This window comes from Streptomyces sp. CNZ301, assembly GCF_004217425.1.
The window spans coordinates 1,032,258-1,089,928 of sequence record NZ_SHLG01000002.1; the positions used below are offsets into that span (position 1 = coordinate 1,032,258).

At 70.8% G+C, this 57,671-nt stretch carries 47 protein-coding genes (2 of these 47 cut by a window edge); 19 read left to right on the forward strand and 28 right to left on the reverse strand.

Annotated features, from left to right (window positions below; all coding sequences use genetic code 11):
- A protein-coding gene (locus EV375_RS28635; RefSeq protein ID WP_130302792.1) for a RecQ family ATP-dependent DNA helicase crosses the window boundary here: on the forward strand, positions 1-2,078 show its 3' portion. 115 nt of this gene lie to the left of the window's left edge; the window shows 2,078 of its 2,193 coding nt (coding positions 116-2,193); the start codon falls outside the window, past its left edge; it ends in the stop codon at positions 2,076-2,078.
- 69 nt (positions 2,079-2,147) lie between these two features.
- Here EV375_RS28635 and EV375_RS28640 read toward each other — a convergent pair whose 3' ends face one another.
- From EV375_RS28640 to EV375_RS28660, 5 genes are all read right to left on the reverse strand, one after another.
- The gene (locus tag EV375_RS28640) at positions 2,148-2,570 is read right to left on the reverse strand and encodes a hypothetical protein (protein ID WP_486588857.1); all 423 of its coding nucleotides are present in this window, start codon (positions 2,568-2,570) and stop codon (positions 2,148-2,150) included.
- Between the two features lie 276 nt (positions 2,571-2,846).
- Positions 2,847-3,542: a ribonuclease HII gene (locus tag EV375_RS28645; protein ID WP_130302794.1), complete on the reverse strand. Its 696-nt coding sequence runs from the start codon at positions 3,540-3,542 to the stop codon at positions 2,847-2,849.
- 279 nt (positions 3,543-3,821) lie between these two features.
- On the reverse strand, positions 3,822-4,475 hold the full coding sequence (locus EV375_RS28650) for a histidine phosphatase family protein (protein WP_130302795.1): 654 nt from the start codon (positions 4,473-4,475) through the stop codon (positions 3,822-3,824).
- A gap of 28 nt (positions 4,476-4,503) precedes the next feature.
- Positions 4,504-5,112 (reverse strand): YdbC family protein, encoded by a 609-nt coding sequence (locus EV375_RS28655; protein WP_074466933.1) that lies wholly within the window; start codon positions 5,110-5,112, stop codon positions 4,504-4,506.
- Positions 5,113-5,196: 84 nt separating this feature from the next.
- Positions 5,197-6,060, reverse strand: coding sequence for an SDR family oxidoreductase (locus EV375_RS28660; protein WP_486588858.1), 864 nt, complete (start codon positions 6,058-6,060; stop codon positions 5,197-5,199).
- A gap of 268 nt (positions 6,061-6,328) precedes the next feature.
- On the opposite strand from EV375_RS28660, the gene EV375_RS28665 reads away from it, so the two are divergent.
- Positions 6,329-6,811 (forward strand): HIT family protein, encoded by a 483-nt coding sequence (locus EV375_RS28665; RefSeq protein ID WP_130302796.1) that lies wholly within the window; start codon positions 6,329-6,331, stop codon positions 6,809-6,811.
- Positions 6,812-7,102: 291 nt separating this feature from the next.
- On the opposite strand, the gene EV375_RS28670 is transcribed toward EV375_RS28665, so the two are convergent.
- Complete coding sequence (locus EV375_RS28670; protein ID WP_130302797.1) at positions 7,103-9,991, reverse strand: vitamin B12-dependent ribonucleotide reductase; 2,889 nt, start codon at positions 9,989-9,991, stop codon at positions 7,103-7,105.
- Between the two features lie 137 nt (positions 9,992-10,128).
- A complete protein-coding gene (gene nrdR, locus EV375_RS28675) occupies positions 10,129-10,740 on the reverse strand; it encodes a transcriptional regulator NrdR (protein ID WP_130302798.1) in 612 nt (203 codons plus the stop codon).
- A 436-nt stretch (positions 10,741-11,176) separates the two neighbouring features.
- On the opposite strand from nrdR, the gene lexA reads away from it, so the two are divergent.
- Positions 11,177-11,989 (forward strand): transcriptional repressor LexA, encoded by an 813-nt coding sequence (gene lexA, locus EV375_RS28680; RefSeq protein ID WP_130302799.1) that lies wholly within the window; start codon positions 11,177-11,179, stop codon positions 11,987-11,989.
- 97 nt (positions 11,990-12,086) lie between these two features.
- Here the strand turns inward: lexA and EV375_RS28685 are convergent, their stop codons facing one another.
- The 4 genes from EV375_RS28685 to EV375_RS28700 all read right to left on the reverse strand — a co-directional run bounded on the left by EV375_RS28685 (position 12,087) and on the right by EV375_RS28700 (position 19,002).
- On the reverse strand, positions 12,087-14,144 hold the full coding sequence (locus EV375_RS28685) for an ATP-dependent DNA helicase (RefSeq protein WP_130302800.1): 2,058 nt from the start codon (positions 14,142-14,144) through the stop codon (positions 12,087-12,089).
- 52 nt (positions 14,145-14,196) lie between these two features.
- Positions 14,197-16,116 (reverse strand): IucA/IucC family protein, encoded by a 1,920-nt coding sequence (locus EV375_RS28690; protein WP_486588885.1) that lies wholly within the window; start codon positions 16,114-16,116, stop codon positions 14,197-14,199.
- A 98-nt stretch (positions 16,117-16,214) separates the two neighbouring features.
- Positions 16,215-17,039, reverse strand: coding sequence for a GNAT family N-acetyltransferase (locus EV375_RS30035; RefSeq protein ID WP_486588859.1), 825 nt, complete (start codon positions 17,037-17,039; stop codon positions 16,215-16,217).
- 34 nt (positions 17,040-17,073) lie between these two features.
- The gene (locus tag EV375_RS28700; RefSeq protein WP_486588860.1) at positions 17,074-19,002 is read right to left on the reverse strand and encodes an IucA/IucC family protein; all 1,929 of its coding nucleotides are present in this window, start codon (positions 19,000-19,002) and stop codon (positions 17,074-17,076) included.
- Positions 19,003-19,625: 623 nt separating this feature from the next.
- Between EV375_RS28700 and EV375_RS28705 the strand changes: the two genes are divergently transcribed.
- Together EV375_RS28705 and EV375_RS28710 are read left to right on the forward strand one after the other, a co-directional pair.
- Complete coding sequence (locus EV375_RS28705) at positions 19,626-20,846, forward strand: S1 family serine peptidase (RefSeq protein WP_130302802.1); 1,221 nt, start codon at positions 19,626-19,628, stop codon at positions 20,844-20,846.
- A gap of 191 nt (positions 20,847-21,037) precedes the next feature.
- Positions 21,038-22,231 (forward strand): S1 family serine peptidase, encoded by a 1,194-nt coding sequence (locus EV375_RS28710; protein ID WP_130302803.1) that lies wholly within the window; start codon positions 21,038-21,040, stop codon positions 22,229-22,231.
- A 134-nt stretch (positions 22,232-22,365) separates the two neighbouring features.
- Here the strand turns inward: EV375_RS28710 and hflX are convergent, their stop codons facing one another.
- The 5 genes from hflX to EV375_RS28735 form a co-directional block, all read right to left on the reverse strand.
- Complete coding sequence (gene hflX, locus EV375_RS28715) at positions 22,366-23,877, reverse strand: GTPase HflX (RefSeq protein ID WP_130302804.1); 1,512 nt, start codon at positions 23,875-23,877, stop codon at positions 22,366-22,368.
- Positions 23,878-24,110: 233 nt separating this feature from the next.
- Positions 24,111-25,604 (reverse strand): M1 family metallopeptidase, encoded by a 1,494-nt coding sequence (locus EV375_RS28720; RefSeq protein WP_130302805.1) that lies wholly within the window; start codon positions 25,602-25,604, stop codon positions 24,111-24,113.
- 109 nt (positions 25,605-25,713) lie between these two features.
- Entirely contained in the window at positions 25,714-27,945 is a 2,232-nt protein-coding gene (locus tag EV375_RS28725) for an HD domain-containing protein (protein WP_130302806.1), read from the reverse strand.
- A 211-nt stretch (positions 27,946-28,156) separates the two neighbouring features.
- Positions 28,157-29,026: a diaminopimelate epimerase gene (dapF, locus tag EV375_RS28730; RefSeq protein ID WP_130302807.1), complete on the reverse strand. Its 870-nt coding sequence runs from the start codon at positions 29,024-29,026 to the stop codon at positions 28,157-28,159.
- A 48-nt stretch (positions 29,027-29,074) separates the two neighbouring features.
- Positions 29,075-29,710, reverse strand: a complete 636-nt coding sequence (locus tag EV375_RS28735) for a hypothetical protein (protein WP_486588861.1) — start codon at positions 29,708-29,710, stop codon at positions 29,075-29,077.
- A gap of 343 nt (positions 29,711-30,053) precedes the next feature.
- Between EV375_RS28735 and EV375_RS28740 the strand changes: the two genes are divergently transcribed.
- Positions 30,054-30,332 carry an ANTAR domain-containing protein gene (locus EV375_RS28740; protein WP_486588862.1) on the forward strand — a complete coding sequence of 93 codons (279 nt, stop codon included), beginning with the start codon at positions 30,054-30,056 and terminating at the stop codon, positions 30,330-30,332.
- 210 nt (positions 30,333-30,542) lie between these two features.
- On the opposite strand, the gene EV375_RS30040 is transcribed toward EV375_RS28740, so the two are convergent.
- Entirely contained in the window at positions 30,543-30,671 is a 129-nt protein-coding gene (locus EV375_RS30040; protein WP_486586794.1) for an LPFR motif small protein, read from the reverse strand.
- A gap of 871 nt (positions 30,672-31,542) precedes the next feature.
- Between EV375_RS30040 and EV375_RS28745 the strand changes: the two genes are divergently transcribed.
- The gene (locus EV375_RS28745; protein ID WP_130302808.1) at positions 31,543-32,775 is read left to right on the forward strand and encodes a phospholipase D-like domain-containing protein; all 1,233 of its coding nucleotides are present in this window, start codon (positions 31,543-31,545) and stop codon (positions 32,773-32,775) included.
- Positions 32,776-32,868: 93 nt separating this feature from the next.
- On the opposite strand, the gene EV375_RS28750 is transcribed toward EV375_RS28745, so the two are convergent.
- Positions 32,869-33,189 carry an ANTAR domain-containing protein gene (locus EV375_RS28750; protein WP_486588863.1) on the reverse strand — a complete coding sequence of 107 codons (321 nt, stop codon included), beginning with the start codon at positions 33,187-33,189 and terminating at the stop codon, positions 32,869-32,871.
- A gap of 291 nt (positions 33,190-33,480) precedes the next feature.
- Positions 33,481-34,428 carry a tRNA (adenosine(37)-N6)-dimethylallyltransferase MiaA gene (gene miaA / locus EV375_RS28755; protein WP_130302958.1) on the reverse strand — a complete coding sequence of 316 codons (948 nt, stop codon included), beginning with the start codon at positions 34,426-34,428 and terminating at the stop codon, positions 33,481-33,483.
- 243 nt (positions 34,429-34,671) lie between these two features.
- Here miaA and EV375_RS28760 point away from each other — a divergent pair, with 243 nt between their 5' ends.
- Both EV375_RS28760 and EV375_RS28765 read left to right on the forward strand, forming a co-directional pair.
- A complete protein-coding gene (locus EV375_RS28760; RefSeq protein WP_130302810.1) occupies positions 34,672-34,896 on the forward strand; it encodes a hypothetical protein in 225 nt (74 codons plus the stop codon).
- Between the two features lie 41 nt (positions 34,897-34,937).
- Positions 34,938-35,177, forward strand: coding sequence for an antitoxin (locus EV375_RS28765; protein WP_130302811.1), 240 nt, complete (start codon positions 34,938-34,940; stop codon positions 35,175-35,177).
- Positions 35,178-35,306: 129 nt separating this feature from the next.
- Here the strand turns inward: EV375_RS28765 and EV375_RS28770 are convergent, their stop codons facing one another.
- From EV375_RS28770 to EV375_RS28780, 3 genes are all read right to left on the reverse strand, one after another.
- A complete protein-coding gene (locus EV375_RS28770; protein WP_130302812.1) occupies positions 35,307-36,026 on the reverse strand; it encodes a class III extradiol dioxygenase subunit B-like domain-containing protein in 720 nt (239 codons plus the stop codon).
- Positions 36,027-36,229: 203 nt separating this feature from the next.
- Positions 36,230-37,744, reverse strand: a complete 1,515-nt coding sequence (gene miaB / locus EV375_RS28775; RefSeq protein ID WP_130302813.1) for a tRNA (N6-isopentenyl adenosine(37)-C2)-methylthiotransferase MiaB — start codon at positions 37,742-37,744, stop codon at positions 36,230-36,232.
- 125 nt (positions 37,745-37,869) lie between these two features.
- Entirely contained in the window at positions 37,870-38,775 is a 906-nt protein-coding gene (locus tag EV375_RS28780) for an oxidoreductase (RefSeq protein WP_130302814.1), read from the reverse strand.
- Between the two features lie 169 nt (positions 38,776-38,944).
- Between EV375_RS28780 and EV375_RS28785 the strand changes: the two genes are divergently transcribed.
- Entirely contained in the window at positions 38,945-39,535 is a 591-nt protein-coding gene (locus tag EV375_RS28785; RefSeq protein ID WP_130302815.1) for a TetR/AcrR family transcriptional regulator, read from the forward strand.
- A gap of 76 nt (positions 39,536-39,611) precedes the next feature.
- Positions 39,612-40,634, forward strand: coding sequence for a TAXI family TRAP transporter solute-binding subunit (locus EV375_RS28790; RefSeq protein WP_130302816.1), 1,023 nt, complete (start codon positions 39,612-39,614; stop codon positions 40,632-40,634).
- 98 nt (positions 40,635-40,732) lie between these two features.
- Here EV375_RS28790 and EV375_RS28795 read toward each other — a convergent pair whose 3' ends face one another.
- Together EV375_RS28795 and EV375_RS28800 are read right to left on the reverse strand one after the other, a co-directional pair.
- Positions 40,733-41,653, reverse strand: coding sequence for an NADP-dependent oxidoreductase (locus EV375_RS28795; RefSeq protein ID WP_207228510.1), 921 nt, complete (start codon positions 41,651-41,653; stop codon positions 40,733-40,735).
- Positions 41,654-42,153: 500 nt separating this feature from the next.
- The gene (locus EV375_RS28800; protein WP_486588864.1) at positions 42,154-42,624 is read right to left on the reverse strand and encodes an ATP-binding protein; all 471 of its coding nucleotides are present in this window, start codon (positions 42,622-42,624) and stop codon (positions 42,154-42,156) included.
- Between the two features lie 155 nt (positions 42,625-42,779).
- Here EV375_RS28800 and EV375_RS28805 point away from each other — a divergent pair, with 155 nt between their 5' ends.
- The 3 genes from EV375_RS28805 (at position 42,780) to EV375_RS28820 (ending at position 47,284) form a co-directional block, all read left to right on the forward strand.
- The gene (locus EV375_RS28805) at positions 42,780-43,622 is read left to right on the forward strand and encodes a Scr1 family TA system antitoxin-like transcriptional regulator (RefSeq protein ID WP_130302818.1); all 843 of its coding nucleotides are present in this window, start codon (positions 42,780-42,782) and stop codon (positions 43,620-43,622) included.
- Positions 43,619-43,879, forward strand: coding sequence for a DUF397 domain-containing protein (locus EV375_RS28810; RefSeq protein WP_130302819.1), 261 nt, complete (start codon positions 43,619-43,621; stop codon positions 43,877-43,879). The genes EV375_RS28805 and EV375_RS28810 overlap by 4 nt, the downstream gene beginning before the upstream one ends.
- A 360-nt stretch (positions 43,880-44,239) precedes the next feature.
- Entirely contained in the window at positions 44,240-47,284 is a 3,045-nt protein-coding gene (locus EV375_RS28820; RefSeq protein WP_130302820.1) for a glycoside hydrolase family 38 N-terminal domain-containing protein, read from the forward strand.
- 232 nt (positions 47,285-47,516) lie between these two features.
- On the opposite strand, the gene EV375_RS28825 is transcribed toward EV375_RS28820, so the two are convergent.
- Together EV375_RS28825 and EV375_RS28830 are read right to left on the reverse strand one after the other, a co-directional pair.
- Positions 47,517-48,980, reverse strand: a complete 1,464-nt coding sequence (locus EV375_RS28825; RefSeq protein ID WP_130302821.1) for an ATP-binding protein — start codon at positions 48,978-48,980, stop codon at positions 47,517-47,519.
- 29 nt (positions 48,981-49,009) lie between these two features.
- On the reverse strand, positions 49,010-49,729 hold the full coding sequence (locus tag EV375_RS28830) for a response regulator transcription factor (protein WP_130302822.1): 720 nt from the start codon (positions 49,727-49,729) through the stop codon (positions 49,010-49,012).
- 275 nt (positions 49,730-50,004) lie between these two features.
- On the opposite strand from EV375_RS28830, the gene EV375_RS28835 reads away from it, so the two are divergent.
- The 5 genes from EV375_RS28835 (at position 50,005) to EV375_RS28855 (ending at position 55,647) form a co-directional block, all read left to right on the forward strand.
- Positions 50,005-50,781 (forward strand): amino acid ABC transporter ATP-binding protein, encoded by a 777-nt coding sequence (locus tag EV375_RS28835; RefSeq protein ID WP_130302823.1) that lies wholly within the window; start codon positions 50,005-50,007, stop codon positions 50,779-50,781.
- Between the two features lie 223 nt (positions 50,782-51,004).
- Positions 51,005-51,925, forward strand: a complete 921-nt coding sequence (locus EV375_RS28840; protein ID WP_130302824.1) for a glutamate ABC transporter substrate-binding protein — start codon at positions 51,005-51,007, stop codon at positions 51,923-51,925.
- Positions 51,926-52,075: 150 nt separating this feature from the next.
- Positions 52,076-52,723: an amino acid ABC transporter permease gene (locus tag EV375_RS28845; RefSeq protein ID WP_130302825.1), complete on the forward strand. Its 648-nt coding sequence runs from the start codon at positions 52,076-52,078 to the stop codon at positions 52,721-52,723.
- The gene (locus EV375_RS28850) at positions 52,720-53,589 is read left to right on the forward strand and encodes an amino acid ABC transporter permease (protein ID WP_130302826.1); all 870 of its coding nucleotides are present in this window, start codon (positions 52,720-52,722) and stop codon (positions 53,587-53,589) included. The genes EV375_RS28845 and EV375_RS28850 overlap by 4 nt, the downstream gene beginning before the upstream one ends.
- Positions 53,590-53,832: 243 nt before the next feature.
- A complete protein-coding gene (locus tag EV375_RS28855; RefSeq protein WP_130302827.1) occupies positions 53,833-55,647 on the forward strand; it encodes an FAD-dependent monooxygenase in 1,815 nt (604 codons plus the stop codon).
- 297 nt (positions 55,648-55,944) lie between these two features.
- Here EV375_RS28855 and recX read toward each other — a convergent pair whose 3' ends face one another.
- Positions 55,945-56,754 carry a recombination regulator RecX gene (recX, locus tag EV375_RS28865; protein ID WP_130302829.1) on the reverse strand — a complete coding sequence of 270 codons (810 nt, stop codon included), beginning with the start codon at positions 56,752-56,754 and terminating at the stop codon, positions 55,945-55,947.
- A gap of 3 nt (positions 56,755-56,757) precedes the next feature.
- Positions 56,758-57,671 carry the 3' portion of a recombinase RecA gene (gene recA / locus EV375_RS28870; RefSeq protein WP_130302830.1) on the reverse strand. Its footprint extends 220 nt past the window's final position, so the window shows 914 of its 1,134 coding nt (coding positions 221-1,134); its start codon lies off the right edge, out of view — the gene reads right to left on this strand; the stop codon is at positions 56,758-56,760.

Consider the following 57,671-nt stretch of genomic DNA (forward strand, 5'->3'; position numbering starts at 1 on the left):
TAGCGGAGCGGCGGCGGGCCCTCGTCGTCCAGCGCACCGGCTGGGGCAAGTCGGCGGTCTACTTCGTCGCGACGGCGCTGCTGCGGGCCGCCGGCGAGGGGCCCACTGTCATCGTCTCCCCGCTGCTGGCCCTGATGCGGAATCAGGTGGCCGCCGCCGAGCAGGCCGGCATCCGCGCAAGCACCATCAACTCCTCGAACACGCAGGAGTGGGAAGCCGTCCAGGCCGCGATCGCCGAAGGCGGCGTGGATGTACTGCTCGTCAGCCCGGAGCGGCTGAACAATCCCGACTTCCGGGACCAGGTCCTGCCCGAGCTCACCGCCGCCACGGGCCTGCTCGTGGTGGACGAGGCCCACTGCATCTCGGACTGGGGTCACGACTTCCGGCCGGACTACCGCCGCCTGCGCACCATGCTCGCCGAGCTGCCGGCCGGCGTGCCCGTGCTCGCCACAACGGCCACGGCCAACGCGAGAGTGACGGCCGACGTGGCCGAGCAGCTCGGCACACACGCACCCGCCGAAGGCTCCGGCCCGGAGGCCGCCGGTGGCGGCGCGCTGGTGCTGCGCGGGCCGCTGGAGCGGGAGAGCCTCAGCCTCGGTGTGCTCAGGCTGCCCGACGCGGCGAACCGGATGGCCTGGCTGTCGGATCACCTGAAAGAACTGCCGGGCTCCGGCATCGTGTACACCCTCACCGTCGCCGCCGCGGAGGAGGTGACGGCATTCCTGCGGAGCCAGGGACACGCCGTGGCCGCGTACACGGGCCGCTCCGAGAACGCCGAACGGGAGGCGGCTGAGGCCGACTTGCTCGGGAACCGGGTCAAAGCCCTGGTGGCCACATCAGCACTGGGCATGGGCTTCGACAAGCCGGACCTGGGCTTCGTCATCCACCTCGGCTCCCCCTCCTCCCCCATCGCCTACTACCAGCAGGTGGGCCGGGCGGGCCGAGGTGTCGCACACGCGGAGGTGCTTCTCCTGCCGGGCCGGGAGGACGAGGCGATCTGGCGCTACTTCGCGTCCCTGGCCTTCCCCGCCGAGGAGCAGGTGCGCCGAACCCTCGACGTTCTGGCCGCAGCGGACCGTCCGCTGTCGCTTCCGGCGCTGGAACCGCAGGTGGAACTTCGCCGGTCGCGGCTCGAAACCATGCTCAAGGTCCTCGACGTGGACGGAGCGGTGCGGCGGGTGCGGGGCGGCTGGACGGCCACGGGCCAGGCTTGGGAGTACGACGCGGAGCGCTACGCCTGGGTCGCGCGCCAGCGTGAGACCGAACAAGAGGCCATGCGGCAGTACGCGGCGACGGCGGAATGCCGAATGGAGTTCCTGCGGCGACAGCTCGACGACGGGGAGGCGGCCGCCTGCGGGCGCTGCGACAACTGCGCGGGCCCCCGGTTCACGCCCGAAGTATCCGCGACCACGCTGGAGGCGGCCCGCGGGGAACTCGCCCGGCCGGGTGTCGAGGTGGAACCCCGCAAGATGTGGCCGACGGGGCTGCCGACTGTCGGTGTCGACCTGAAGGGACGGATCCCGGCCGCTGAGCAGGCAGCCACCGGCCGCGCCCTGGGAAGGCTCTCGGACATCGGTTGGGGCAATCGGCTCCGTCCGCTGCTCTCACCTGGGGCGGAGGATGCCCCGGTACCCGACGACGTCGTAGCGGCGGTGGTGGATGTGCTCGCCGACTGGGCCAAAGCGCCGGGTGGTTGGAGTTCGGGCGCTCCTGACGCCCCGGCCCGTCCGGTCGGCGTGGTCACCGTGGACTCGCGCACCCGGCCGCGGCTGGTCCGGTCGCTGGGCGAGCGCATATCGGAGATCGGCCACATGCCCCTGCTCGGCACCGTCACCTACGGAGCGGGTGGCCCGCACGGCGCGCCCGCACGCAGCAACGGGGCGCAGCGCCTCCGCGCCCTGCACGGTTCGCTGACGCTGCCCGGGCCACTGTCGGCGGCGGTCGCGGACGCCGGCGGCCCGGTGCTGCTGGTGGACGACTTCGCGGACACGGGCTGGACGCTCGCGGTGGCGGCACGGCTGCTGCTGCAATCAGGGGCGAGCGCAGTCCTGCCGCTGGTCCTCGCCGTGCAGGGATGACCGCGCAGGGATGACGCGCCGAGGCGTTGCCGCCTGCGCGCGGGGCAGGTCAGCCTCGGCGCTGCCCGCTCAGAGGAGCTGACGAAGCCGCTGCGGGTCGCCGCAGACGATCAGACTGCGCCCTGCCTTCGCGAGCGCGGCCGGCAGGGCCTCGGCAGCCTGCGTGTCCGTACCTCCGTTGACGGCCAGGACGACGACGGCCCGCCGCGTGACGCGTGACGTCGCGGTGGCGTGTACACAGAAGACGTCCTCGCCGTCGGCCAGTTGACCCCAGTAGGCGTCCTCACCGAAGGAGAGTTCGTGCTGTGCCCACGGATGCTGTTCGCCGGTCGTGATGACAAGAACGTCACCCGGTGGGGTGCCCTCGTCGAGAAGCTTGTCCACGGTCTCGTCCGCCACGTCCACGGCCGTCGTGTCGGTGGCGGCGACCAGTTCGATCGCCGCGGCGGGGCGGGCGGACGCGGTGGCTGTGCGCTGCGAACCCGTGCGCACAGGGCCGGGGCGGCCCGGAGTCGGCCCCTTTCTGTCCGCGCGCGGCGGTGTGGGACGCGAGGGAGCCCGGGGGCCGGGAACGGGTGCTGCTGGGCGGGAAGCCTGCGGAGTCCGGGTCGCTGCCGCCGAGTTGCGGCTGCCCGGGGCGCTCTCCTGAATCTGTGGCTCCTCGGGAGTGAGAGGCATGAGGGATTGTCTATCAAACGCCGGAACGAGCTGCGTAAGCGGGTTCGGCCAGGGATTTCCGAGGTGGATTCCCGGTCCGCGGAGGCCGGCTCAGAAGAAGCTCATCTGCTCGGCGGGCGGGGTCTCTTCGTCCGGGACGACGCGCATCCGCTTGAGGTGCTGCCAGCGCGGCAGGGCATCCATGAACGCCCACGACATCCTGTGGTGCGGAGTCGGGCCGAACGCCTGCAGCGCCGTCTTGTGCACCGGCGAGGGGTAGCCGGCGTTGTCGGCGAACCCGAAGTCCGCGTGATCTGCTCCGACTTCGGCCATGAGGGCATCCCTGCGCACCTTGGCCAGAACGGAAGCAGCCGCCACGGAGATGCACGACTGGTCACCCTTGATCACGGTCCGCACCCGCCACGGGCCGCCCAGGTAGTCGTGCTTGCCGTCGAGGATCACCGCGTCCGGGCAAACGGGCAGGGCCTCGAGCGCGCGCGACGCGGCGAGCCGGAGCGCGGCCGTCATGCCCAGCGCGTCGATCTCCTCGGAGGAGGAGTGTCCGAGGGCATGGGCCGAGACCCATTCGTCCAGGAAGCCGGCGAGTTCCGTGCGCCGCTTCGCGGTGAGGAGCTTGGAGTCGGTGAGGCCTTCCGGCGGTCGGCGCAGCCCCGTGACGGCGGCGCACACGGTGACGGGCCCTGCCCAGGCTCCCCTGCCCACTTCGTCGATCCCGGCCACCACTTTGGCGCCCGTCTTGGCGCGGATCGACCGCTCGACGCGGTGAGTTGGAGGTGGGATCGGCATGGCCGGATCAGCGTAGCGCTGCTCCTGCGTTCCTTGGCCGACGGGCCCGGGGCAATAAGCACCGCCCTCCCGGCCATCGTGCGGCGGACCGTCCCAAGTGCCGTGCGGCGCCTGGGACTTGCCGTCCGGACGACCAGCGAGATCTCCGGATACCGCGTCTTGGGCTTCGTCCTTCATGATGATGCGTTCACGGTGCGTCGTTCGGTTCTCGTCGTTCCGCGTGGCACCCGGCCCGTCCGCCGCCTCCCGCTCGCGGTCGGCCGTCCCACGGCGTCACGTTCAGGGTCCGTACGAGCGCGGTGTGCACCATTGCTCGAAGGGCCGGTCGAGGTGGTAGCGCCCGTCACTCCCCAGTTCCAGCGTACGGGTCTCCGCGTTACCCGGGTTCGACAGCGACTCGAACTCCGCCACCGTCCAGTGCAGCCACCGCATGCAGAAGAGCCGCATGGTCAGCCCGTGCGTGACGATCAGGACGTTCGGCGGGTGGTCCGGCCGTTCGAAGCTGCGCCAGAGGCTTTCCAGGAACGCACCGGCCCTGTCGTAGACGTCCGCTCCGGACTCCCCCTGCGCGAAGCGGTAGAAGAAGTGCCCGTAGGCGTCGCGGTACTGCTTCTGCTTCCGTACGTCCTCGCGGTCCTGCCAGTTCCCCCAGTCCTGCTCCCGCAGTCGTGGCTCCTCGCGTACACGCAGCAGCGCAGGGTCGAGCGCGAACGCGGCGAGTGTCTGCAGCGTGCGCCGGTACGGGGAGACGTAGGCGGAGACACGCTCGCTGCCGAAGAGTTCGCGCAGCTGCTCACCGGTCGCCTCGGCCTGCCGCACGCCCTTCTCCGTCAGCGCAAGGGCATGGTCCGGCACACGCTCGTAAATGCTGTCGTCGCAGTTCCCCTCCGACTCTCCGTGCCGGACGAGGACGATGCGCCTCGGTCGTGCCATGCGGCCACTCTATGGCGCGGGGCAGAGGTCAGACGGTCCAGGAAGGCTCGAGGTCGATCACGTCACCGGCGATTCCGGTCACATCCGCTCCGATCTGGGCGCGGAGTGCGAGCCGTTCCACCCGCTCCGTGCGGTATTTGCCGTGCTCCGCCGCGGAGTCCCACATCGACAGCACCATGAACTCGTCCTCGGTCTGCGACTGTGTGAACACCCCGCGCAGCATCCCCGGCGACCCGGCCATCGCCGGATTCCAGACCTTCTCCTGCATCAGCGTGTAGTGCTCGATGCGGTCACCCCGCACGCGGCAGTGGGCGACGCGCAGCAGGTCGGCGTCAGCGAAGACGGGGCGGAAGCCTGTCTTCACATCGAAGCGGTACTCGAAGAGGCGCACGCGCATGTCCTTGTACGTGCCGACCTGGGCCGCGTGCAGCCGGTCGTGGGAGCGCGCCATGAACGAGTCGTAGAAGGCACGGCTCTCCCAGAAGCCGAAGAGGTGCGCCACGTTCTCCCTGGAGCGGCTCCATCCACCGCCTTGCCCCCGGAAACCCGGCTCACCGAGCAGCCCAGCCCACTTCCGCTGTCCCCGCTCGAACCCTCGACGGTCCACGACGGTGCAGCGCATCCACTTGACCAGCACCGCGCCATCGTACGGCCAACCGGGTGACAAGCCGTACGCACACTGTTCCCTGAACGCGGGCTCAAGCCCTCCGGCACCGCCACATCACTGCCTGCGACCGCTCCCTTCAGCGGCTGCGGTCGCCACCACATACTCGGTGAAGGTCCTGCGTCCCACGGCGTGCCCGGGAGTGGTGTGATGCCCGGCCCGGTAGCCGCGGACCGCCTTGCCCGCGAGAGGAACCGGCAGCAGCGGCCGCCGCCAGCGGTACGCGTGCAGGGTCAGCTGGGCCAGTTCCCGGGAGGTGCGCACCTCGGGGCCGCCCATGTCCGCAACCCGCCCGGCAGGTGCCCCCAGGGCCAGCTCCGCCAAGCGTTCCGCGACCTCCCCCACCTCGATGGGCTGGAACGACATCCCGGCCGGGTAGAGCGTGACGGGCAGCCACCGCTGAGCCGTGGTGAGCCGCGCGATCAGGTCGTGGAACTGGGTGGCGCGGAGGATCGTCCAGGGCAGCCCGCTGCCCTGGACGATCCGCTCGGCTTCCGCCTTCGCCCGGTAATAGAAGAACGGCACAAGATCGACGCCCACGATGGAGATGTAGATCAGGTGGGGTTTGGCGCCGGACCGGCTGAGCGCCTCGGTCAGCCGTTGCGTCGCCTCGACGTCCTTACCGGTCCCGGTCGTGGCGCAGTGGACGACGCTTCCCACCCCGGCCACGGCCGCGCCGAGTCCCTCGCCCGATGCGAGATCGCCCGTCGCCCACTCGGGGTCCTGCCCGCCGCCTTTGGCCCCGGCCACTGCCGGGCTGTGCGGGCGCGGACGGCGGCTGAGCACCCTGACCGCATGTCCGCGCTCCAGCAGTTTCCGTACGACCGTGCGGCCGAGCGTGCCCGTGCCGCCGGTCACCAGGACGGGGCCTCGCGGGCCTCCGCCCGCCGTGCTCATGCGGTCCGTCGTCGGTTCGTCCATGCGACCATCCTCCGCCTGCCGCACGACGTCCCGCAGCCCGCCCGCGCCGACGGTCAGGCTCCCGGTCGGCCGGGCCGGCTCGATGTCCCGGTCCGCACGAGCAGATGCGGGGCCCGGTCCGTACCGGTCCCGAATGGTCGACCCTGCCGGGCCTCGCCCGTGGGCGGGCGCTCCTGCTGGTGGAGATCGCCTTTGCGCTGAGCTGCCGTTCCGGATGGATCGCCGGCCGGCGAGGACTCAAGTGGTCCTTGCCCTATAAGTTCCCGCCATGACGGATGACTGGCGCAGCGACCGGATCGGGAGTGCCTTGAGGGGCGAGAACCCCACCGTGCTGAGACGGCTGGAGGCGGGGTTCGCGGTGATCGGGGACATCCAGTTCCTGCCCGGCTATTCGGTACTGCTGATCGACGAGCCGGATGTGCAACGCCTGTCGGATCTGCCGAAGGCGAAGCGGATGTCATTCCTCTCGGACATGGACCGCCTCGGGGAAGCGGTCGAACGCGCTTGCCGCCGCCTGGACCCCGCCTTCAGGCGCGTGAATCTGGAAATTCTCGGCAACACCGACAACTTTCTGCATGCCCACGTCTGGCCCCGGTTCGACTGGGAGCCGGGCGAGTTGGTGGGCAAGCCGGTCTGGTTGTACCCGAGTGAGCGATGGACTGATGAGCGCTTCGCTTTCGGTCCGCGGCATGACGCGCTGCGGCAGGCGATCGGCGACGAACTGGACGGGTTGTCCCTCACCGCGGAGTGAACGAGGACGGTTTGTCCCCCACCGTTGAGTGAGCGAGGCACGTTGGCCTCAAGCGCGCCACGACCGCCGGATCGTCGAGTCGGCTCCGCCGGAGCCGGCAAGGATGCGTCCCCGCTGAGGCCCTCCGAACGGGCTGTCCGAACCGGCCAGTTGACCGTTGTCCTCCGTGAACACATGGTGCTTGAACGCCGGAGAGGGTGCCGACCGACGGCCGGCACCCTCTCTCAAGCGCAGATCAGCGCCCTCAGCAACAGCTGCTCAATGTCGCATCAGACACAGTTGCGCCCGTACTCAGCTGCACCCGCTGGTCGAGCCGCAGCCCTCGCACAGGTAGCAGCTGCCCGCGCGGCGCATCTTCGTCCCGCAGGAGAAGCACAGCGGTGCGTCGGCGTTCAGGCCGAGCTGCATCTCCATCAGCTCCGTGGAGTTGTGGGCACCGCCCGGAGCGGGAGCCGGCGCCTGGGACTCGCTGACCCCTTCTGCCTTGGCCTCCTCCTTCGCCTTCTCCTTGGCCTCCCTGACCGTCTCGGCCTTCGGCGCGGACTGCGCGAGACCCTCCACGTCGAGCTCCTCCTCGGAGGGCTCGTACGAGCCCGTCTCCAGGTGGCGCTGACGCTCGCTCGCCGAGTGGATGCCCAGGGCCGAGCGCGTTTCGAAGGGCAGGAAGTCCAGGGCCAGACGCCGGAAGATGTAGTCGACGATCGACTGTGCCATCCGCACATCCGGGTCGTCGGTCATCCCCGCCGGCTCGAAGCGCATGTTCGTGAACTTCGAGACGTACGTCTCCAGCGGCACGCCGTACTGCAGTCCGACAGAGACGGCGATCGAGAAGGCGTCCATCATGCCCGCGAGGGTCGAACCCTGCTTGGACATCTTCAGGAAGACCTCGCCCAGCCCGTCGTCCGGGTAGGAGTTCGCCGTCATGTAGCCCTCGGCGCCGCCCACCGTGAAGGAGGTGGTGATGCCGGGACGGCCCTTGGGCAGGCGCTGCCGCACCGGCCGGTACTCGACGACCTTCTCCGGCTCGGCCTCGGCCTTCTCCTCCTTGCGCTTGGCGGAGAGCGGCTGGCCGACCTTGGAGTTCTCCACGTAGACGGCGAGCGCCTTCGTGCCGAGCTTCCAGCCCTGCAGGTAGATCTCCTCGACGTCCTCGACGGTGGAGGACGCGGCCATGTTCACGGTCTTGGAGATCGCGCCGGAGAGGAACGGCTGTGCAGCGGCCATCATCCGCACATGTCCCATCGGGGAGATGGAACGCTCGCCCATGGCGCAGTCGAAGACGTCGTAGTGCTCCGGGCGCAGACCCGGCGCGTCGATGACGTTGCCGTGCTCCGCGATGTGCTCGACGATCGCCTCGACCTGCTCGGCCGGGTACCCCAGCCGCTTGAGCGCCTTGGGCACCGTGTTGTTGACGATCTGCATGGAGCCGCCGCCGACGAGCTTCTTGAACTTGACCAGGGCCAGGTCGGGTTCTACGCCCGTCGTGTCGCAGTCCATCATCAGGCCGATGGTGCCCGTCGGTGCCAGCACGGAGGCCTGCGCATTGCGGAAGCCGTGCTTCTTGCCCAGCCGCAGCACGTCCTGCCACGCCTCCGTGGCCGCCGCCCACACGGGGGTGTCCAGGTCGTCGGCCCGCCGCGCCGAGTCGTTGGCGTCGGAGTGCTGCCGCATCACGCGGTTGTGCGCGTCGGAGTTGCGTGCGTAGCCCTCGTACGGACCGACCACCCCGGCCAGTTCGGCGGAGCGCCGGTAGGACGTGCCCGTCATCAGCGAGGTGATGCTCCCGGCCAGCGCACGGCCGCCGTCGGAGTCGTACGCGTGGCCCGTCGCCATGAGCAGCGCGCCCAGGTTGGCGTAGCCGATGCCCAACTGGCGGAAGTCACGGGTCGTTTCCCCGATCTTCTCGGTCGGGAAGTCGGCGAAGCAGATGGAGATGTCCATCGCGGTGATGACGAGTTCGACGACCTTCGCGAAGCGTCCGGCGTCGAAGGACTGGTGGCCCTCGTCGTCGTCGCGCAGGAACTTCATCAGGTTCAACGAGGCCAGGTTGCAGGACGAGTTGTCCAGGTGCATGTACTCGCTGCACGGGTTGGAGGCGGTGATCCTGCCCGACTCCGGCGACGTGTGCCAGTGGTTGATGGTGTCGTCGTACTGGATTCCCGGGTCGGCGCAGACGTGGGCGGCCTCGGCCATCTTCCGGAAGAGCGCCTTGGCGTCGACCTCGTCGACGACCTCGCCCGTCATGCGCCCGCGCAGGCCGAACTTCGAGCCGGACTCGACCGCCTTCATGAACGCGTCGGTCACACGCACCGAGTTGTTGGCGTTCTGGTACTGGACGGACGTGATGTCGTCGCCGCCGAGATCCATGTCGAAGCCCGCATCGCGCAGGGCGCGGATCTTCTCCTCCTCCTTGACCTTCGTCTCGATGAAGGCCTCGACGTCGGGGTGGTCGACGTCGAGCACGACCATCTTGGCCGCGCGGCGCGTGGCGCCGCCCGACTTGATCGTTCCGGCGGAGGCGTCCGCTCCGCGCATGAAGGAGACGGGACCGGAGGCGTTGCCCCCGGAGGAGAGCAGTTCCCTGGAGGAACGGATCCGGGAGAGGTTCAGGCCGGCCCCGGAACCGCCCTTGAAGATCATCCCCTCTTCCTTGTACCAGTCGAGGATCGACTCCATGGAGTCGTCCACGGAGAGGATGAAGCAGGCCGAGACCTGCTGCGGCTGGGTCGTGCCCACGTTGAACCAGACCGGGGAGTTGAAGCTGAAGATCTGGTGCAGCACCGCGTAGGCCAGCTCGTGCTCGAAGATCTCCGCGTCCGCCGGGGAGGCGAAGTAGCCGTGCTGCTCACCGGCCGCGCGGTAGGTCTTCACGACGCGGTCGATCAGCTGCTTGAGGCTGTTCTCGCGCTGAGGCGTGCCCACGGCGCCGCGGAAGTACTTGCTGGTCACGATGTTGGTCGCGTTCACCGACCAGAAGGCGGGGAATTCGACGCCACGCTGCTCGAAGTTGACCGAGCCGTCGCGCCAGTTGGTCATGACGACGTCACGGCGCTCCCACTCCACCTCGTCGTAGGGATGAATCCCGGGAGTGGTGTGGATGCGCTCGATCCGGAGCCCCTTCGCCACCTTGCCGCCCTTCGCGCGGAAGCCGCGTGCCGGGCCGCTCGTCGTCTCTGTCATTCCGCCTCCCTGTACGGGCATAACGCCCCGATGCGCCCCGAATCTTCCCGGGGCACCTTGCTTGTTCCATGGCTCTCGGCGGCATGCGCCACGATGCACTCCCGCCGGAGCCCGAGGTCTTCTCGACGCTCCGCCGCTCAGTCGGCGGCAGACGCCCTGACCGGCGCTCCCGGGGTACCGCCCGCGCCGTCGGCGCCGTTCTCCCCGTGGTCCCCGCGGGAATCCGGCACTTCCGGGTCCCCCTGGCCCCTCCGGTCCTCCTGGCCTTCGCCGCCTGCGCCGTCACCGGCGGCCGGTCCGCTCGCGCGGGCCTCCCGCAGCTCCGCCACGGCGTCCTCGAAGTCCTCGAGGGACTCGAAGGCGCGGTAGACGGAGGCGAACCGCAGGTAGGCCACGAGATCGAGGTCCTGGAGCGGGCCGAGTATCGCGAGCCCGACGTCATGCGTGGACAGCTCGGCACTGCCCGTAGCCCTGGCGGCCTCCTCGACCCGCTGGCCGAGCTGGGCCAGCGCGTCCTCGGTGACCGGGCGGCCCTGACACGCTTTGCGCACGCCCGAGATCACCTTGTCCCGGCTGAAGGGCTCCGTGACACCGCTGCGCTTGATCACCATCAAGGACGCGCTCTCCACGGTGGTGAAGCGGCGGGAGCAGTCGGGGCACTGGCGGCGCCGCCTGATGGCGGTGCCATCGTCGGTGGTCCGGCTGTCGACCACGCGACTGTCGGGGTGCCGGCAGAAGGGACAGTGCATTTCCACCCTCCTTGAGCCTGCGAAAGCCCGCCTCGTGCATGACTGTTACGCCCTCGCACGGCCCCGGCAGGAGCCCGCGAAGTTGCCACCAGCATAGTCCACAAACCCTCAACTGCGAGCAGGGGGACCACAACTTGTGGTGGCGCGCGCCAATCTAAGCACTAGATCTGGTGTCTGCACGCGAGTTGATGGAAAGCGTGTCGAGGTGCGCGACAGCAGACGAGAGTACGCGAGATCGAATGCGCCCCCCGTCGGCGGGGCACGCCTGCGAGACTCTGTGAGCCGGCAGCGGCGCTCGGTGGCTCGCGGTATCTACACCCCGGGCACGAGCCGTGCCAGTCGGTCGCGGGATTTTCACTCGAACGTGTGTTTGGCGCAACCTTTCGAAACCAACTACCGTTGTCCCACTAGGGAGAAACGCTCGAGAGGGGCCGACGTGACCACCACAGCAAACAGCGCCACCATCACGTCCCAGAACCGTTCCGCGCAGTCGCTCGACCACATTCCGCCGGTAACGCCGGTGGAGGACGCGGACGGCGCACTGGACGCCGAGGCACAGGACACGCAGCAGGCGAAGCGCTCGCTGCCGGGGCGACCTCCCGGGATCCGTGCGGACAGTTCGGGGCTCACAGACCGCCAACGTCGCGTGATCGAAGTGATCCGTGACTCGGTGCAGCGTCGTGGCTACCCACCGTCCATGAGGGAGATCGGTCAGGCCGTGGGCCTCTCCAGCACCTCCTCCGTGGCACATCAGCTCATGGCGCTGGAGCGCAAGGGCTTCCTCCGGCGCGACCCCCACCGTCCTCGCGCCTACGAGGTCCGCGGCTCGGACGCGCCGGCAGCCCAGGTCACGACTGATACCACGGGAAAGCCGTCCGCCTCCTACGTGCCGCTGGTCGGCCGGATCGCCGCCGGCGGTCCGATCCTGGCGGAGGAGTCGGTCGAGGACGTCTTCCCGCTGCCGCGTCAACTCGTCGGCGACGGCGAGCTGTTCGTACTCAAGGTGGTCGGCGACTCGATGGTCGAAGCGGCCATCTGCGACGGCGACTGGGTCACCGTGCGGCGGCAGCCGGTCGCAGAGAACGGCGACATCGTCGCGGCCATGCTCGACGGCGAGGCCACCGTCAAGCGCTTCAAGCGCGAGGACGGTCACGTGTGGCTGCTCCCGCACAACTCCGCGTATCAGCCCATCCCTGGTGACGACGCGACGATCCTCGGCAAGGTCGTCGCCGTGCTGCGCAGGGTCTGAGGCCCGCGCAAAGGCCCGGGCCCGGGCCCCTCGCGAGTGACGGGCCGCCGGTTCCACTGCGCCGGAACCGGCGGCTCCGCCGTGTCCGCGCAAGGCGCTACGCCTTCGCGGTGCTCTTCGCGGCCCCGGCCGCGGACTCCTTCGCCGCCTTGTCGATGGCGGCGAGTGAACGCCGCGCCTGGTTGCGGTCCGTCGTGTACCAGAAGTCGGGCATCGAGGCCCGGAGAAAGCCCCCGTACCGCGCCCGCTCGAGCCGCGGGTCCAGCACGGCGACCACGCCCCGGTCCCCCGACGCCCGCACGAGCCGCCCCGAGCCCTGCGCCATCAGCAGCGCCGCGTGCGTGGCCGCGACGGCCATGAACCCATTGCCGCCGTGCTCCTCGACGGCCTTCTGCCGGGCGCTCATCAGCGGATCGTCGGGGCGCGGGAAGGGGATGCGGTCCATCACCACCAACTGGCAGTTCGCACCCGGGACATCGACGCCCTGCCAGAGCGACAGCGTCCCGAACAGGCACGTCTCCGCGTCGTCTGCGAAGCGGCGGATCAGCTCGCCCAGCGTCTCCTCGCCCTGGAGCAGGATCGGCACCTCCATCCTGCCGCGCAGATCCTCGGCCGCCGTCTGAGCGGCCCGCATGGAGGAGAAGAGCCCGAGCGTGCGGCCTCCTGCCGCCCCCACCAGGTCGGCCAGCTCGTCGAGCATGTCGCGCCGCGAGGGCTCACGGCCCGGCGGTGCGAGATGCCGCGCGACATAGAGGATTCCCTGCTTGCGGTAGTCGAACGGTGACCCGGCGTCGATACCCCGCCACCGCGGGGTCTCCTTCTGCGCCGAATCACCGTCGCCGTCCGGCGCATCGTCGGCCACCACGCGCTCGGGGGCGAGGCCGAGCGAGGCGCCGACCCCGTTGAAATCGCCGCCGAGCTTGAGCGTCGCCGAGGTCAGGACGACCGAGCGGTCGGTGAACAGCTTCTCCCGCAGCAGCCCGGCGACCGACAGCGGCGCGACGCGCAGAGAGGCACCGTAGCGGTCGTGCCGCTCGTACCAGATCACGTCGAACTCCGAGGATTCCACGACGCGTTCGGCGACATCGTGCACGTTCTCCATCGACGCCAGGGCCTGTTTGCGCACCGCGTCCTCGTCCTGCACGGACTTGTCGCGGGTGTTGCCCAGCGTCGTGATGCCGGCGCGGGTGGCGTCACGGAGCGCCATGAGGACGTGCGCGAGATCGTCGGGGACGGTTTCGAGCCGCCCGGGCAGGGCCAGCTCCATGACCCGCTCGAACCCCTCGGCGGCCGTCTGGAGCCGGTCGGCGGTCTTCTCGTCGATGAGTTTCGCGGCGCGGCGGACGGCCCGGTTGACACCGCCGGGCGACAGTTCGCCGGTGGCCACTCCCGTCACGCGCGAGACGAGTTCGTGCGCCTCGTCGACGATCAGCACCTCGTGCGCCGGCAGCACGGAGGCGTCCTCGATCGCGTCGATCGCGAGCAGTGCGTGGTTGGTGACGACGACCTCGGCGAGCTTGGCCCGCTCGCGCGCGCTCTCGGCGAAGCACTCGGCTCCGTAGGCGCACTTCGTGGCGCCGAGGCACTCACGCGAGGAGACCGACACCTGGGACCAGGCGCGGTCGGAGACGCCGGGCCGCAGATCGTCCCTGTCGCCCGTGTCCGTCTCGCCGGACCAGTCGCGCAGCCGGAGCAGGTCCTTGCCGAGGGTGGAGGTGGGGGCCGCGGCCTTGGGGTCCCCCATGCCGGAGGCCAGCAGAGGGTCGAAGAGGCCGTCCTCCTCTTCCTGCGGGACGCCCTCGTGAAGCCGGTGCAGGCACAGGTAGTTGGAGCGGCCCTTGAGCATCGCGAACGGGGCGCGGCGGCGCAGCAGCGGCTGAAGCGCCTCGACCGTACGGGGAAGGTCGCGCTCCACGAGCTGACGCTGAAGTGCGAGCGTGGCCGTGGCGATCACGACGGGCTCGCCGTGCGCAAGCGCGGGAACGAGGTAGCCGAGGGACTTTCCGGTGCCGGTGCCCGCCTGGATCAGCAGATGGGTACCGTCGTCGACCGCGTCGGCGACGGCTTCGGCCATGGCCACCTGACCAGGCCGTTCCGTACCGCCGACAGCGGTGACGGCGGCGTGCAGGAGCTCGGTGAGGGCGGGCTTGCTCATAGATCCGACACCCTACGCGGCGCCTGTGACACCGCGTCCGCTCCCGGTCCTCTCACGCCGGGTGGAGCGGGTTGGCGACGGTGCCGTGGACGGCTGCGTGCGGCCGCTCGGAGCTGTCGCGGTAGCCGTCCATGTGCAGACGGTTCCGGTTGAGGCAGAGCCGTTCGATGCGCGGGACGAGCAGGTCGAACGCCGCGAAGCGGTCCTTCAGTTCGGGGAAGCGGGCCTGGTGGCGCTCGGTCTCCGCGCGCAGCAGCGACCAGAACTCCCCCTCGGGAACCCGCAGTTGCTCCTCACACAGCGGGGCGAGGTAGCGGAACACGCCCACGAAGAGACCGGAGTGGATGAACTGCGTGAGGAACCCCGGGGGCTCCGTCAGCAGCACCTCGCGCACTTCGCCGGGCATGTCGTCCAGTTCGGGGACCGGATCGGCGCTGACGTTGACGTCGTCGACGAAGTCCTTGACCGCCAGCCGTACGGGCACGTCGTCCTCGTCGAAGACGACGATCGCGTTCTCGCCGTGCGGCGAGAAGACCGTCCCGTAGCGGTAGAGGAAGTGCAGCAGCGGCGGCATGACCGCGGCGAAGAGGCGGCGCAGCCACACGCGGGGCGGCAGCCCGGAACGCTCGACGAGCTCCGCGGTGAGCGCCCTGTCTCGTGCGTCGGTGTGGATCAGGGAGGCGAGGGTCCGCCCCCGCTCACCGGATTCGAGCTGCCCGGTCAGCGGTTCGCGCCAGATGCAGCCCAGGAGTTCGCGGTACTGGTACGGCACCTGCGGCAGCCGGTCGTAGAGGGGATGCCGGACGGTGACGGAGGCGACCTCGCCGAGCAGGATCACGCGGCACTCGTCGCGCAGAAAGGCGTCACGGTCGCGCAGTCCGTGGATCCACCGCGTGACCGACGGCGCGGCAAGGGTCCGTTCCGTCGGAAGGCCGCGCCAGACAAGGGTGTTGAGCACGGACAGCGGCAGCTTGACCGTGTACCGCTCGGGACGGCTTGTGTTGAGGAAGGTGCGCACTGACTGCTGGGGCAGCCGCAGGTCGCCGTCGGTGCGCAGCGGGACGATGTCGCCCTTGGCGAGCGCGTCGGCGAACAGCGGTGCGATGGTCTCGTCCCACTGCCAGGGGTGTACGGGCAGGAACAGATAGTCCTCGGCGGGCAGTCCGCGTGAGCGCAGGGTGTGGCGGAAGTCCCGGAGGGTCTCGGGTGCGAGTTCGCGCTCGTAGAGCCGGTGAGGCTCGGCGAGCGTGGGGACGCCCCGGTAGTCGGCCAGACCGTTGCGCACGGCCAGCCAGGGCAGGCGCTGTTCGCGGCGGGCCTCGGGCGCCCAGCGGGCCGCGTCCGACGCGGAGAAGCCCAGGCGGCCCTTGTTCGCGACGAGCCAGGGATGCCCCTTCTGATGCCCTTCGAGTTCGGCATAGCCGAGGTCGGCAAGGCGGGCGGCGGGCAGTTCGCGCTCGCTGAGCCGTACGTCGGCGAGGAGTGTGGCGGACAGTTCGCGGATGAGGTGGCCCGTGGTGTCCCCGGTCAGCGCGAGGAGCGTGTCGTGGGCGCGCAGCAGGAAGGCGAACGGGTCGGTTCCGGCCGGGGTCAGCGAGGCCGGGTCGATGATCCAGTGTCCGTAGGCGCCGCGACGGGCACGGAAGCGGATCGTGAGGTCGTCGCTGACGCGCAGGCGGTACGGGCGCGTGGCGAGGTCGCCGGGGCCGGGAGCGGAAGCGGGAGCGGGAGCGGATGCGGAGGGCGGTTCCGTGCCGGGCAGGCTGTCGTCGTTCGCGCCGGTTCCGGCCGGGGTGTCCCGGTCCGTGTCGGGCTCCGGCCGGATGATCTCCTCGTACGCGAACTCGCTGATCATCTTCACCAGCAGCCGTCTGCCGGCCCTGCGCCAGCTGTCCGGGTCGATGCCCGGCGGCAGGTGCAGCTCGCCGGGGCGGCGGGCTTCGTCGTCGTGGGTGCCGTCGGAAGCCGGCAGGTGCACTGTGGGACTCCTTGTTCGGGGACAGGGACAGGAGAGCGGGGAGACAGGGAGGGAGGGCCGGCGGCAGATCCGTGGCAGGCCGGAACAGGCCCTCAGAGCACTTCGCGCAGCGCCCTGTCGCGGACCATGAGCGCGGCCCGCTTCCCCGGCAGATCGACCTCGGCCGAGAGCCGGAACCCGGCGCTCAGGAACGCCGCGACGGAGGCCACGTTGCGCACGTCCGGCTCGGCCAGCACCCGGCCGCAGCGCGGCCGTTGGTCGAGGACGAGATCGGCGACGGCGCGCAGCAGCGCGGTTCCGATGCCGCGGCCGCGGTCGGGCACGCCGCCGATCAGCAGGTGCAGCCCGGTGTCGTGAGGTCTGGCGCTGCAGTACCGGGCGATGGGGTCGAGGTCCGCGCGGTAGATCTCCCAGTAGCTCATCGGGACCCCGTCGAGAAGGCCGAGGCACGGGACGCTGCGCCCGTCGCCGTCGAGTTGGGCCCGCAGGTGCTTCGCCGTCACCTCCTGCGGGCCGGACAGCTCCCAGAAGGCCGCCACCGCAGGGTCGTTCATCCAGGCGGCGACGAGCCGCAGATCGCGGTCCAGGCGGACCGGCACGAGTCTCATCGTGCCCACCGGCGTGTGCGACGGCGGCCATTCGCCGACGCGGTCGAGCAGGTCGTCGGAGCCCGGGACCTGCTGCGAGGGCGCGGGACTGTTCGCCGGTAAGTCCCCTGCCGGACAGCCGTGCCGGCGCTGCCGCTCCGGGGCGCCGTACCGCTCGTGTTCGGCAAGCAGCGCCGCCAGGTCACCGGAGCGCCCCAGGTCGAGGGTGTCGTCGCTGTCCGACACGCCGGACGGCACGGACTCCCCCGGCGCGCCGGGCCGGCCGGAGGTCTCCGGTCCGCCGGAGGCCGCGGGGTTCGGACGGTTCACGTGAGCGCAGCTCCTCTCGCAACCACGACGCCGGTCACCGGTACAGCGGGTTCGTGACGGTGACGTATACGGACTGGGTGTCGACGGGGCCGACGAGTTCGTCCATGCCGTGCAGCCGCGTGAGCAGGTTGGCCTTGCAGCGCAGCGTCGGCGATTCCAGCAGAAGAGCGGGCAGCGCCGAGAACGGACCGCCCTCGGCCGCGCGGGCCCGCATCCGCAGGAACTGTCTCGCCGCGGCGAGCAACACCGCCTCGTCCGCCAGCCGTTGGACGCCGAAGGCGCCGATCAGCCCGAGGATGTTGTTGATCCCGAGGTAGTACGCGAAGCGTTCGTCGGTCACGGCGTCCTCGACAAAGGAGTCGCTGTCCACGCCGAGCCGCGTGCCGGGCAGCCGCTGCTGGAGCGCGTCGCGCCGCGACTCGCGGAAGTAGTAGCCCTGGTTGTCGCGGTAGCGCCCGCCGCACGGCCATCCGGCGCGGTCGAGCAGCACCAGCGTGTTCTGCTGGTGCGCCTCCAGTGCGATCCCGGCGTGCGCGTCCAGCCACAGGACGGGCCGCACCACGGCGTCGAGATAGCGCAGGAACCACTCGGTGGCGACGGTCGTGACGGAGCGGTCCGTCCGGGCGGCGAGCCTTCCCACGACGTCCGCCAGCCGGGACCGCAGCGCTCCGTACGGCGCACCGGGCCAGGGCTGTTCGGCAGTGAGTCCGGCGACGCAGGCGACGTCGTCCGACGGGGCGAAGGGGTTGTGCCGCACGACGGTGTCCAGGCCCTGCAGGGGCCTGCCGTCGGGCCCGTCGACGCCGAGCCACGCAGGGTCGCGGACGATGTCGAAGCCGGGGTGCACCGCCCGCCACTGCGCACCCAGGCCGGAGCGCAGCAGCCGGTGCACCTCGAGTCCGCGCAGCAGTTCCTTGCGCAGGTTCTCGCGGCGGGAGTTGGTGATGGGCAGGCCGAGGGAGAGCTTGAGCATCGCCGGCCCGCCGGGCCGCGCCACCGTGCGGACGGACGACGTGGGGTGCCAGGCGTCACCTGCCTCGCCGACGTGGTGCAGGAGCCCGTCCGCGAGGAGCCGGGCCACGGCGGGGCGGTGCGAGAGGTGGCGGGCCTGCCAGGGGTGCAGGGGCAGCGGCACGGTCCCGGCGGGCAGTCGGGACACGAGCGCCTCGCCCGCGAGCCGGGCGGCGAGTTGCTGGGCGCCGACGGCGCGGCCGCGTTCCGTCCAGGCCGAGTCGCATGCCAGGACGGATTCGTCGACGGCGATCCAGTGCAGCGGGAAGGACGCCCGCGTCTCCGGCGAGTAGGCCCGGCACTCCTCGTCGGAGAGACTCTGACGGCTCTTGGGCGCGGGGTGCAGCGGATGGCCGAGGACGAGCGACTGTTCGGCGTCCAGGAACGGGCCGTTGCCCGGCGGGGGTTGGGGCGCCGCGCTGCGCTCGGCGAGGAACCCGGTGGCGCGACGCACGGAGTCGGCGACACGGGCGACGAGGTCGGCGGCGTCGACGGAGGCGGACGCGGGGAGGGACGCGGACCGGGGGACGGAGGCAGGGTCGGAGGCGGGCGCGACGGGCCCGGCCTGTGAATCGAAGGCGCCGTGCGCAGCGGATGCGCCGTGCGCAGCGGAGGCGGCCGGGTCGGCGTCCCGGGGTTCGGCGCCGCTCCGGTGGACGGCTTCGCGTGCGATGAGCGCGGCGAGGACCACGGCGTCGAGAGGCGCCGCGCCCGCGGGGACTCCGTCCAGGCGCGGCGGTCCGAAGTCGTGCCGTCCGGTCGGCGACCAGTAGCGCACGGGGACCCGCAGGACCACACCGGTGGCCTCCATGGGGAGCACGAGGGTGTCCTGGCCCCGGGCCGGGCGGGCGATGTCGTTCTCCCGCACCCAGCAGCACAGCAGGTTGCGGACGGCGGCCTCGTCCGCCGTCCGCGCCGCGTCGTCCGGGCCGGCGTCCGCAGCCGCCGTCACGTCCGGCCGGGCAGCGCGCGCGGGCCCCTGCGCCTGCTCGGGCAGGAGCGCGGAGGAGGCAGAGGAGGAGGGTACTGAGGACGAGGGGAACGGCGGGCCGGAGGACGACAGGGGCACGGGAACGGAGGACGAGGGAGACGCCGGGACGGAGGCGGAGGCAGCCGGACCGGACAACGCGGCGGACGGGACAGGTGAGCCGGACGGAGCGGGCGGTACGGGTGCCGTGTGCGGTTTCGGCGCCGGAGGACCGACCTGCTCGGTGACGAGTTCACGCGGGACTGAACGGTCCGCTCCGGTACGGGCGTTCACAGAGGTCTCCTCCGGTGTCGACTCGGCACGCCGAAGAGCGGGCCGCCTCCCCCGTCCGTACCAACGAAGCCGGAGCGCCCTGATCACGGGCGAAGTGAAGATCTGTGACGTGAACCGGTCGGAACCGTGGACCCTGCCGGTCCCGTCCCCCACCTCACGGGGCATAGTTTCCCCAGGCTCCCGGCCGGTGCGGCACCGGGCGGCCGTGCGGCTGAAGTCCAACCAGCCGTTCCGCAAGGGGCCGTGACACTCGCCGCCCCGCAGGGGGCCGTGACAACTCAACAGGAACAAGGACATTCAGGGGGAGTTCATTCATGTCAGCCCACACAGGGCAGGTGCGGCGACGGCGTCCCGCGCCGGCCGTCGCGGCGGTCGTCGCAGCGCTCGCCGTCGCGGTCACAGCGTGCGGACCGGAGGACAACGGCGCCGGGGGCGGGCCCAGTGCTTCCGCGTCCGCGTCCGAGCAGGACGAGAAGCGGGACCGTCTCGGCCTTCCGGAGAATCTGCCCAAGGATCTCCCCAGCTCCCTCGAGGACCTGGACAAGTGGCGCAACGGCGAGTGGAAGAACTGGGACCGGGACGAATGGCTCCGCAGGGCCAAGGAGTTCATCAACCCGATCATCGACGACCTGTGGGACCCGGACCGGATGAAGGACGCCGACGGGAACGACCGCAAGGTCGACGACGACGAGATCGACGACAGTGAGAGCGGCGGCAAGGGCGGCACCGGGGAGGACGAGGGCGTCACCGACCCGGCCCCCGCGCGCGTGCCCGCCAAGCAGGTCGAGCTCCCCTACACCAAGTCCAGTCCGCCCGTCGGCAAGGTGTTCATGGACACCCCGCAGGGTCCGACGGTCTGCTCCGGCACGGTGGTCAAGGACCCCCGCAACCCGGGCAAGTCCAACCTCGTCGCGACCGCAGGGCACTGTGTGCACGCAGGCAAGGACGGCGGCTGGTTCCGCAACGTCGTCTTCGTGCCCCGCTACAACCCGAAGGGGCTGTCCGACGCGCAGCTGGCGAAGGCGGACCGGAAGGATGTCGCCCCCGACGGTGTCTGGTGGGCGAAGTACGCACGCACCACCGACCACTGGATCGCCAACGGGGCGCGGACGGGCGGCAAGGGCGCACCCCAGGACTTCGCGGTGATGAAGGTGCGCCCCGAGGACAGGCGGTCGGGCCCCTCTCTGGAGGAGACCGTGGGCAAGGCAGCGAAGGTCAACTTCGGCACGCCCCGGGTCAAGGCCCTTCCAAGTCTGACACCGCACGGGTACCCGGCCGCGCCCCCGTTCGACGGTACGAAGATGCTCACCTGCACCGGCAAGCCCGGACGTCTGACGCTCGACGCCCGTCAGCCCACGATGTACCGCGTCGGCTGCAGCATGACAGGTGGTTCCTCCGGCGGCGGATGGCTCAGCCCGAGCGGCAGGGAGCTGCTCTCGGTCACTTCCGTCGGGCCCGTCGAGGGCGGCTGGCTCGCCGGTCCGCGCATCGGCAGGGAAGCCAAGGGCATCTTCGACAGCGTCTCCGCCAAGTAGCCGCGAGCAGCGGGGTGTTCAGGGGCTTCGGCGCCGCCGGGCGGCCGGACGCCCGGACACCCCGCTCCCGTCGCCCGGCCAACGCCTTTGCCGCGCACGTCTGTTGCGCTCGGGGCAGGTGCCGCAGACCACCGCACACCGGGCCCGTGCCGACTCGGGCCTCCCTTTCCACACCCAGGGGGATCGTTCACATGTCACCGATACGCAGGCACGGGCGCCGTCGCAGGACCGCGGCCGCCACCGCGGCGCTGACCGCGCTCGCGCTCACCCTCACCGCCTGCCAGTCCGGCGGCGGCACCGACGCGAGCGCCCGGGCCTCCGCGCAGCCGTCGCCGACGCAGGACCTGGGAATTCCGGAGGACCTGCCGGAGGATCTGCCCACGTCCCTGAAGGACCTGGAGAAGTGGCGCGACGGCGAGTGGAAGAACTGGGACCGCGACCAATGGGTCCGTGAGGGACGCGACTTCGTGAACCCCTACATCAAGGACCACTGGAAACGGGACCGCATGGACGAGGCGGAGGACAACGGCAAGCGCGTCCCCGAGGACGTCGAAGCCGCGTCAGGCGTGAGCGCCAGCGGTCCCGAGCCGCGCCCCGTGAAGGCGCGCGGCGTCGACACCCCGTACACGCGGAACGCGGCACCTGCCGGCAAGGTCTTCATGGACACCCCGAAGGGTCCGATGGTCTGCTCGGGCACGGTGGTCAAGGACCCGCGCAACCCGGGCAAGTCCAACCTGGTCGCCACTGCGGGGCACTGTGTGCACTCGGGCAGGAACGGCGGCTGGCTGCGCAACATCATGTTCGTGCCCGCGTACAACAACCGCGGCCTCCCGCCGTCGCAGGTGCGCAGCGCCCAGCCGCAGGACGTCGCCCCGTACGGCCAGTGGTGGGGCGAGTGGGCGCAGACCAGCGACTACTGGATCAAGCAGGGCTCGGCGTCGGGCGGCGGCGGCGCGCAGCAGGACTTCGCGGTCCTGCACGTGAGGCCGGAGCGCCCCGCCGGAAAGTCCCTGGAGGAGACGGTCGGCGCCGCCGTGCGGATCAACTTCGACGCCCCGCGCGCGGAACGCTTCTCCGGGCTCAGCTCGTACGGCTACCCGGCGGCACCGCCGTTCGACGGCGCCAGGATGTACAGCTGCACCGACAGGCCCGGCGAGCTCACGATCGACCCGTCGCAGCCTTCCCTGTACCGCATCGGCTGCACCATGACGGGCGGCTCCTCCGGCGGCGGCTGGTTCATGAAGGGCGCGGACGGCAAGGCCGAGCTGGTTTCGGTCAATTCGATCGGCCCGCAGCCCGCGACGTGGCTGGCCGGACCTCGCCTCGGGCAGACGGCCGAGGGCGTCTTCGACGCGGTCAGCAGGAAGTACGCAGGGAAGAACTGAATTCCGGAGGGACACTCACCGCAACGGCCGCGGTCCGCCTCCCGGTTGCTCCGGTGGCGGGACCGCGGCCGTGCCGTCGTGCCGCTCGTGGACGGCTCCGACAGCTTCGGGGCGCTGCCCGCAGGTCGGGGCCGCTAAAGACTCTGCGCGTCGCCTGCCGGCTGCGGCTCGAACCTGCGCAGTTCCGCGGCCAGTTCGGCGTGCACGCGCGCCTTGAGCAGAGTGCCGTCCTCGGTGTGCGTCTCGGAGAGCACCTCGCCCTCGCTGTGCACACGCGAGACCAACTTGCCCTCGGTGTACGGAACCAGTGCCTCCAGCTCGACCGAGGGACGCGGAAGATCCTCGTCGATGAGGGCACGCAGCTCCTCGATGCCCTGCCCGGTGCGGGCGGACACCGCGATCGCCCGGCTCTCCGCGCGCAACAGCCGCTCCAGCACGAGCGGTTCGGCCGCGTCAGCCTTGTTGACGACGACGATCTCGGGCACGTGAGAGGCTCCCACGTCCCTGATCACGCCGCGGACCGATGCCAGCTGCTCCTCGGGATCCGGGTGTGCGCCGTCGACCACGTGCAGGATGAGGTCGGCGTCGGCCACCTCCTCCATCGTGGAGCGGAAGGCGTCAACCAGGTGGTGCGGCAGATGCCGTACGAAGCCGACGGTGTCGGTCAGCGTGTGCAGCCGGCCGCTCGGCGTCTCGGCCTTGCGCACTGTCGGGTCCAGCGTGGCGAACAGGGAGTTCTCCACCAGGACGCCCGCACCCGTGAGCCGGTTGAGCAGCGAGGACTTGCCCGCGTTGGTGTATCCGGCGATGGCGGCCGACGGCACCTTGTTGCGGCGCCGCTCCTGCCGCTTGATGTCACGGCTGGTCTTCATCTCCGCGATCTCACGGCGCATCTTGGCCATCTTCTCGCGGATGCGCCGCCGGTCCGTCTCGATCTTCGTCTCACCGGGACCACGCGTGGCCATACCGCCTCCGGCCGAACCGGAGCCGCCGCCGCCCATCTGCCGCGACAGCGACTGTCCCCAGCCGCGCAGCCTGGGAAGCATGTACTGCATCTGCGCCAGTGACACCTGGGCCTTGCCCTCACGGGACTTGGCGTGCTGCGCGAAGATGTCCAGGATCAGGGCCGTACGGTCGACGACCTTGATCTTGACGACGTCCTCGAGATGGATCAGCTGCCCCGGGCTCAGCTCACCGTCGCAGACGACGGTGTCGGCGCCGGTCTCCAGGACGATGCCCCGCAGCTCCTCCGCCTTGCCCGACCCGATGTACGTGGCCGGGTCCGGCTTGTCGCGACGCTGGATGACTCCGTCCAGGACGAGCGCTCCCGCCGTCTCCGCGAGGGCCGCGAGCTCCGCGAGGGAGTTCTCCGCGTCCTGCGCGGTTCCGGAGGTCCACACGCCCACGAGCACCACGCGCTCGAGGCGCAGCTGCCTGTACTCGACCTCGGTGACGTCCTCCAGCTCGGTGGAGAGACCCGCCACGCGGCGCAGGGCCGCCCGTTCACTGCGGTCGTACTGATCGCCGTCACGCTCGCCGTCGATCCCGTCACTCCAAGCGACGTCCTCTTCCATCAGGGCGTCAGCTCGGCGGTCGGACTCGGCGACACGTCGGCCAGTGTGTGGAAGAGAAGAGGAGTAGGTCATTTGGTCCTTACGTCGAAGTGAGAGATGCGGGACGGAGAAATACGGGACGTCCCGCTACGGGGAGAACGCCCGTCCGGCGGTATAGATTCCCGCCTCCGGCCCCGCGAAGCGCATCCAGCGCCGGCAGAAATAGTGGCACGCGCGCTCCGCGCGGTCATCCGGATTTGCGCCGCACCGCACCGGAACGCCCCGGGCCCTCGGCGGGCCCGGTGCGGTCCGGTGCGGCCCGGCGGTCAGGAGCTGCGCCAGTCCGGGTGGCCCGGCATCGGCGGGGTCTTCGCCCCGTACAGCCAGTCCTCGAGGAAATCGCTCAGGTCCTTCTTGGCGACCGCGTTGGCAAGCCGGATGAAGTCGGCGGTGGAGGCGTTTCCGTCGCGGTGCTGAGTGATCCATTCACGCTGAAGCCTCGCGAAGTCCTCGTTGCCGATCTTCTCGCGCAGCGCGTAGAGCGCGACCGCGGCGCCGTCGTAGACACTCTTGCGGAAGATGTCTGTCCTGCTGCCCGGCCGGGGCGCGGTCAGCTTCGCCGGAGGCCCGTAACTCCTGCGCCAGCCGTCGGACTTCTCGTACGCCTGGCGCGCGCGGTCGACCAGCGGCGTACCGCCCTTCTCGGCACCGTAGAGCCACTCGTACCAGGTGGCGTGCCCCTCGTTCAGCCACAGGTCGTCCCAGCTCTCGGGGGTCACGCTGTTGCCGAGCCACTGGTGCGCGAGCTCGTGCACCATGACCCCTTCCTTGTACCAGGAGAGCGTCCGGCCCGCGGTGAAGAACGGCTTCGCGAACAGCGAGAGCGTCTGGGTCTCCATGGCGAATCCGAGGTCGGCGTCGGCCACCAGCAGCCCGTAGTTCTCGAAGGGGTACGGGCCGAGGCGCCGCTCCAGCCACTTCAGCTGGCCGGGGGTCTTCTCCAGCCACGGCCGCAGTTCCTCCCGCTGGTCCCGCGGCACCACGTCCCGCAGCGGCAGTCCGTGGGGGCCCTTCGCGCGGCGTACGTAGGAGTCGCCGATGGAGACCTGGGTGAGCGCGGTCGCCATGGGACGTGCGACGCGGTAGGTCCACCGGGTGTTCTTCCCGCTGCGCACCTTGTCGCGGAGCTTTCCGCCCGCGACCACGGTCAGGTGGCTGGGGGCCGTGACACGGAAGGTGAAGCGGGCCTTGTCCGAGGGGTGGTCGTTGCCGGGGAAGACGCGGTGTGCGGCGTCGGCCTGGTTGGCCATGACCAGGCCGTCACGGGTGCGTACCCAGCCGCTGTCCGAGGACCCCGCCGTCGGGCTCGTGTGACGGACGACGACGCGCATGCGCTCACCCTTGCGCAGCTTCTCGGCAGGCGTCACGACGAGGTCCTCGCCGGCACGCTCGTACCGCGCGGGACGTCCGCCGACGCTGACGGAGGACACTTTGCCGGAGCTGAAGTCGAGGTTGAAGCGCGTGAGTCCGTCCCGGGCGGTGACCTCGGCGTCGATGACTGTTCGGGCGTCGAGCGGCTCGGTGTTGATCTTTCCGCAGCGGAAGGAGATGTCGTAGGCGCGCACGTCGTACCCGGGATTGCCCAGGTGGGGGAAGAGCCGGTCGTCCACGCCGAGCGGTTTCGGCACCGGCGCCCCGGCAGCGACGAGCGCCAGGACCGCGCAGGCGACCGCCGCGGAGACACGGGCGCGGGATCGGATGACAGGGCTGGTGGCAGGGGTCTGAGCAGGCCTGTTCACTGCGGGGGAGGAGTCGACCATGCATTAGTGCTATCAGCAGCCTGGTCGGCTGCCGGGGCGCCACAACAGGCCCCGTCCCCGCCCCACCCGAAAGAACCGCGAAGCCCGTGACCGGGACGAGGACGGCCCTTCAGCGGGCCGGCAGCGGGCGTGCGGCCCGCGTGACGTCGTAGACGCCGGGGACGCCGCGCATGGCGCGCATCAGGGCGGGCAGCCCGGCGGCGTCCGGGAGTTGCAGCGTGTAGGTGTGCAGCACCCGCTGCTCACGGGGCGGCTCGACCTCGGCGGAGACGACGGTGGCGCCCTGTGCCGCGATGATCTCCGTCAGGTCCGCCAGCAGGTGCGTGCGGCCCAGTGCCTCGGCGCGCAGCGTCACCCGGCACCCGGACGCGCCCTGCTCCCAGCGCACGGGCACCGACCGCCGCCCGGTGGCCGTCATGCGGGCCACCGAGTGGCAGCTGTCGCGGTGAACGGTGACAGTGCCGCCGCGCACGGCGAATCCGGTGACGCTGTCGGGCGGCACGGGCGTGCAGCAGCCCGCCAGCCGCACAAGGGAGTGGGGCTCCTCCACGACGACGGAAGCGGCGGCCTCGGCGACCGGCGCTCCCCCGCCCCACGCCCTGCGCCGGGCCGTGCGCAGGCCCGCACTCCCGTCGGTGTGCGCGTCCACGGCGGCGCCACCTCGTTCGGACGAGGCGCCGCCGACGCGCCCGGACGCCGAAGGCCCCGCGCCGGCGGAGCTCCGGGGGCGTGTTTCGTCGCCGCGGCCCGGCACCTCGGCGGCGCCCGCCCCACCCGCCGGGGCCAACTCCGGTTCCTGGACCGGTGGATGGGCCGCGAGCCACTGTCTGATGGCGATGCGCGCAGCCGGTGTACGCGCGTGGTCCAGCCACTCCGGCGAGGGACCGGACGGCACCGACGCCGCAACGGGCTCCATGAACAGCTGCACGGCGTCACCGTCCCGCAGGACGGTGCTCAGGGCGGTCAGCCGCCCGTTCACGCGGGCGCCGATGCAGCGGTGCGCCGCCTCGCCGTACCGCGCGTAGGCCGCGTCGACGCACGTCGCACCCGCGGGCAGCGGAAGGGCTCCGCCTCCTGCCGCGGGCGGCGCTCCGGGGGAGGCGCAGTAGACGGTGATCTCCCCGTCCTGCGCCAGCTCGTCGTGGAGCTCCGCCCAGAAGGTCTCGGTGTCGGTGGCGTGGCTCTGCCACTCCAGCAGCCTCGACAGCCAGCCGGGGCCTCCCGGCTCGGCGCCGCTCTCGCCGTCGCCGCTCTGCGACGCGCGGTGGGGGTCACCCAGCGCGATCACGCCGGCCTCGGCGACGCGGTGCATCTGCCGTGTGCGTACGAGGACTTCGGCGACACGGCCCTCCTCGTCGGCGAACGCGGTGTGCAGTGAGCGGTACAGGTTGAACTTGGGGGCGGCGATGAAGTCCTTGAACTCCGCGACGAGCGGCGTGAAGCAGGTGTGCAGTTCACCGAGGACCGCGTAGCAGTCGGCGTGCTCCTCGACCAGGATCAGCAGCCTGCCGAAGTCGCACGGGCCCAACTCGCCCCGTTTGAGACGCAGTCGGTGAACGGAGACGGTGTGACGCGGCCGGATCAGGACCTGGGCGGCGATGTCCGCCTCGCGCAGCAGCCGCCGCACGGACGTCGCGACGCCGGTGAGCGGATCGGGCTCCCGGGTGTGCTCCGCGATCAACTCCCGGGCTAAAGCGTGCTCTTCGGGGTGCAGGATGGCGAAGGTGAGGTCTTCCAGCTCGCTCTTGAGCGCCTGAACGCCGAGCCGTTCGGCGAGCGGAATCAGCACGTCACGGGTGATCTTGGCGATGCGTACCTGCTTCTCGGGGCGCATGACTCCGAGCGTGCGCATGTTGTGCAGCCGGTCCGCCAGCTTGATCGACATCACCCGGACGTCGTTGCCCGTCGCCACGAGCATCTTGCGGAAGGTCTCCGGCTCCGCTGCCGCGCCGTAGTCCACCTTCTCCAGCTTGGTGACGCCGTCGACGAGATAAGCGACCTCCTCGCCGAACTCCTTGCGCACCTGCTCCAGCGTCACGTCCGTGTCCTCGACGGTGTCGTGCAGCAAAGAAGCCGTCAACGTGGTCGTCTCAGCGCCGAGTTGGGCCAGCAGCAACGTCACCGCCAGCGGGTGCGTGATGTAGGGCTCGCCGCTCTTGCGCATCTGTCCGCGGTGCGAGGACTCCGCGAGGACGTACGCACGGCGCAGTGCCCCGAGATCGGCCCCGGGATGGTGTGCGCGGTGAACCTTGGCGACGTGCTCCATGGCATCGGGGAGGCCGTCGCGCCGCGGTGCCTGCCCCAGCAGGGCCGCGCGGCTGAGCCTTCGCAGACTCCTCATGGCACCTCCCGCTGTTCGCGTCGAAGCAACGCCCCGGTCAGGCCCGGGCCTGTGATGGTACCGACCCCAGCACACGCTGATGTCCCGGTCCCGCCCAGCGTGAAACGGATCACCCGTCCGAGGGACGTTTGGAGGCTGGCAAGTTGAGGGTGACGCTCCTGAATGCCCGCCAGGAGAGCAGGGGAACGGACACGGTGCGCCGGCTACGCGCTCACGCCCGCAGCCACTCCGGGTCGAGGGTGCCCTCGGCGACGATCACCGCGGGCCCCGTCATCTCGATGCCGCCGTCGGCCAGTTCGGTGATCACGAGCGTGCCGCCGGGCACGTCCACCGTGTACGTCGCGTCCTCGCCGTCGGCCGCCGGGTCCACGCCGTCGCGACGCGCCGCGGCGACCATCACGGCGCACGCCCCGGTTCCGCACGAACGCGTCTCGCCGGAACCGCGCTCGTGCACGCGCATCGCGACGTGCCGCACCCCGCGGTCCACGACGAACTCGACGTTCGTGCCCGTGGGGTACGCCGACGCGGGCTGCACGTCCGGGGCGTCCAACAGCCGCCCGGCGTCCGTGAGTTCGCCGACGAAGGCGACCGCGTGCGGATTTCCCATGTTCACGTGCACAGCGGACCAGCTGCGATCGCCCACACGCACCGTCACGTCGCCCCCGGGCAGCGCAGCCGCGCCCATGGAGACTGTGACGCCCGAGCCGTCCTCGGCGAGGTGTGTGCGCTTCACGCCCGCGCGGGTCGCGACAGCCACCTCCCCCGGCTTGACCAGCCCGGCACGCTCCAGATGCCGGACGAAGACGCGCACGCCGTTGCCGCACATCTCGGCGACCGAGCCGTCGGCGTTGCGGTAGTCCATGAACCACTCCGCGTCGTCCGCCATCTCCCGGGCCTCCGGGTGCGCCGCGGAGCGCACGACGTGCAGCAGCCCGTCGCCGCCGATCCCGGCCCGCCGGTCGCACAGCCGGGCGACCGTCCCCGGGGACAGCTCGAGGAGTCCATCAGGGTCGGGGAGGATCACGAAGTCGTTCTCGGTGCCGTGCCCCTTGAGGAACGGCACGGGCTGTGCGCTGCTCATACTGACGATCGTACGGGAGCGGGGCGCACCCGACCCGGGCACGCCGGGTCAGCGCAGCCTGGCCACACGCCAGATAGCGAGCACCACCACGGTCCCCACGACCACGGCGTACAGGGCGACGATCCGCCAGTCCGGGCGCTCGTCCGACTCCGGGGCGGGCAGCCCCGGCCAGGACAGCCCGACGCGGCGGGCGGCCACCACGGCCCAGCCTGCCGCGCAGCCGCAGATCAGGAGCCCCAGCATGGAGACGACCGCGCCCGTGCCGCCGCCCGGCTCGAAGGCGAGGGGGAAGGCGAACATCAGCGAGCCGAGGGCGCTCAGCACCACGATGGGGGCGAGCTGCCACACCCGGAACTTGCGGGGGGGACGCAGGTCCTGCGCCTCCACGTCGGCGTCCCGGGCCTCGGGGGGTACGTCGGAGCCGTCCAGGTCGTCGGCCGCGTCGGGCCCGTCGTCGATGTCCAGGTCGTCCGCGAGGCCAGCGTCGGCGGTGTCCGGACCGTCGCTCACGTCCGGTGCCCCACCAGAGCGGTCGGCCGCGGAGTCACCGTTGCCGTGGGGCACGCCCCGAGTGCTGCCGTCGAGGCCCGGGAGATCGTCGATGCGTCCCCCCGCGGACCCGGCGCGCTCAACCTCGTCGACAGCGGTCTCCTCATTGTCACGAGGGCCGGCCTCCATCGCCACCCGCCCTCCCAACTACAACTGCAGGCTCCGAACGATGGTCGATGATGGCACGCCGGAATGGCCACGGCGGACGTCCAGGACGTCCCGATGCCATCACGTGATCAGGCTGTGACCGGGCGTTCAGCGGTTCAGGAGCGATGCGGCAGCTCCGGGACAGGGTCGCTCCCGCCCGGTTGTGGCAGGTCGTTTCAGGCCGTCGCGGCGGGCACCGTTCCACGGTCCGGAGGCCCCGGGGGCGAGCCTGAGATCGACGCCATACCCATGCCATATGTGCTGTGTATAGGCTTTCGTGAAGCTGGGCATCGGTGGATGCGTCGACGGCACGAGAGGAGCGAGGGCGGCCGTGTCTGGTGAGGCGGCGGATGAGTCCGTGGAGCTGGAGCAGCTGCGGAAGGCGATGGAGACCCGGCCCGTCATCGATCAGGCCAAGGGCGTACTCATGGCTGCGTACAGCCTCACCCCCGACGACGCGTGGACGGTGCTCGTGACCGTCTCGCAGCACTCCAACACCAAGCTCAACTCGGTTGCGGAGGAGATCGTGGCGAGCACGCAGGAAGGCGTCGTGGACGCGCGCCTGCGCTCCGTGATCGAAGCCGCGCTGAAGCAGTTGAGGTCCCCGTAGCCCCGGCCGCCGAAGCTCCCCGGCCGCGCGGGCCCGGCCCGCGGCCTGTGCGCCGGGCGGACCCGGAGCGGTTCGAGCTGCGCGGCGCGTGAGGTGCCACGCCTCGACCGGAACCAGCCGCGCAGCAAGCCGTGTTGAGCGGAAGGCAGCGGCGCCGGGTGATCATCAGCGCCGTCTCCGCCGCTCAACCGCCGGCCCACGGCGGTGTGCTCAGTGCCTGCCGTGGGCGCTGTCGGAGACTCCGCCGAAGAGACGCGCCACAAGGCGGAAGGGGAGCGTGACGACGGTGGCGACGGCGCCGCCGATGGTGCGCAGAACGTCTGCGATTGCCTTGAACATGTCCGGTTCTCCGTTCAGTTGGCCGGTCTGAGGTACGAAGCCGCACGACAGGCGCCGAACGGCCGGTGGCTGAGTTGCCCGGAGCGGCCGGACGAAACGTCGCGGGGCGCTTCTGCCGGGCGACGCCGGAGTCGGCGGGGTGCACGGCGACGCAGAGATGCCTGACACAGCTGCTTCCTCCCCCACCGCCCTGTGTGGAGGTGAGCCGGCGGCGAGGCTGCACCGAACCCGTGGGGAGGTGACCGGCGTACCAACTGACTGTCGAGGCGGTGAACGCCGGGTGATCTTCCCCGTGAAGTCCGGCATGGACGGAGTTCCGGTACACCTGCGAAGTGATCCACCAGGTGATCAGCGGCTCGCGCTCCCCGCAGCGGGTCGTCCTGTGACGGGCCGACCCCACCGGCTGCGCTCCGAACCGAGTGGGGTCTTCGCCGTCACCTGGCCCGGGCCACGCGACGACGCACCATCTGCGTAGCCCGCACACGGCAGTTCACACATGGCCCATGGCTGTCGCCCGGACCGGACCGTACGGGCGGCGGTGGTTCCGACGTCGCGCGGAGACGGCGCACTGTGCTCCACGGGGACGGTGGGAGAAGCGCGGCAGCAGGATGGCCGGTGCGGCCAGGATCACGCACACGACCACGACGACTCCGACGAACACGGGGCACCCCCGAATCATCGACTGACATATGGCTGCCCACCCCGGGCACCTGCATCCCGGCCGGGAGAACCGGCAGCCCGGCCGTGGATGGGAGTGGCTCACCTGGGGTACCTCCCGATATCGCCGCTGGGTGCAGTCCGCTCGGCGGAACACGCTTCGGGCATCTCGGAGCCGTGCCCGCGACCCACCGTTCCTGACCGGCAGGTGACCATGACAACCGCGCAAGACCCGCATCAGCCCCCGCCCCGGCGCGGCCCGCAGCCACCGGAGACGGCTTCCGCGTCCGGCGAGGAGAAGCGGCAGCGCATACGGCGGCGGCTGGAGCGCCTCATCGGCATCGCCGCCACCGAAGGGAACGCCCTTGTGCCGCTGCGCAACGGAGATCAGATCTTCGAAGCGATGCTGGCCCGTATCCGGGCCGCGGAGCACACCGTGGACATGATGACCTTCGTCTACTGGCGCGGTGACATCGCACGGCGGTTCGCCGAGGCGCTGGCGGACCGGGCCCGCAACGGCCTTCGGGTCAGGGTGCTGCTGGACGGCTTCGGCAGCAGACCGATCGAACAGAATCTGCTGGAGATGATGGACCGGGCCGGCGCCCAAGTTGCCTGGTTCCGCAAGCCGATGTGGTCGTCGCCGTTCAAGCAGAACCACCGCTGCCACCGCAAGGTGCTGGTCGTGGACGAAAGCATCGCCTTCACCGGCGGCGTCGGAATCGCCCAGGAGTGGTGCGGCGACGCCCGCAACGAGAACGAGTGGAGGGACACCCACGCCGAGGTCCGCGGACCGGCCGTGGACGGGATCGCGGCCGCCTTCGCACAGAACTGGGCCGAGTGCCACGACGAACTCTTCGACGAACGCGACCGCTTCATCGAACTGCAGCCCCAGGGCGACGCGGTGATCCAGGTGGTGCGCGGCTCCGCCAGCTTCGGCTGGCAGGACATGCAGACCCTCCTGCGCGTCGTTCTCGAGTCGGCGCAGGAGCGCGTCCGCATCGCGACGGCCTACTTCGCCCCCGACCCGTACTTCATCGGTCTGCTCTGCGACGTCGCCCGGCGGGGCGTGGAGGTGGACATCCTGCTTCCCGGCCCGCACTCGGACAAGCGGGTGTCCCGGCTGACCGGCCAGCAGCACTACGAGGAACTCCTCGACTGCGTGGTGCGGATCTGGGAGTACCAGCCGACGATGATGCACGCGAAGGTCATCACGGTCGACCGGGTGGCCTCGCTCCTGGGCTCGACCAACTTCAACCGCCGTTCGCTCGACCACGACGAGGAAGTCATGCTCGCCGTGCTCGATGAGACCTTTACCGCCCGGCTCGATGAGCACTTCGAGCAGGACCTCGAGGTCAGTGAGCGGATGCAGCGAGGCCGCTGGAAGAAGCGCCCGGCGGCGCAGCGGCTGAGGGAGGCCGCGGTCTCGCCCATCCGCCGGTTCATGTGAACGCGTAAGAAGCCCGGCACGGTTCGCCTGCCCCTGAGCGCGCCCGCCCGGCAGAGGGCACCACGGAAGTTTCCGGATGCGACGCGCGGCCCGTCAGGTGCCGGTGTCCATCCGGCGGAATGCGGCGGTGAGTTGACGGCGCTGGTCCGTCGGCATCGAGCCACCGCTGGACGTGGACACCAGCGTGGTGGCGACGTCGCGGAGCTTGGTGTTGGTGTTCTGGGAGACCTCGACGAGGACTTGCCATGCCGCTTCGCTGGAGCATGCCTGCCAGGCCATGATCATGCCGCGGGCCTGGTCGATCGCCGCACGATGCTCCATTGCCTGGTGGAGCTGGTCGACCTCCCGCTCCAGCTGCTGCTCCCGCGCTGACTGCCTCTGGCGGTCGTGCGGCGCGGACTCCGGTCCTTCCACGCGGGACCGGCGGTGCTGCTGAGTCTGGGCGGCCTCCCGCGGGTGCCGCCTTGCCTGACGGGGTACGGGCGGTGAGCGTTCACCTGGGTGTTCCGACAGATCCTTCTTACCGGACAACATGTACTCGACCGTCTCAAAGGCGAGACCGTTCTGTCCACGACCGCCCGAGCCGCCCCGGGGTGACTCCGCTTTCCACCCCGATTCCCCGGCCCGGCCGCCCCGTTGACTGGCGGGGCGGGACCGCGCGCGGGCCTGGCCGCAGAGCGGACCCGACCGGAACCGTGCCTGCGGTCAGGCCGTGACCGCCTGCTCCAGCAACTCCAGTGCCTTGCCGGTCAGTTCGGGCCGGTCCTCCGCGGCGCCGCTGAGCCAGTGCACGCGCGGGTCGCGGCGGAACCACGAGTCCTGCCGGCGTGCGAAGCGTTTCGTTGCACGCACGGTCTCCTCGCGTGCGTCCTGCTCGCTGCACTCGCCGGCGAGCATCGCGAGGATCTGCTGATAGCCCAGCGCACGCGATGCCGTACGCCCCGTGCGCAGCCCGGCCGCCTCCAGTTCGCGCACCTCCTCCACGAGGCCCGCCTCCCACATCCGCCCGACGCGTGCGGTGATCCGCTCGTCGAGCTCCGGGCGGGCCACGTCGACTCCGAGCTGGACCGTCTCGTACACCGCCTCGTGCCCCGGCAGATTCGCGGTGAAGGGACGGCCGGTGATCTCGATGACTTCGAGGGCGCGCACGACGCGGCGCCCGTTGCTCGGCAGAATCGCGCGCGCGGCCTGCGGGTCCGCGGCGGCCAGGCGCCCGTGCAGGGCCCCTGAGCCCTCGGCCTCGAGCTCGTCCTCCAGGCGGGCCCGCACGGCCGGATCGGTTCCGGGGAAGTCCATGGCGTCGATGGCGCCCCGTACGTACAGTCCGGAGCCGCCCACCAGGACCGGGACGCGTCCCGCGGTGCGCAGCCGCTCTATCTCGGTGCGGGCGAGCCTCTGGTACTCGGCGACGCTGGCCGCGACCGTGACGTCCCAGATGTCCAGGAGGTGGTGCGGCACTCCCTCACGCTCGCGCCGCGTCAGCTTGGCCGTGCCGATGTCCATGCCGCGGTAGAGCTGCATCGAGTCCGCGTTGATCACCTCTCCGCCGAGGTGGCGGGCGAGCGCGACACCGAGGTCGGACTTGCCGGCGGCGGTGGGCCCGACGACTGCGACGACGGGCGGGACGGCGCCGCGGCGGGACGATGAGGTCAGGGGCCCGCCGGGCGCGGCTGGGGGGACCGGGGACGGGTCTGCGGCATTCACGCCGCCAGTGTCCCAAACCTCTCGCGCCCCTCCGGACCCGAACGAGCGACGTGACGGCGGCCCTGCGGTTTCGTTGCCTGTTGCGAGGGCCCCAAGCCCGATTTCCGGCGCCCGTTCCGCCGCAGGCGGGGAGCGGCACTCTTTCCCGGTGCGCCGGATCGCAGCTATGTCAGTAAGGTCAGGAGTAGAGATATGGGCGTCTTTGCACGGCTTCTGCGGCGTTCTTCCGGTCCACCCCGGAAACCGGCCGCCGGCGCCGCCCCCGCTGGGGAAGCCGCAGCGGGCGGGAAGGCGAAGGAACAGGAGGTCTCGGCGGCTGCCGGAGGCGGGGACGAGCCGGAAGACGTCGGCATCCCGAAGCAGCAATCGGCCGAGGGCGCAGCCGACAGCGAAGCCGCGGACGACGCCCGCAACTGAACCGCCTCAGAGGCGCACCGGACGGAAGGAAGGTGGCCGCCATGGGTCTCATGGACAAGGTCAAGGGGATGCTGGGCCAGCACGGCCACAAGGTGTCCAAGGGCATCGACAAGGCCGCGGACATGGCCGACTCCAAGACGAAGGGCAAGTACAGCGAGAAGATCCGGTCCAGCAGCCAGAAGGCGAAGGAGCAGACCGAGAAGTACGGCCGTGAGGGCGGCGGCTCCCAGGGCAGCGGCCCCCAGGGCGGCGGCAGCGGGGGCCCCCGGGGCGGTTCCTGACCGTGCCGGCCCCGGCCGGCCGCCGGTGGTGAGCCGGCCGGGCCCGGCCGGCCGCGAGTGCAAGTGTGGGCGTGCCCCCCCGCCGGAGTTCCGGCCGGGGGGGCACGCCCACAAACGTCACGTCACATGTCAGGTCCAGCTCGTGACGAAGTAGCCCACTCCGTAAGGGGCTTCGTCGTAGAGCAGCCGCCCACGCAGCGCACTGCCGCCCCCGGCCGCCGCGCCGGCCAGCACTTGCCAGCAGGAGCGGCCCGACGCGTTCAGCTCGTACGCGAGTTCCTCGTCCAGCGCCAGCAGGGCGTCGGCGTCCGCGGTGCCCAGGGCGCGGGCCGCCTCGGCGTCGAAGGCCGTGGCTCGTTCGTCGAAGTAGCCGGGGGCCTTGACCGTACGGCAGTTGGAGCCGTCACCCATCACCAGAAGAGCCACCCGTTCGGTACCGGCTGCGAGTTGACGCCCGGTCTCCTCGCACCGCACGCGGCTGAGCGGTTCGCCGACGCCGAGGCCTTCCACCGGTGCGGCTGTCCATCCCTCGCGGTCCAGCAGCCACGCGCCGACGGCCAGGGACGACGGGAGCGGGCGGGCGTCGGCGGGGGGCTCTCCCTTGCCGAGGGAGACCTCCATGTCCACGCCGAAACCGCGGAAGGAACCTCGCGCTCCCTGCGGGTGCGTGCCACGCGCGGACTGCTCCGCCGGGCCGACGACGACGAGACGGTCGGGGCGTGCCTCTGCGAGGGCGCCGAGAACCTCGTCGCACGCCGTGCGGGCGGCGTCCATCTCGTGGGCCGCGCCTCCGGCGACCTCGGGGACGAGCAGGGGCGGGCTGGGGCATGTGGCGGCGGCGACAAGCATGGCGCGCAGCTTAACGGCGTGAGTCGCTCTGCGTAACCGCGCGATGAAACTTCGTGCGCGGTCCGTGCGCGCCGCCCGCCGGCGTTGTTCCCCGAAGGCTTTGCACAGGGGTCAGCCGCTCGTCGGGGCGCGACCCCGGCGCGGCGCTCTGCGTCCTGACTTCCCAGCGGAACCGGCGGTCCCGCACGGCACCGCCGGGGGCATCAGCAGACGCGGCAGCCGCTGCCCCCGGCGTCGGCGGGTTCCGGCTCAGGCGCTCCGACCGTGGGCAGGCCCAGCATCACGCCCTGCTTCCCGGCCGCCGCGTCCGGCGCGGCATGGCGCGCCTCCCAGGCGTCGCCGGCACGTGTGCGGCGCACGGCGGTGGGCGGGACCTCGGCCAGCAGGTGGTGGGGGGCCGCGTAGGTCACCTCGACGGTGACCATGTCACCGGGGCGCACCTGCTCGGCGGGCCGGGCGAAGTGCACGAGCCGGTTGTCGGGGGCCCGTCCGGAAAGCCGCCTGGTGGCCTCGTCCTTGCGTCCCTCCCCCTCGGCGACGAGGAGTTCGAGGGTGCGTCCGACCTGCTTCTTGTTCTCCTCCCAGGAGATTTCCTCCTGGAGTGCGACGAGGCGTTCGTACCGCTGCTGCACGGTCTTCTTCGGGATCTGCCCGTCCATCTCGGCGGCGGGCGTCCCGGGCCGCTTGCTGTACTGGAACGTGAAGGCCTGCGCGAAGCGCGCCTCGCGCACGACGTGCATCGTCTCCTCGAAGTCCTCCTCGGTCTCGCCGGGGAAGCCGACGATGATGTCCGTGGAGATCGCCGCGTGCGGCATGGCCGCACGGACCTTCTCGATGATGCTCAGGAAGCGCTCCTGCCGGTAGGAGCGCCGCATCGCCTTCAGCACCCGAGAGGAGCCGGACTGCAGGGGCATGTGGAGCTGCGGCATCACGTTCGGCGTCTCGGCCATCGCCTCGATCACATCGTCGGTGAAGTCGCGCGGGTGCGGGGAAGTGAAGCGCACGCGCTCCAGTCCCTCGATGCGTCCGCAGGCTCGGAGCAGCTTGCTGAACGCTTCGCGGTCGCCGATGTCCGCCCCGTACGCGTTGACGTTCTGCCCGAGCAGCGTGATCTCGGTGACGCCCTCGGAAACCAGCGCCTCGACCTCGGCGAGGATGTCGCCCGGCCTGCGGTCCTTCTCCTTGCCGCGCAGCTGCGGGACGATGCAGAACGTGCAGGTGTTGTTGCACCCGACGGAGACGGAGACCCAGGCCGCGTACGCGCTCTCGCGGCGCGTCGGCAGTGTCGAGGGGAACGCCTCCAGCGACTCGGCGATCTCGACCTGCGCCTCCTCCTGGACGCGGGCCCGCTCCAGGAGGACAGGCAGCTTGCCGACGTTGTGCGTGCCGAAGACGACGTCGACCCAGGGGGCCTTCTTCACGATGGTCTCGCGGTCCTTCTGCGCCAGGCAGCCGCCGACCGCGATCTGCATGCCGGGCCGCGCGGCCTTCTTCGGCGCGAGCTGACCGAGGTTGCCGTAGAGGCGGTTGTCGGCGTTCTCCCGCACCGCGCACGTGTTGAAGACGACCAGGTCCGCGGGGGCCCCGCCGTCGCCGCCGTCCGCGCCCTCGGGCGCGCGCACGTAGCCCGCCTCCTCCAGCAGGCCGGCCATCCGCTCGCTGTCGTGGACGTTCATCTGGCAGCCGAACGTCCGCAGCTCATAAGTCTTCGCAGTCATCTCAGTCGAACAGGGTACGCGCTCGGGCGCGGCGCACGCCCCCCGCAGCCGGGGCGGCCCGCTCCCCCGCGCATCGCCCCGTACGCGGAAGCCGGCCCGTCCGCACCGCCAACCCGGACCTCGGCTCAGGCGCGTCCCGAAGGTGCGGAGGTGAGCGGGAACGCCACGCCGGTGAGGCTCTCGGACAGGCTCCAGAGGCGCTCGGCGTCGCGCGCGTTCTTCGCCGCGGCGCTCCTGCGGGCCGGTGCCGGGTGTCCGCGGCTCTCCATGAAACCGCCGGGTCCGGTGTAACTGCCGCTCGGCAGCGGCTGGGTGGCTGCGTAGAGCGTCGGCAGCGCGCCCATCTCGTCCCGCTGCGCGACGAGCCGGTTCGCGATGGCCATGAACGCCTTCTCGGCCTTGTTCGTCGTGTGGCCCTGGAGGTTGGTCGCCGAGTACCCGGGGTGGGCGGCGTGCGCCGTGACCCGCGAGGCCACCGATTCCAGCCGCCGGGCGAGTTCGGCGGTGAAGAGGAGGTTGGCGAGCTTGGACTGCCCGTAGGCGCGCCAACGGTTGTACCCGCCGTGGGAGTTGAGGTCGTCGAAGGCGATGCGGCCGGTGCGGTGCGCCATGGAGGAGACGGTCACGACGCGGCCGGTGATGTGCGGCAGCAGGAGGTTGGTGAGGGCGAAGTGGCCGAGGTGGTTGGTGCCGAGCTGCATCTCGAAGCCGTCGGCCGTGCGGCGCTCGGGTATCGCCATCACGCCGGCGTTGTTCACCAGGACGTCGAGCGTGCCCTGCCAGTTCTCGGCGAAGGCGCGCACGGAGGCCAGGTCGGCGAGGTCGAGCCGCCGCACCTCGGTGCTGCCCCGCAGCGTGGCCGCGGCGGCCTCGCCGCGGGCCGTGTCCCGTACGGCGAGGACGACGTGCGCTCCGGCGCGGGCCGCCTCCCGCGCTGCGACGAGGCCGAGGCCGCTGTTGGCTCCGGTCACGACGACTGTGCGTCCGGAGAGATCGGGGAGCTGCTGTGCCGTCCATCGTGATGTAGTCATGACCGAGAATGTAGTCACCGACAACATCGGCCGTCAATCCCGGCCACCGACCCGCGTTCCGCGGGGCCGCCCGGGGCGCCCCACCCCGGATTCCGGACGCAGCCCGGCGAGCTGCCGGGCTACCCGGACTGACCTGGGCCGACCTCGGGCGGTCGAGTACCCTGCCGCCATGCGCGCCGGCTCCTACCACCACGGAAACCTCCGCGCCGCGCTCCTCGAGCGGGCCGAGGCAACGGTGCGCGAGCGCGGCGTCGCCGCCCTCTCCCTCCGCGAGCTCGCCCGCGAGACCGGCGTCAGCCACGCCGCGCCCCGGCGCCACTTCGGCGACCGGCAGGCGCTGCTCGACGCGCTCGCCGAGGACGGTTTCGTACGCCTCGGCCAGGACCTCGACGCCGCCGTGCGGGACGCCGAGCCGGAATGCACCGCCCGGTTGCAGGCCCTCGCTCGCGCATACGTCCGCTTCGCCACGCGGCACCCGGCCCTGCTGGAGCTGATGTACACCGGCAAGCACCGCGAGGGTGCCGAGTCCGTGCGCGCCGCGGCGGAGCGGGCGTTCGCCGTCTCACTCGAGGTGATCTCCGCCGCACAGGAGTCGGGGGAACTCGTGCCCGGCGACCCCGAACACCTCGCCCTGCTGGCACTCGCGACGCTCCACGGGCTGACGGCCATGGCCAACGGCGGCATGCTCGACGGCCAGGAACTGGAAGCCGTCGTACCCGACGCCGTCGAGAAACTGCTGCACGGGCTGCGGCGACGATGAGAGCCGCCGGCCCTGTCTCCCTGCGCCGTGGCCCCGGCCTCGCGTCCGGGGCCGGTGCCTGGCACGATCACCGTCCATGGTGAGGCTCCGACGTACAGCGCGCCGCCTGAGCGGCAGCCTGCGCATGGGCAGACGGCACCTGCTGCGCGCGGCCACGGCTGTGGTCGCCGTGCTCGGGGTGCTGGCGTGGTGGCTGGTTCCCGGCGGCAGCGCCGCCCCCAGCGGCACCGTCACCTTCGCCACCGGCGTACCCACGGGCGTGTACGCGCGCTACGGCTCGCTCCTCCAGGACCGTCTTCACCGCGAACTGCCCGATGTGCGGCTGCGGTTGCGCAGCAGCCAGGGCTCGGTGCAGAACCTCGACCTGGTGACCTCCGGCAAGGCCTCCTTCACCATCGCCGCCTCGGACGCGGTCGCCACGTACCGCGACCGCAAGGAACCGGGCGCCGGCCGTCTGCGCGCGTGCGCGCGGCTGTACGACGACTACCTGCAGCTCGTCGTCCCGGCCGGTTCGGGTGTGCGCAGCGCCAAGGACCTCAAGGGGATGCGGGTCGGCGTCGGTCAGAAGCGGTCGGGGGTGAACCTCATCGCGGGAAGGCTGCTGCGGGCGGCCGGTCTGGACGTCGACAAGGACGTGCAAGCCGTGCGCCAGGGGATCGACCGCATGCCCGACCTGCTGGAGAAGGGCAAGATCGACGCATTCTTCTGGTCCGGTGGCCTGCCGACCGCCGCCATCGAGAACCTGTCGGCGAAAACCAACATCCAGCTCGTACAGCTCGGCGATCTGGTGGAGGAGCTCCACGCCCTCGAACCCGAGACGCGCCACTACCGCGCCGCCGTGATGCCGCCCGACGCCTACCCGGCCATTCAGCAGGGCGAGCCCGTCGACACCGTGGCAGTGGCCAACCTGCTGGTCACCACGGACCGTACGGACACCGCCCTCACCGAGGGCATGACGCGGGCGGCGCTCAACAGCCGCGACCAGATCGGCGAGAAGGTCCACGCGGCGCAGAAGGTCGACCGGCGCACCGCGATCTACACGGCACCGCTGCCCCTGCACAAGGGCGCCCAGCACTTCTACAGGTCCGTCAAGCCGTAGGGGCGCGGGGACACTTGGCGCCCGTCGCGCCCGTCCCCGTTCGACGTCGCGTCCAACCCCCCGTTCGCTTCGCGCTGCCAGGCCGCTGCGCCTCCTGTTCAGTCTTCCGCGATACGGATGATCGTCTTGCCCGGGGTGCGCGTGCCGGGGGCGAACGCGACGGGTGCTTCCGCGAGCGGCCGCACAGCACCGACGACCGGCTTGAGCCGGCCGTCCCTCAGCCGCGTGGCGAGATCGGTGAGCCGGGCGCGGTCGGGTTCGACGACGAAGAAGACGGCCCGCCCGTCCATGGGCCGGACCGTGGGCGGCATGGCGATGGTGACGAGCGTGCCCCAGGCCCGGACCATGGCGGCCGAGCGGTCGAGAATGCCGCCGCCGATCACGTCGAACACCACGTCGACCTCGCCGGCGTCCTCCAGCTTCTCGGACTGCAGGTCGATGAAGGTGTCGACCCCGAGTGCGAGTGCCCTCTCCCGGTCGTGGGCCCGGCCGGTACCGATGACGCGGGCGCCGGCCTCGCGGGCGAGCTGGACCGCGATCGAGCCGACGCCCCCCGCAGCACCGTGGATCAGAACGGTCCGGCCTGCGGCAAGGCGGCCGTGGTCGAACAGGCCCTGCCAGGCGGTCAGTCCGGAAATCGGCAGCGCGGCGGCCACGGTGTGGTCGACGTCCGCCGGGAGCGGGGCGAGGTTGCGCGCCTCCACCGCGGTGTACTCGGCGAGGGTGCCGTTGCGGGCCCAGTCGGTCAGGCCGAACACCCGCTGGCCGACGCTCAGTCCGGTGGTGCCGTACCCCAGCTCCACGACGACACCGGACAGCTCATGTCCGGGCACGCTCGGCGTCCGGTCGCGGCCCGCGCGATCGGACCACGTGCCGGGCCAGTCCAGCTCTCCAGGGGTGAAGCCCGCGGCGTGCACGCGCACGATGACGTCGTTCTCGGCCGCATGGGGGTAGGGCATCTCCGTCAAGGACATGCCGGCAAGACCGGCTTCACGGTCTCGAACAGTGATGGCCTGCATACAGGTCCTTACCGGTAGGGGGACTCGAACTCACAGCCCGTACACACTCAGGACGACAGCGGGCGCAGGCGTATCCATGCCGTTCCGCACGACCGATCCCACCCGTCCGGGCGTGCTTCTTCGTCGCCGGTTCTGCGTCACACAAGGGAGACGAGGCGACCCCTCCGGGTGTGACAGCTCGGACGCGCACAAGTTCGTTCGACGACCCTGCGGTTCGCGCGGGCGCCCGGCCGCGCGCCCCTGCCCCTCGGCCCAACCGGCCTTCGGGACCTTCCACATGCGCACCTTGGCCTCCCGCGCCGTGGTCGCGACGAGCCCGCCCCCCGGGCTGATGGCCAGGCTCTCCACGCTGTCCCATGAAGGAGCGGAGGAGAATGCTTACACCCAGGCTCCAGCTGTAAGCACTTTCCGTCGACTTCCGCGCCCTGCATCGGCCGCCTTCACGGCCACCAGCTCCGGACCCGGCAGCCGCCGTACTCGCTGTCCGGCGACCACGGCACTCAGAGACCACCGGTCGCACTCAGACTCAGCTCGGCCCACACCGTCTTACCCGACGGGTCTCTCGGCGAGACTCCCCAGCTGTGCGCGAGCGAGTCGACGAGCAGAAGGCCGCGGCCCGACTCGGCGTCCACCGGCATCGTCGACTCGGGCGCTATAGCACTGAACTCGCCCTGTGCGTCGGCGACTTCGATGCGGAGGGTGGCGGGCAGCAGCAGTCCCGGACCGGTCAGCAGGCGCAGCCGGAAGCTGCGTCCCGGCAGGCACCCGTGAGTGGCGGCGTTGGCGGCCAGCTCCGCGATGAGCAGCGTGCCGGTCCGGGAGACCTCGTCGTCGTACGGCCAGCCCCACGCCGCCAGTTGCTCGGTACCCATCAGACGGGCGAGCCGGGCGCCGCGGGGAGTCGAACTGAACAACTGCGCGAACTCGTGGACGGGAGCGCTGATTTCGGTCGGGGCGATCTCGGTTTTCACATCACAGAGGGTGTCCGCCCGGACATAATCGGTCGAGGGGGTCGGCCGGTACGAGGTGCTCCCGTACCGAAGCCTCAGCGGGGCTGTACCCCGCGTCAGCAGTGACGGAGCCGCCGTACCTCCGTTGAGTACGGGCACGAAGGGGGTGGCGCCGCATGACCGAGGGCGAACACGCAGCGCAGCGGACGGAGGCCGGAGACGCCGTCGATCCGCTGCTGAAGGCGATCGGCAGGCAGATCAAGTTCCTGCGGGAACGGGCGGGACTGACACAGGCCGAACTGGGCGAACGGATCGGCTACGGCGTCGACTTGGTCTCGTCCGTCGAGCGGGGACGGCGAGCGCCGAAGCCGCAGTTCATCGACGGGGCGGAGCGGGTGCTGGACGCGGGCGGGTTGCTGAAGGCGGTTCAGGAGGACGTCGAGCGGGCTCGACTACCCGCAGGCTTCCGCGACTTCGCTCTATGGGAGCAGGACGCGGTCAGCATCTACGCATACGAGCCGTTGACGATTCCAGGGCTATTGCAAACGGCCAGTTACGCACGCGCTCTGGTCAGCGGCCGCTGTCCTCCCTTGAGCGAATCAACGGTCGAAGACCGCGTGACCGCCCGATTGGCTCGCCAAGCCATCTTGGAAGGCGAAGCCGCCTTGGTTATCGGCTTCGTGATTGAGGAAGCCGCCCTGCGGCGCCCCGTCGGGGGCCGCACCGTTATGAGGGAGCAACTGCACCGGCTGCTGGACCGAAGCCGTCTGCGCAATGTCTCCGTGCAGGTCATGCCGACTGAGCGTTGGGAGCACAACGGCTCGTTCGGTCCAATCACGCTGTTGGAGACGACGGATGGACGCGTGGTTGCTCACACCGAGTCGCAGGGCGTGAGCAGCATCATCACCGATCACACAGCAGTGCGGGTATACGCCCAACGACATGGCATCATCCGCATGCAGGCTCTGAATACCCAGGAGTCGGCGCGTCTGATCGAGCAGTTGGCAGGGGAGCTATGAGCGACGAACAACGTGCGTCCGCCTCGGAGCTGAACTGGATCAAGAGCAGCTACAGCGACGCAGAAGGCAACAACTGCCTGGAAGTCGCCTGGCGCAAGAGCAGCTACAGCGACAGCGAAGGCGCCGAGTGCCTCGAAGTCGCCGCAGCCGCAACGCCCGCCGTGCACATCCGGGACTCCAAGGACCCGGAGGGACCCCGGCTCACGGTGCCCCGTACCGGCTGGGCCGCCTTCGTCCAATACGCGACCACGGGCTGAACAACCACGCTGTCGCTGCGACCAACGTGATCAACGGTCCCCGCCGCCGGGAGTAGCCACTCATCGTGAGCCCGCCGGCCCAATGGATTTTCGCGCCCTACGACTGTCCACAGCGGTAAGAGCGGTGGAAGGCGAAGCAGGTGAGCACCGTGGACCGGAAACACTTCAGCATCGTTCGCCCTGCTCACGTCCCCGCGTTCGAGCTGCTCCCGGACGACCTGTGAGAGGTACTGAGCGGTTCGTCCAATACGCCACCGCAGGCTGAAACACAACGCTGTCGCCGCGGCCCGCATGATGGCAGGCTCCTCACCAGGTCGAACGTAACGAGGACCCGAGGACCCTTAGATCGGAGCAGCCGCCATGCACGACGACCGCCGCATCGTCGAGGACCGCCTTCGCCGTGTCCTGGCCGAGCGCATCAAGCCCGCCGTATACAGCAGCCCCTTGCCTCTGACCGTCGAGCGGTGGGACGTCCCCGGAGAGCCCGTGCCGGTGGCGGAGGGGCTTGCCGCGACGTACGGGCCGTCGAAGGCCGGTGAGCGGTGGGGCCCCGCCTGGGGTACGACATGGTTCAAGGTCACGGGGCGCGTGCCGGAGGAGTGGCAGGGCCGCACCGTCGAGGCGGTGCTGGATCTGGGCTTCGACCGGAACATGCCGGGCTTCCAGTGCGAGGGCCTGATCTACCGGGCGGACGGTGAGGCAGTCAAGGCGCTCAACCCCCGCAACGACTGGGTGCGCATCGCGGAAGCGGCCGCCGGCGGCGAGGAGGTGGAGCTGTTCGTCGAGGCGGCGGCGAACCCGATCGTCAACACGCCGCAGACGCCGACGTACCAGGGCGACAGGCTCACTTCCAGCGACCGTCCGCTGTACCGGCTGCGGCGGATGGACCTCGCCGTCTTCGAGGCCGAGGTGTGGGAGCTGGTGCAGGACCTGGAGGTGACCGGGTCGCTGATGCGGGAGCTGCCGCTGGAGGACGCGCGGCGGTGGGAGCTGCTGCGTGCCATCGAGGATGCGCTGGACGCTCTCGGCGTTCATGACATCGTTGGCAACGCCGCCCGTGCGCGGGCCGCGCTCAGCGACGTGCTCTCCACTCCTGCCCGTCCCTCCGCGCACCGCATCAGCGCCGTCGGGCACGCGCACATCGACTCCGCATGGCTGTGGCCACTGCGCGAGACCGTGCGGAAGGTGGCCCGTACGGCGTCGAACATGGTCAACCTCATGGACGACCACCCGGAGTTCGTCTTCGCCATGTCCTCGGCCCAGCAGCTGGAATGGATCAAGAACTACCGGCCCGAGGTCTACGCGAAGGTCAAGAAGAAGGTGGCGGACGGCCAGTTCGTGCCGGTGGGCGGCATGTGGGTCGAGTCCGACACGAACATGGTCGGCGGCGAGGCCATGGCCCGGCAGTTCGTCTACGGAAAGCGCTTCTTCCTGGAGGAGTTCGGCGTCGAGACGAAGGAGGTGTGGCTGCCGGACTCCTTCGGATACACCGCCGCGATGCCGCAGATCGTGAAGCTGGCGGGGGCGAAGTGGTTCCTGACGCAGAAGATCTCGTGGAGCGAGACGAACAAGTTCCCGCACCACACCTTCTGGTGGGAGGGCATCGACGGCACGCGCGTCTTCACGCACTTCCCGCCCGTCGACACCTACAACTCCGACCTGGGCGGCGCCGAGATGGCGCACGCCGCCCGCAACTACCAGGAGAAGGGCAGCGGTTCGCGTTCACTCGCGCCGTTCGGCTGGGGCGACGGCGGCGGCGGATCGACGCGCGAGATGCTGGCGCGGGCGGAGCGGCTGAAGGACCTGGAGGGCTCACCTCGGGTGACCGTCGAGAAGCCGTCGGCCTTCTTCTCCAAGGCGCACGAGGAGTACGGGCAGAAGGCGCCGGTGTGGGCCGGAGAGCTGTACCTGGAGCTGCACCGCGGCACCTACACGTCGCAGGCGAAGACCAAGCAGGGCAACCGGCACAGCGAGTCCCTGCTGCGTGAGGCCGAGTTGTGGGCGGCGACGGCAGCCGTGCGCACCGGGCACACCTACCCGTACGAGCAGCTGGACGAGATCTGGAAGACGGTGCTGCTGCACCAGTTCCACGACATCCTGCCCGGCTCGTCGATCGCCTGGGTGCACCGCGAGGCACGCGAGACGTACGCGCGCGTGCGGGCGGAGCTGGAGGAGATCATCGCGGCGGCGCAGTCCGCTCTGGCGGGCGAGGGCGACGTCCCGGTCGTCTTCAACGCCGCGCCGCACGCGCGCGACCGCGTGGCCGCGGGCGGTGCGGCACCCGCAGGCGAGCGCACCGGCGGGACGCCCGTCACCGCGGAGGAACGGCCCGGCGGCGGCTGGGTGCTGGCCAACGGGCTGCTGCGGATCGAGGTGGACGGGCGGGGCCTGGTCGTCTCCGCGTACGACGAGGACGCCCGCCGCGAGAGCGTCGCCCCCGGTGAGGCGGCCAACCTGCTCCAGGTGCACCCGGATCTGCCCAACCACTGGGACGCCTGGGACGTGGACTCCTTCTACCGGCACAACGTCACCGACCTGACCGGCACGGACGAGCTGGAGCTGTCCGAGTCCGGCGAGGAGCGGGCCACCGTACGCGTCGCGCGTTCCTTCGGCGCTTCGAGCGTGGTGCAGCGGCTGACTCTGCGCGCCGGTTCGAAGGTGCTGGACGTCGACACCGAAGTGGACTGGCACGAGAGCGAGATGTTCCTCAAGGCCGCCTTCCCGCTGGATGTGAAGGCGGACCGTTCCGCGTCCGAGACGCAGTTCGGGCACGTCTTCCGTCCGACGCACACCAACACCTCGTGGGAGTCGGCGAAGTTCGAGATCTGCGCGCACCGCTGGCTCCAGGTCGAGGAGCCGGGGTGGGGTGCGGCGGTCGTCAACGACTCGACGTACGGGCACGACGTGACCCGTACAGTCCGCGACGACGGCGGCCAGACCACCACGGTGCGGCTCTCGCTGCTGCGCGCGCCCCGCTACCCGGACCCGGAGACCGACCAGGGCTCGCACCGGCTGCGGTTCGCGCTCGCGCCGGGCGCGACCGTGGGCGACGCGGTGCGGGAGGGCCACTGGATCAACCTGCCGGAACGCACGGTGCAGGGAGCCGGCGGCACGGTCGCACCGCTTGTCGGCGTCGACAACGACCAGGTGGTCGTCGAGGCGCTCAAGCTGGCGGACGACCGCAGCGGCGATCTGGTGGTCCGCCTGTACGAGTCGCACGGCGGGCGCGCACGCGCGGTGCTCACGGCGGGGACGCCGGTCACGTCGGTGAGCGAGACGGACCTGCTGGAGCGTCCGCTGCCGGATGCCGCGGCGCACGAGCTGTCCGCGGACGGGTCCGTGGAGGTCGTCCTGCGCCCGTTCCAGATCCTCACGCTGCGTTTCGCGAGGGCGAAGGGGCAGTAGGGCCTGTCCGCCGGACAGCCCCTGGACACGGCGTGCGCGAACGGCCCGGCCGCGGGGGCGAACCGCCTTCCGCGGCCGGGCCGTTCGCGTGGCGGCGCATCGTCCCGGGCGCCGACGCGGGCGGCCCGAGGCGTGGGACGCAGGCGTCGGACAAGACGTGTCCGACGCAGTGTCAGGTGCCGGCGCCGCGGATCGGTGTCAGGCGTCCGCTCCGGCGCACACCGCGTGAGTGTCAGCTGTCCGCGTCGGCGCGCACCGGCGGCCGCTTGATGAGTGAGACAGCCTGCCCGTGCGTCTCCTCGTCGTCCGTCGTCGGGCGGCTGCGCGGCACGGTGATGAGGACGCGCAGGCCCTTCGGCTCGTTGTGCACGTACGCGAGGTTCCCCCCGCCCGACGCGAGCAGCGCCCTGGTGATGGACAGCCCGAGCCCCGAGCCGGAGATGTTCTGGTGCCGGCTGCTGCGCCAGAAGCGGTCTCCGATGCGTTCCATCTCGTCCTCGCTGAGCCCGGGGCCGTGGTCGGCGACCTCCACGACGACGCTCTCGCCGTCCCTGGAGACGCTCACCGTGACCCTCTCGCCCTCCGGCGTGAACTTGATCGCGTTGTCGACCACGGCGTCCAGGGCGCTGGAGAGTGCGATGGGGTCGGCCCACCCGGTCACTGCCTGAGGACCCGCCGACTCCAGCACCACGCCCTTGATCTCGGCGACCGGCAGCCACGCCTCCACGCGCTCGGCCGCCACCTCCGCCACGTCCGTCAGCCGCAGATCGGCGGAGGAGTGCTCGGCGAGGGCCAGGTCGAGAAGGTCGTCCAGCACCCGCGCCAGACGGTTCCCCTCGGCCTGAACGGACTTGAACTCCTCGTCCGCCTCGGGCATTTCGAGGCCGAGGAGCTCGATGCGCAGCAGCAGTGCGGAGAGCGGGTTGCGCAGTTGGTGCGAGGCGTCGGCGACGAACGCGCGCTGCTGCTCCAGCACCCCCTCGACGTTGTCGGCCATCTCGTTGAACGAACGGGCCAGGCGGCGAAGCTCGGGCGGGCCGCCCGACGCGGCGACGCGGGACTTGAACTCTCCGACGGCGATCTCGTGCGCGGCACGGTCCAGCGTCCTCACCGGACGCAGCACCCAGCCCGTCAGGCGCAGCGCGAGCCCGACGGCGAGCAGCATCGCCGCGGCCTCGCCCGCGATGATCGGGAGCCAGCCCTGAAGGATGCGTGAGCGCAGCTGCCCGGTCGGTGACTCCGTGAGCACGACGGCGGCCACGTCACCGTCCCGGATGACCGGCGATGCGACGGCGATGCGCTCCTGCTGCCAGGGCCAGACCTGCGCCGGGTCGTGGCTGCGGCGTCCCGCGAGCGCCTCGTCGAAGGCGTCGGCGCCCTCCACGGAGTCGGACACCTGCCAGCCGCCGGGCGAGACGCCCAGGGCGCGCCCGTCGCGGAGGAAGACGCCGACCCGGATGCCGTAGAGGGAGTGGTAGCGGTCCAGCTCGTCCTGGAGTATGGCGCGGCGCTCGCCCTCGTCGGGCGAGGAGGTCACGAACTGGGCGAGGGCGGCGAACCGTGCCGTGTCGTCGATGCGGTCGACGACGACGCGCTGCTGCTCGGTGGCGGCCTGGCTCATGGCGAGCGGAAAGCCGAGGGCCAGCAGCACACCGGTGAGCAGAAAGATCAGCAGTGGCAGCAGACGGGCATGCATGGTCTCTTCCGGCCCCCGCTCCGCTGTGCCTAGACCGTCTGCTGAGGCTCGACGAGACGGTAACCGACGCCCCGTACGGTCTCGATCAGCGCGGGCAGGCGCAGCTTGGAGCGCAGCGACGCCACATGCACCTCCAGCGTCCGCCCGGTGCCCTCCCAGCTGGTGCGCCAGACCTCGCTGATGATCTGCTCGCGCCGGAAGACGACGCCGGGGCGCTGCGCGAGCAGGGCCAGCACGTCGAACTCCTTGCGCGTCAGCGCCACGGAGTCGCCGTCGACGCACACCTTCCGCGTGGGCAGCTCGATGGTGACGGCGCCGACCCGGAGGGTGCTCTCCCCCTGCGTGCCCTCGTCGCGGACCGTCTCGGCGCTCTCCTCGGGGGCCGCGCGGCGGCTCACCGCGTGGATGCGGGCCAGCAGCTCCCCGGTGTCGTACGGCTTGACCACGTAGTCGTCGGCGCCGAGGTTGAGGCCGTGGATGCGGGACCGTACGCCGCCGCGCGCCGTCACCATGATCACGGGCGTCGAGCTGATCTTCCTTATGCGGCCGCACACCTCGAAGCCGTCCTGGTCCGGGAGGCCGAGGTCGAGGAGCACGACACCGAAGGGAGCCACGTCGTCCGAGGGCAGCAGCTCACGCAGCGCCTCCTCGCCGCTGCGGGCGTGCACCACGTCGAAGCCATGGCGCCCGAGCACGGCCGAGAGCGCCGTGGCGACGTGAATGTCGTCCTCGACGAGCAGCAACCTCACTCGGGCCTCCCTCCGTGATGCCGGTCCGGGTCCGCGGCGGAAATACCGCAGCATTGCATCAACCCCCATCGGCGCAGGTGAGTCAAGGGGCTCCCGGTCGCTCGCGGGCTTCTGTTATGCAGCCGGTACGACCGAGTACGGATTCCGAGGTCACAGCGGGGCCGGGTCCGTTCCGCGACGGGATCGTTATGCTCAATTTCCCCTCAGATGTAATGACGCTGGCGGCCGTCGCTCATTAGTGTCCTCGCAACCGACGAGGACGGAGCTACACGCCGATGAGCGAAGTATCGGTGACCAAGGACGCCGCGCCGGCCGCGGACGATCTGGTCGTACTGGACAACGTCAACAAGCACTTCGGTGCGCTGCATGTGCTCCAGGACATCGACCTGACCATCGCGCGAGGAGAGGTCGTCGTCGTCATCGGACCTTCCGGGTCGGGCAAGTCCACGCTGTGCCGCACCATCAACCGTCTCGAGACGGTCGACTCCGGCAGCATCTCGATCGACGGCAAGCCGCTGCCCCAGGAGGGGAAACCGCTGGCCAAGCTTCGCGCGGACGTCGGCATGGTCTTCCAGGCGTTCAACCTCTTCGCACACAAGACGGTGCTGGAGAACGTGATGCTCGGGCAGACCAAGGTCCGCCGCACCGACAAGCAGAAGGCGGAGCAGAAGGCGCGCGCGCTGCTGGACCGCGTCGGTGTCGGCAACCAGGCCGACAAGTACCCCGCCCAGCTCTCCGGAGGTCAGCAGCAGCGGGTGGCCATCGCCCGCGCGCTCGCCATGGACCCCAAGGTGATGCTCTTCGACGAGCCCACGTCGGCGCTCGACCCGGAGATGATCAACGAGGTCCTCGAGGTGATGAAGCAGCTCGCCGACGAGGGCATGACCATGGTCGTCGTCACACACGAGATGGGCTTCGCACGCTCGGCTGCCAACCGTGTCGTCTTCATGTCGGACGGCCGGATCGTCGAGGAGGCGACACCGGACCAGTTCTTCAACAACCCCCGCAGTGACCGGGCGAAGGACTTCCTGGCGAAGATCCTTCACCACTGACGTGACGCTGAGCGGAGTTCCGAGCAGATCCGATCCAGATCCAAGACGCCCCCCGCAACGGCCCGCCGGTCCACGCGCCGCCCGGTCCGACGCCGTCCGGCTGCCACCCACCGGCAGCAGGGAGGCCGGAGACCCAGGCAGCGGGCCCGCAGGACTTGCGACCCGCACGACCGGCTGTGCAACGACCGCCGACCAGCAGAACACCGAGCAAGGGATGCCCATCATGAAGTTCCGTAAGACAGCCGCCTCGGCGGCCGTGGTCCTCACTCTCGCCCTCTCCGCCACCGCCTGCGGAGGCAAGGAAGGCCCCGCCGGCGACAAGCCGGGCGGCGACACGGACACCAAGGCGCTGCCGAAGTACGAGGTCGCCAAGGACGTCAAGGTCGACTCGCCCGTGCTGAAGAAGGCACAGAAGCGGGGCAAGCTGATCATCGGCGCCAAGTCCGACCAGCCCTACCTCGGCTTCCAGGACCCCTCGTCCAAGAAGTACGAGGGCTTCGACATCGAGGTCGCGAAGATGGTCGCCGCCGACCTCGGCTTCGGCGAGAAGGACATCCAGTTCAAGACCATCGACTCCTCCGTCCGCGAGACCGCGATCTCCAAGGGCCAGGTCGACCTGATGGTCGGTACGTACACCATCAACGACGAGCGCAAGAAGCAGGTGTCCTTCGCCGGCCCGTACTACATGGCCGGTCAGGACCTCCTGGTCCGCAAGGACGAGAAGTCGATCAAGGGCCCGGACAGCATCAAGGGCAAGAAGGTCTGCTCCGTCACCGGCTCGACGCCGCTGCAGAACATCAAGGACAACAAGTCCAAGTACGGTGCCGAGACCGTCGAGTTCGGCAAGTACACCGACTGCGTCAAGCAGCTGCTCGACGGCCAGGTCGACGCGATGACCACCGACGACGCCATCCTCAAGGGCTACGCGGCCGAGCGTCCCACCAAGCTGAAGGTCGTCGGCGAGACCTTCAGCGACGAGCCGTACGGCATCGGCCTGAAGAAGGGCGACACGGAGCTGCAGAATGCGGTGCTCGACGCCGTCGAGGCGCACCAGAAGGACGGCAGCTACAAGAAGGCCTACGACGCGACGCTGGGCCGCTCCGGTTCGAAGTTCGAGGAGCCCCCGGCCCTGGAGCGCGGCTGACAGCTCGGCCTACGGCCGGCCCGACGCTCGACCACCTCGCGCGGCGGTCACGCCTGACCGGCAGGCCGGCGCCGCACCGCGTCCCGTACGCCCGCCCGCGCGGGCGGGCGTACGGGACGCGGCTTTCCCTGACCGCCCTGCGGAGACCCCATGAATGTTCTGCTCGACCATCTGGACCTGTTCCGTGACGGATTCATAGGAACGGTCTCTCTGACCGCGGCCAGTGCCGCGCTCGCGCTCATACTCGGCGTGCTCATAGCCGGCTTCCGGGTCTCGCCGGTGCCGCCGCTGCGCGCGTTCGGCACCGCGTGGGTGACGCTGCTGCGGAACACGCCGCTGACGCTGCTGTTCCTCGTGGCCTTCTTCGTACTGCCGCAGATCGTCTTCCCCGGAATCAGTTCCTACATCCTGGGCGTACTCGCACTCGGCTTCTACACCTCGTCGTTCGTCTGCGAGGCCGTGCGCTCCGGCATCAGCACGGTGCCGATGGGCCAGGCAGAGGCCGCGCGCAGCCTGGGCATGACCTTCGTGCAGACGCTCCGCATGATCGTGCTGCCGCAGGCGACCCGGACCGTGCTCCCCCCGCTGAGCAGCATCATGATCGCGCTCACGAAGAACTCCGCCATCGCCGGCGCCTTCAACAACCCCGAACTCTTCAGCGTCCAGAAGGTGCTGAGCGACAAGGGCTACAACGTCATGGTCATCTTCGTCTGGGTGGCCCTCGCCTACCTCGTGCTCGTCTTCCTCATCAGCGGTTTCTTCCGGCTGCTTGAGCGCAGGCTGGAGGTCGCCCGATGAGCTCGTCCGTACTCTTCGACGCGCCGGGGCCCAAGGCCCGCGCACGCAACCGCACTTACGCCGTCATAGGCTCCGCCGCGCTGGTGGCGCTGATCGCCTTCATCGTCTACCGGCTGGCCGCCAAGGGCCAGCTCGACGGGGCGATGTGGGACATCTTCAACTACGCCGGAGTGCGCAACTCGATCGTCGAGGGACTCGTCAGCACCCTTCAGGCGTTCGCGATGGCGGGCGTGCTGTCGCTGGTGCTCGCCGTGGTGCTGGCCGTGGGGCGGCTGTCCGATCACAAACCCGTCAGCTGGGTCGCGACCGGAGTCATCGAGCTCTTCCGCGCCGTTCCCCTGCTGATCACCATCTACGTGCTGTGGGTCGGCTTCTTCACCAATGAGCCGCTGTGGGCCGTCGTCATCGGTCTCACGCTCTACAACGGGGCGGTGCAGGCCGAGGTGCTGCGCGCCGGCATCCTCGCCGTGCCGAGGGGCCAGAGCGAGGCCGCGTACGCCCTGGGCATGAGCAAGACCCAGGTGATGACGACGGTCCTCATCCCGCAGGCCGTCCGGTCCATGCTGCCGACGATCGTCAGCCAGCTCGTCGTCACGCTCAAGGACACCTCACTCGGCTTCGTCATCACCTACGAGGAACTCCTCTACGCCGGGCGGCAGATGGCCAACACCATCCTGGTCGACGGGGAGAACCCGTACGTGCCGGTCGTGCTCGTCTTCGGCGCCATCTACGTCGCCCTGTGCCTCGCGCTCTCCGCGGTCGCCAACTGGATCGAGAAGCGCGGCCGCCGCGCCAAGACAGGCATCAAGGTGGCCGAGGCGCAGACCGCGACCCCCGAGGGCGCAAACGCCGGGCCCCCGGCCTGACGCGGGGCCCGACCTGACGCGGCGGCCGCGGGGGAGCAGCCGCCGGAGCGGCGGACCGGACTTGTCACCATGTGTCCGGGCCGCCGCTCCCGCCGTTCCGGCTCAGCTTGACGGGTGACCCGGCACTGGGTTGCATACGTTTGTGATCGCGCGCTGTGCTCCACCCGTTCCGGCTTTTCCCTCCTCAACCGCGTGCGCGGGCCAAGCGGTTCACGGTGTCTCGCGCCGCACGGGGACCGGCGCGTGAGCGAGTCCGAAGTCATCGTCGTCGGCGCCGGGCCGGCAGGGCTCGCCCTGTCACTCGCGCTCGCCAGGTCCGGTGTCCCCTCACTCGTGCTGGACAACAGCGACGGCGAGGTCACCCGACGAGCCTCCCGCAGCTGCGTGCTGCGCCCCGACACCGCCTCGTGGCTGGCGTCGATGGCGACGCCGCACGCCGCCGTTCCCGGCGTCCGCTGGACGCGCTGGAGCACGCGGCGGCGCCAGCAGCTCGTGCAGGACGTCGAGTTGACCGACGAGACCTCACCCGTCCACGTGGAGCAGCACGCTCTGGAGCGCGGGCTGCGCGCCGCGCTCGCACGGGAGAAGCTCGCCCACGTCGTCACGCGCAGCCATGTCGATCTCATCGAACAGGACGCGGCAGGCGTCACCGCGCACACGCGGCCGCGCGGTTCGGCCGCTCCCGCCCACGGCCAGGACGCGGGTGACGGCACAGACACCGCGGCCGCCGGACGGGAGGCCCGCAGAGGCGCGGGTGCCGGCCGCGGCGGCACATGGTGGCGCGGGAGCTACCTGGTCGGCTGCGACGGCGCACGGTCAACTGTGCGGAAACTTTTGGGAGTCGGATTCGCGGGACGCACCGCGGTGGAACGTCACGCCGTGGCGGCACTCCGCGCGGAGCTGCCGTGGGAGCAACAGGCGCTGCTCCACCGTGAACTGGGTGCGGGAAGCGGGAACCGGGCAGGCAGGCCACAGGCCGAGGTGACGGCCCGGCCGCTGCCCGACGGCGTGTGGCGGCTCGACTGGCTGCTCCCGCCCCGCGGCGAACTCGTCACGCCCGAGGCGCTGTTGGAACGCGTGCAGGACACCCTCGGACTGTGGCACGGAGGAGGCGCGCGCGGACGCGGTGGCGAGGTCACCGGCGCGGGTGAGGCCGTGCGGTACGAACTCCTCGACACCGGCGTCCACACCTCGCACCAGCGGCTCGCACGCCGGTGGCGTGTGGAACGTACGTTCCTGGCCGGCGACGCGGCCCACCTCGTCGGCGCGCTCGGCGTCCAGTCCGTGGACGAGGGGCTGCGCGACGTCGCCAACCTCGCCTGGAAGCTCGCCCTGGCCTGGCACGAGGCGAACGGTGTACGGGGGGCCCGCACCGACCGTGACGCGGTCGACGTGCTTCTCGACAGCTACGAGTCGGAGCGGCGAGGAGCCGTCGGAGCCCGGCTGCGCGCCGTCGACCAGGCACTGCCGGTGGTGCGGCGGGAAGGCGGCGGCCTTCGGTCGATGCTGCCCGGCGGCGGCGCCCGCACGCCGATGGAGCTGCTCACGGACGGGCATCTGGGGCGGGGACTGCTGGGAGCGCCGGCCACCTACCGGCGCTCGCCGCTCACCCCGCCGCACGGCGCGGTCGAAACCGTGCGGGTGGACACGCCGCCCGGTGCGCCCGTGGACGACGTACCGGTGATCGCGATGGACGGGGCACGCGGGAGCCTGCGCGGGCAACTGTGCGGTTCGGGCAGTGAACTTCTGGTGCTGCTCGTCGCGCCAGGAACGGCCGTGTGGGACAGCCGCCACTGGCTGTCAGCGGGGATGATGCCCGAACTGGCCGCCGCGGTGGAGGCGTTGCCGCTGAAGGCACAGCTGCTGGTGACGGAGCAGTACCCCGGCGCGGCAGCCCACACCGTGCTGGTCATACGGCCCGACGGTCATCTGGTGGCGGCCCTGCCCGGGCCGCGCACCGCACACCTGCGGGCGTGCGCCGACGCGGTGCGCGGCGGCGCCCTCCCCGGCAAGCAGCCGGACGCGTACCGCGGGGCGCGGCGGCAGACCCAGACCTGAGGCGCGGGGATCTGAGGCGTGGGGACCTGAGGCACGGGGACCTGAGGCACGGGGACCTGAGGCACGGGGACCTGAGGCACGGGGACCTGAGGCACGGGGACCTGAGGCACGGGGATCTGAGGCGCTGGCCTGAGGCACGGGGATCTGAGGCGCTGGCCTGAGGCGCGGGGATCTGAGGCGCTGGCCGGCGGGCGCCTCGGTGCGGGCCGGGCTCCCGGGGGTGTGCGTGCGTAGGCGCCGGGGCGGGGCGAACGGGACACGGCCGGACGGGACGCGGCCGGAAGCGCGAACTCCGCCTCAGTCCTCCGGCAGATACCGGTCCAGCGCCTCCGGGTCCTCGCCCTCTTCCTCCAGCGCCTTCCGCACCACATGCAGCGCCAGGCCTTCGCCGTACCCCCTGCGGGCAAGCATCCCCGCGAGCCGACGTATGCGCTTCTCCCGGTCGAGCCCCCTGGTGGAGCGCAGCTTCCCCTCGACCAGCGCACGTGCCGTCTCCGCCTCACGCTCGGCGTCGAGCTGCCCGACGGCGTTCTCGACGACCTGCGGTTCAACACCCTTGGTGCGCAGTTCACGGGCCAGCGCCCGGCGGGCGAGACCACGGCTGTGGTGCCGGGACTCGACCCACGCGTCGGCGAAGGCCACGTCGTCGATCAGCCCGACCTCCTCGAAGCGGGAGAGCACCTCCTCGGCGGCCTCGTCGGGGATCTCCCGCTTGCGCAGCGCATCGGCGAGCTGCCGTCTCGTCCGCGGCGTACCGGTGAGCAGTCTCAGGCAGATCGCGCGCGCACGCTCCGCCGGATCCTGCTCCGGGCCCCCGTCCTGGGCATGCCCGGACGGAGGGCCGCCGTCGTCCCCCTCCGGGGCTTCGTCGCCGCCTTCCTGAGAAGCGCGCCCGCCGGTCTGCTCACCCGGCCGGCCCCCGCCCTCCTGGCCGGGGAACTCGCCCCCCTCTTCGGCGTCGCCCGGCAGCCCCTCGTCACCGGGGCGGCGACCGCCGGACGCACGCCTGCGTGAGGTGCGTGTCGTACGCGGTGGCCCCGCCCCGGCCCTCGACGAAGTGGAGCCACCGCTGTCTTCCTGGACCGGCCATGGGGTGCGCCGTGTCACGGATCAGCTCTTCGCGGCAGCGGACTTGGGAGCCCTCGCCTTCGGCGCGGGGGCCGTCTTGGCCGCGTCGGCGGCACCGTCCACCGGGGGCGCCGCAGCGCCGGCGGCATCGGCACCGGGCTCGCCGCCCGGCTCCTCCGGCGCCAATCCGATGCCCAGCTTCTCCTTGATCTTCTTCTCGATCTCGTTGGCCAGGTCGGGGTTGTCCCGCAGGAAGTTGCGGGAGTTCTCCTTGCCCTGGCCCAGCTGATCGCCCTCGTACGTGTACCAGGCGCCGGACTTGCGGATGAAGCCGTTCTCCACGCCCATGTCGATCAGCCCGCCCTCACGGCTGATGCCCTGTCCGTAGAGGATGTCGAACTCGGCCTGCTTGAAGGGCGGGGCGACCTTGTTCTTGACGACCTTGACGCGGGTGCGGTTGCCCACCGCGTCCGTGCCGTCCTTGAGCGTCTCGATCCGGCGGATGTCGAGCCGAACGGAGGCGTAGAACTTCAGCGCCCGGCCGCCCGTCGTCGTCTCGGGCGAGCCGAACATCACGCCGACCTTCTCGCGCAGCTGGTTGATGAAGATCGCCGTGGTCTTGGAGTGACTGAGCGCGCCCGTGATCTTCCGCAGCGCCTGGCTCATCAGCCGGGCCTGGAGACCCACGTGCGAGTCGCCCATCTCGCCCTCGATCTCCGCACGCGGAACGAGCGCGGCGACGGAGTCGATGACGATCAGGTCGAGCGCGCCGGAGCGGATGAGCATGTCCGTGATTTCCAGCGCCTGTTCGCCGTTGTCCGGCTGGGAGAGGATCAGCGCGTCCGTGTCCACACCGAGCTTCTTCGCGTACTCGGGATCGAGCGCGTGCTCGGCGTCGACGAACGCGACAGTGCCGCCGCCCTTCTGGGCGTTGGCCACCGCGTGCAACGTCAGGG

Bases quoted from the DNA above. Each gene is read 5' to 3' on its own strand.
- EV375_RS28770 (WP_130302812.1), bottom strand. From the start codon at position 36,026: ATGCTTGTCGCCGCCGCCACATGCCCCAGCCCGCCCCTGCTCGTCCCC.
- EV375_RS30040 (WP_486586794.1), bottom strand. From the start codon at position 30,671: ATGTTCAAGGCAATCGCAGACGTTCTGCGCACCATCGGCGGCGCCGTC.
- EV375_RS28760 (WP_130302810.1), top strand. From the start codon at position 34,672: ATGGGCGTCTTTGCACGGCTTCTGCGGCGTTCTTCCGGTCCACCCCGG.
- EV375_RS28795 (WP_207228510.1), bottom strand. From the start codon at position 41,653: ATGCAGGCCATCACTGTTCGAGACCGTGAAGCCGGTCTTGCCGGCATG.
- EV375_RS28805 (WP_130302818.1), top strand. From the start codon at position 42,780: ATGACCGAGGGCGAACACGCAGCGCAGCGGACGGAGGCCGGAGACGCC.
- EV375_RS28745 (WP_130302808.1), top strand. From the start codon at position 31,543: ATGACAACCGCGCAAGACCCGCATCAGCCCCCGCCCCGGCGCGGCCCG.
- EV375_RS28780 (WP_130302814.1), bottom strand. From the start codon at position 38,775: ATGACTACATCACGATGGACGGCACAGCAGCTCCCCGATCTCTCCGGA.
- EV375_RS28670 (WP_130302797.1), bottom strand. From the start codon at position 9,991: ATGACAGAGACGACGAGCGGCCCGGCACGCGGCTTCCGCGCGAAGGGC.
- EV375_RS28705 (WP_130302802.1), top strand. From the start codon at position 19,626: ATGTCAGCCCACACAGGGCAGGTGCGGCGACGGCGTCCCGCGCCGGCC.
- EV375_RS28835 (WP_130302823.1), top strand. From the start codon at position 50,005: ATGAGCGAAGTATCGGTGACCAAGGACGCCGCGCCGGCCGCGGACGAT.
- EV375_RS28840 (WP_130302824.1), top strand. From the start codon at position 51,005: ATGAAGTTCCGTAAGACAGCCGCCTCGGCGGCCGTGGTCCTCACTCTC.
- EV375_RS28820 (WP_130302820.1), top strand. From the start codon at position 44,240: ATGCACGACGACCGCCGCATCGTCGAGGACCGCCTTCGCCGTGTCCTG.
- EV375_RS28810 (WP_130302819.1), top strand. From the start codon at position 43,619: ATGAGCGACGAACAACGTGCGTCCGCCTCGGAGCTGAACTGGATCAAG.
- EV375_RS28645 (WP_130302794.1), bottom strand. From the start codon at position 3,542: ATGCCGATCCCACCTCCAACTCACCGCGTCGAGCGGTCGATCCGCGCC.
- dapF (WP_130302807.1), bottom strand. From the start codon at position 29,026: ATGAGCAGCGCACAGCCCGTGCCGTTCCTCAAGGGGCACGGCACCGAG.
- EV375_RS28765 (WP_130302811.1), top strand. From the start codon at position 34,938: ATGGGTCTCATGGACAAGGTCAAGGGGATGCTGGGCCAGCACGGCCAC.
- EV375_RS28685 (WP_130302800.1), bottom strand. From the start codon at position 14,144: ATGAGCAAGCCCGCCCTCACCGAGCTCCTGCACGCCGCCGTCACCGCT.
- miaB (WP_130302813.1), bottom strand. From the start codon at position 37,744: ATGACTGCGAAGACTTATGAGCTGCGGACGTTCGGCTGCCAGATGAAC.
- EV375_RS28660 (WP_486588858.1), bottom strand. From the start codon at position 6,060: ATGGACGAACCGACGACGGACCGCATGAGCACGGCGGGCGGAGGCCCG.
- EV375_RS28725 (WP_130302806.1), bottom strand. From the start codon at position 27,945: ATGAGGAGTCTGCGAAGGCTCAGCCGCGCGGCCCTGCTGGGGCAGGCA.
- EV375_RS28790 (WP_130302816.1), top strand. From the start codon at position 39,612: ATGGTGAGGCTCCGACGTACAGCGCGCCGCCTGAGCGGCAGCCTGCGC.
- EV375_RS28825 (WP_130302821.1), bottom strand. From the start codon at position 48,980: ATGCATGCCCGTCTGCTGCCACTGCTGATCTTTCTGCTCACCGGTGTG.
- EV375_RS28720 (WP_130302805.1), bottom strand. From the start codon at position 25,604: ATGGTCGACTCCTCCCCCGCAGTGAACAGGCCTGCTCAGACCCCTGCC.
- EV375_RS28850 (WP_130302826.1), top strand. From the start codon at position 52,720: ATGAGCTCGTCCGTACTCTTCGACGCGCCGGGGCCCAAGGCCCGCGCA.
- EV375_RS28710 (WP_130302803.1), top strand. From the start codon at position 21,038: ATGTCACCGATACGCAGGCACGGGCGCCGTCGCAGGACCGCGGCCGCC.
- EV375_RS28650 (WP_130302795.1), bottom strand. From the start codon at position 4,475: ATGGCACGACCGAGGCGCATCGTCCTCGTCCGGCACGGAGAGTCGGAG.
- nrdR (WP_130302798.1), bottom strand. From the start codon at position 10,740: ATGCACTGTCCCTTCTGCCGGCACCCCGACAGTCGCGTGGTCGACAGC.
- hflX (WP_130302804.1), bottom strand. From the start codon at position 23,877: ATGACCTACTCCTCTTCTCTTCCACACACTGGCCGACGTGTCGCCGAG.
- EV375_RS28785 (WP_130302815.1), top strand. From the start codon at position 38,945: ATGCGCGCCGGCTCCTACCACCACGGAAACCTCCGCGCCGCGCTCCTC.
- EV375_RS28845 (WP_130302825.1), top strand. From the start codon at position 52,076: ATGAATGTTCTGCTCGACCATCTGGACCTGTTCCGTGACGGATTCATA.
- EV375_RS28665 (WP_130302796.1), top strand. From the start codon at position 6,329: ATGACGGATGACTGGCGCAGCGACCGGATCGGGAGTGCCTTGAGGGGC.